This is a genomic window from Peptoniphilus equinus, from assembly GCF_027921445.1.
Classification (GTDB): domain Bacteria; phylum Bacillota; class Clostridia; order Tissierellales; family Peptoniphilaceae; genus Peptoniphilus; species Peptoniphilus equinus.
This window is the reverse complement of sequence record NZ_CP115667.1, coordinates 288358-346028: the sequence shown is the minus strand read 5'-3', so window position 1 is coordinate 346028 and position 57671 is coordinate 288358. Positions and strand designations below refer to the sequence as shown.

At 48.7% G+C, this 57671-nt stretch carries 51 protein-coding genes, 4 tRNA genes and 1 other annotated feature (2 of these 56 only partly in view); of the genes, 9 read left to right on the top strand and 46 right to left on the bottom strand.

Going from position 1 to position 57671, the window contains the following annotated elements; all coding sequences use genetic code 11:
- Window positions 1–875, bottom strand: the 5' portion of a protein-coding gene (locus O6R05_RS01770; protein WP_271191824.1) for an ABC transporter substrate-binding protein. The gene continues 124 nt to the left of window position 1, outside the view; 875 of the gene's 999 nt are visible here — the first part of the coding sequence; it begins with the start codon at window positions 873–875; its stop codon lies off the left edge, out of view.
- Between the two features lie 39 nt (window positions 876–914).
- Window positions 915–1176, bottom strand: a binding site (T-box leader).
- Window positions 1177–1263: 87 nt separating this feature from the next.
- Here O6R05_RS01770 and O6R05_RS01765 point away from each other — a divergent pair.
- Window positions 1264–2154: a hypothetical protein gene (locus O6R05_RS01765; RefSeq protein ID WP_271191823.1), complete on the top strand. Its 891-nt coding sequence runs from the start codon at window positions 1264–1266 to the stop codon at window positions 2152–2154.
- On the opposite strand, the gene O6R05_RS01760 is transcribed toward O6R05_RS01765, so the two are convergent.
- A complete protein-coding gene (locus O6R05_RS01760) occupies window positions 2120–3358 on the bottom strand; it encodes an aminopeptidase (protein ID WP_271191822.1) in 1239 nt (412 codons plus the stop codon). The genes O6R05_RS01765 and O6R05_RS01760 overlap by 35 nt on opposite strands.
- A gap of 94 nt (window positions 3359–3452) precedes the next feature.
- Between O6R05_RS01760 and deoD the strand changes: the two genes are divergently transcribed.
- From deoD to O6R05_RS01745, 3 genes are all read left to right on the top strand, one after another.
- The gene (gene deoD / locus O6R05_RS01755; protein WP_271192280.1) at window positions 3453–4166 is read left to right on the top strand and encodes a purine-nucleoside phosphorylase; all 714 of its coding nucleotides are present in this window, start codon (window positions 3453–3455) and stop codon (window positions 4164–4166) included.
- Window positions 4150–4755: a ComEA family DNA-binding protein gene (locus O6R05_RS01750; RefSeq protein ID WP_271191821.1), complete on the top strand. Its 606-nt coding sequence runs from the start codon at window positions 4150–4152 to the stop codon at window positions 4753–4755. Before deoD ends, O6R05_RS01750 begins: the two co-directional genes overlap by 17 nt.
- 72 nt (window positions 4756–4827) lie before the next feature.
- Window positions 4828–4904: transfer RNA gene (locus O6R05_RS01745), tRNA-His, on the top strand.
- Between the two features lie 127 nt (window positions 4905–5031).
- On the opposite strand, the gene O6R05_RS01740 is transcribed toward O6R05_RS01745, so the two are convergent.
- The 5 genes from O6R05_RS01740 to O6R05_RS01720 all read right to left on the bottom strand — a co-directional run bounded on the left by O6R05_RS01740 (window position 5032) and on the right by O6R05_RS01720 (window position 9826).
- Window positions 5032–5211 (bottom strand): hypothetical protein, encoded by a 180-nt coding sequence (locus O6R05_RS01740; RefSeq protein ID WP_271191820.1) that lies wholly within the window; start codon window positions 5209–5211, stop codon window positions 5032–5034.
- On the bottom strand, window positions 5201–6535 hold the full coding sequence (locus O6R05_RS01735) for a cytosine permease (protein WP_271191819.1): 1335 nt from the start codon (window positions 6533–6535) through the stop codon (window positions 5201–5203). The genes O6R05_RS01740 and O6R05_RS01735 overlap by 11 nt, the downstream gene beginning before the upstream one ends.
- 7 nt (window positions 6536–6542) lie before the next feature.
- Window positions 6543–7016 (bottom strand): nucleoside deaminase, encoded by a 474-nt coding sequence (locus O6R05_RS01730; protein WP_271191818.1) that lies wholly within the window; start codon window positions 7014–7016, stop codon window positions 6543–6545.
- Between the two features lie 194 nt (window positions 7017–7210).
- Window positions 7211–8404 carry an elongation factor Tu gene (gene tuf / locus O6R05_RS01725; RefSeq protein ID WP_271191327.1) on the bottom strand — a complete coding sequence of 398 codons (1194 nt, stop codon included), beginning with the start codon at window positions 8402–8404 and terminating at the stop codon, window positions 7211–7213.
- 78 nt (window positions 8405–8482) lie between these two features.
- A complete protein-coding gene (locus O6R05_RS01720) occupies window positions 8483–9826 on the bottom strand; it encodes an MATE family efflux transporter (protein ID WP_271191817.1) in 1344 nt (447 codons plus the stop codon).
- Window positions 9827–10063: 237 nt separating this feature from the next.
- Between O6R05_RS01720 and O6R05_RS01715 the strand changes: the two genes are divergently transcribed.
- Window positions 10064–11374 carry a YjiH family protein gene (locus O6R05_RS01715; protein ID WP_271191816.1) on the top strand — a complete coding sequence of 437 codons (1311 nt, stop codon included), beginning with the start codon at window positions 10064–10066 and terminating at the stop codon, window positions 11372–11374.
- A 66-nt stretch (window positions 11375–11440) separates the two neighbouring features.
- On the opposite strand, the gene O6R05_RS01710 is transcribed toward O6R05_RS01715, so the two are convergent.
- From O6R05_RS01710 to O6R05_RS01690, 5 genes are all read right to left on the bottom strand, one after another.
- On the bottom strand, window positions 11441–11977 hold the full coding sequence (locus tag O6R05_RS01710; RefSeq protein WP_271191815.1) for a DUF937 domain-containing protein: 537 nt from the start codon (window positions 11975–11977) through the stop codon (window positions 11441–11443).
- 25 nt (window positions 11978–12002) lie between these two features.
- A complete protein-coding gene (locus O6R05_RS01705) occupies window positions 12003–12455 on the bottom strand; it encodes a QueT transporter family protein (RefSeq protein ID WP_271191814.1) in 453 nt (150 codons plus the stop codon).
- A gap of 255 nt (window positions 12456–12710) precedes the next feature.
- Window positions 12711–13490: a hypothetical protein gene (locus tag O6R05_RS01700; RefSeq protein ID WP_271191813.1), complete on the bottom strand. Its 780-nt coding sequence runs from the start codon at window positions 13488–13490 to the stop codon at window positions 12711–12713.
- Window positions 13491–13502: 12 nt separating this feature from the next.
- Window positions 13503–14369, bottom strand: a complete 867-nt coding sequence (locus O6R05_RS01695) for a radical SAM protein (protein ID WP_271191812.1) — start codon at window positions 14367–14369, stop codon at window positions 13503–13505.
- Complete coding sequence (locus O6R05_RS01690) at window positions 14366–15826, bottom strand: nicotinate phosphoribosyltransferase (RefSeq protein ID WP_271191811.1); 1461 nt, start codon at window positions 15824–15826, stop codon at window positions 14366–14368. Before O6R05_RS01690 ends, O6R05_RS01695 begins: the two co-directional genes overlap by 4 nt.
- Before the next feature lie 122 nt (window positions 15827–15948).
- Between O6R05_RS01690 and O6R05_RS01685 the strand changes: the two genes are divergently transcribed.
- On the top strand, window positions 15949–16488 hold the full coding sequence (locus O6R05_RS01685; protein WP_271191810.1) for a hypothetical protein: 540 nt from the start codon (window positions 15949–15951) through the stop codon (window positions 16486–16488).
- Between the two features lie 709 nt (window positions 16489–17197).
- Here O6R05_RS01685 and O6R05_RS01680 read toward each other — a convergent pair.
- The 13 genes from O6R05_RS01680 to O6R05_RS01620 all read right to left on the bottom strand — a co-directional run bounded on the left by O6R05_RS01680 (window position 17198) and on the right by O6R05_RS01620 (window position 29374).
- The gene (locus tag O6R05_RS01680) at window positions 17198–19342 is read right to left on the bottom strand and encodes an S-layer homology domain-containing protein (protein ID WP_271191809.1); all 2145 of its coding nucleotides are present in this window, start codon (window positions 19340–19342) and stop codon (window positions 17198–17200) included.
- Between the two features lie 467 nt (window positions 19343–19809).
- A tRNA-Phe gene (locus tag O6R05_RS01675) sits at window positions 19810–19885 on the bottom strand.
- Window positions 19886–19906: 21 nt separating this feature from the next.
- Window positions 19907–19983: transfer RNA gene (locus tag O6R05_RS01670), tRNA-Ile, on the bottom strand.
- Window positions 19984–19990: 7 nt separating this feature from the next.
- A tRNA-Ser gene (locus O6R05_RS01665) sits at window positions 19991–20081 on the bottom strand.
- Between the two features lie 1305 nt (window positions 20082–21386).
- On the bottom strand, window positions 21387–21557 hold the full coding sequence (locus O6R05_RS01660) for a DUF362 domain-containing protein (protein ID WP_271191808.1): 171 nt from the start codon (window positions 21555–21557) through the stop codon (window positions 21387–21389).
- A gap of 440 nt (window positions 21558–21997) precedes the next feature.
- Window positions 21998–22840, bottom strand: a complete 843-nt coding sequence (locus O6R05_RS01655) for a 3-hydroxybutyryl-CoA dehydrogenase (protein WP_271191807.1) — start codon at window positions 22838–22840, stop codon at window positions 21998–22000.
- On the bottom strand, window positions 22837–23661 hold the full coding sequence (locus tag O6R05_RS01650) for an enoyl-CoA hydratase-related protein (protein ID WP_271191806.1): 825 nt from the start codon (window positions 23659–23661) through the stop codon (window positions 22837–22839). The genes O6R05_RS01655 and O6R05_RS01650 overlap by 4 nt, the downstream gene beginning before the upstream one ends.
- 12 nt (window positions 23662–23673) lie before the next feature.
- Entirely contained in the window at window positions 23674–24855 is a 1182-nt protein-coding gene (locus O6R05_RS01645; protein WP_271191805.1) for an acetyl-CoA C-acetyltransferase, read from the bottom strand.
- A 9-nt stretch (window positions 24856–24864) separates the two neighbouring features.
- On the bottom strand, window positions 24865–25296 hold the full coding sequence (locus O6R05_RS01640) for a MaoC family dehydratase (RefSeq protein ID WP_271191804.1): 432 nt from the start codon (window positions 25294–25296) through the stop codon (window positions 24865–24867).
- Between the two features lie 226 nt (window positions 25297–25522).
- Entirely contained in the window at window positions 25523–26641 is a 1119-nt protein-coding gene (gene wecB / locus O6R05_RS01635) for a non-hydrolyzing UDP-N-acetylglucosamine 2-epimerase (RefSeq protein WP_271191803.1), read from the bottom strand.
- Window positions 26638–27669 carry an MraY family glycosyltransferase gene (locus O6R05_RS01630; RefSeq protein ID WP_271192279.1) on the bottom strand — a complete coding sequence of 344 codons (1032 nt, stop codon included), beginning with the start codon at window positions 27667–27669 and terminating at the stop codon, window positions 26638–26640. The genes wecB and O6R05_RS01630 overlap by 4 nt, the downstream gene beginning before the upstream one ends.
- Window positions 27669–28298, bottom strand: a complete 630-nt coding sequence (gene upp / locus O6R05_RS01625; protein ID WP_271191802.1) for a uracil phosphoribosyltransferase — start codon at window positions 28296–28298, stop codon at window positions 27669–27671. The genes O6R05_RS01630 and upp overlap by 1 nt, the downstream gene beginning before the upstream one ends.
- A gap of 29 nt (window positions 28299–28327) precedes the next feature.
- Window positions 28328–29374, bottom strand: a complete 1047-nt coding sequence (locus O6R05_RS01620) for an L-threonylcarbamoyladenylate synthase (protein WP_271191801.1) — start codon at window positions 29372–29374, stop codon at window positions 28328–28330.
- Between the two features lie 251 nt (window positions 29375–29625).
- Between O6R05_RS01620 and O6R05_RS01615 the strand changes: the two genes are divergently transcribed.
- Window positions 29626–30216 (top strand): leucine-rich repeat domain-containing protein, encoded by a 591-nt coding sequence (locus tag O6R05_RS01615; RefSeq protein WP_271191800.1) that lies wholly within the window; start codon window positions 29626–29628, stop codon window positions 30214–30216.
- Window positions 30217–30423: 207 nt separating this feature from the next.
- On the opposite strand, the gene O6R05_RS01610 is transcribed toward O6R05_RS01615, so the two are convergent.
- The 6 genes from O6R05_RS01610 to O6R05_RS01585 all read right to left on the bottom strand — a co-directional run bounded on the left by O6R05_RS01610 (window position 30424) and on the right by O6R05_RS01585 (window position 36020).
- Window positions 30424–32349 carry a BspA family leucine-rich repeat surface protein gene (locus O6R05_RS01610; protein WP_271191799.1) on the bottom strand — a complete coding sequence of 642 codons (1926 nt, stop codon included), beginning with the start codon at window positions 32347–32349 and terminating at the stop codon, window positions 30424–30426.
- Between the two features lie 132 nt (window positions 32350–32481).
- A complete protein-coding gene (locus tag O6R05_RS01605; protein ID WP_271191798.1) occupies window positions 32482–32799 on the bottom strand; it encodes a hypothetical protein in 318 nt (105 codons plus the stop codon).
- Between the two features lie 136 nt (window positions 32800–32935).
- Entirely contained in the window at window positions 32936–33067 is a 132-nt protein-coding gene (locus O6R05_RS01600) for a hypothetical protein (protein WP_271191797.1), read from the bottom strand.
- A gap of 137 nt (window positions 33068–33204) precedes the next feature.
- On the bottom strand, window positions 33205–34416 hold the full coding sequence (locus O6R05_RS01595; RefSeq protein WP_271191796.1) for an FprA family A-type flavoprotein: 1212 nt from the start codon (window positions 34414–34416) through the stop codon (window positions 33205–33207).
- A gap of 8 nt (window positions 34417–34424) precedes the next feature.
- Entirely contained in the window at window positions 34425–35177 is a 753-nt protein-coding gene (locus O6R05_RS01590; RefSeq protein ID WP_271191795.1) for an exodeoxyribonuclease III, read from the bottom strand.
- Window positions 35178–35195: 18 nt separating this feature from the next.
- A complete protein-coding gene (locus O6R05_RS01585; protein WP_271191794.1) occupies window positions 35196–36020 on the bottom strand; it encodes a tRNA 2-thiocytidine biosynthesis TtcA family protein in 825 nt (274 codons plus the stop codon).
- Window positions 36021–36322: 302 nt separating this feature from the next.
- On the opposite strand from O6R05_RS01585, the gene O6R05_RS01580 reads away from it, so the two are divergent.
- Window positions 36323–36841 (top strand): nitroreductase family protein, encoded by a 519-nt coding sequence (locus O6R05_RS01580; protein ID WP_271191793.1) that lies wholly within the window; start codon window positions 36323–36325, stop codon window positions 36839–36841.
- A gap of 48 nt (window positions 36842–36889) precedes the next feature.
- Here O6R05_RS01580 and msrB read toward each other — a convergent pair whose 3' ends face one another.
- From msrB to O6R05_RS01505, 15 genes are all read right to left on the bottom strand, one after another.
- Window positions 36890–37843, bottom strand: a complete 954-nt coding sequence (gene msrB / locus O6R05_RS01575; protein WP_271191792.1) for a peptide-methionine (R)-S-oxide reductase MsrB — start codon at window positions 37841–37843, stop codon at window positions 36890–36892.
- Window positions 37844–37915: 72 nt separating this feature from the next.
- On the bottom strand, window positions 37916–39133 hold the full coding sequence (locus tag O6R05_RS01570) for a glucose-6-phosphate isomerase (RefSeq protein WP_271191791.1): 1218 nt from the start codon (window positions 39131–39133) through the stop codon (window positions 37916–37918).
- Window positions 39133–40224, bottom strand: coding sequence for a SpoIIE family protein phosphatase (locus O6R05_RS01565; protein WP_271191790.1), 1092 nt, complete (start codon window positions 40222–40224; stop codon window positions 39133–39135). Before O6R05_RS01565 ends, O6R05_RS01570 begins: the two co-directional genes overlap by 1 nt.
- Before the next feature lie 30 nt (window positions 40225–40254).
- Entirely contained in the window at window positions 40255–41379 is a 1125-nt protein-coding gene (locus O6R05_RS01560) for a THUMP domain-containing class I SAM-dependent RNA methyltransferase (protein ID WP_271191789.1), read from the bottom strand.
- The gene (locus O6R05_RS01555; protein WP_271191788.1) at window positions 41379–42626 is read right to left on the bottom strand and encodes an ABC transporter permease; all 1248 of its coding nucleotides are present in this window, start codon (window positions 42624–42626) and stop codon (window positions 41379–41381) included. The genes O6R05_RS01560 and O6R05_RS01555 overlap by 1 nt, the downstream gene beginning before the upstream one ends.
- The gene (locus tag O6R05_RS01550) at window positions 42623–43300 is read right to left on the bottom strand and encodes an ABC transporter ATP-binding protein (protein ID WP_271191787.1); all 678 of its coding nucleotides are present in this window, start codon (window positions 43298–43300) and stop codon (window positions 42623–42625) included. The genes O6R05_RS01555 and O6R05_RS01550 overlap by 4 nt, the downstream gene beginning before the upstream one ends.
- Entirely contained in the window at window positions 43297–45306 is a 2010-nt protein-coding gene (locus tag O6R05_RS01545; protein WP_271191786.1) for an efflux RND transporter periplasmic adaptor subunit, read from the bottom strand. Before O6R05_RS01545 ends, O6R05_RS01550 begins: the two co-directional genes overlap by 4 nt.
- 145 nt (window positions 45307–45451) lie before the next feature.
- Window positions 45452–46999: an HlyD family secretion protein gene (locus O6R05_RS01540; RefSeq protein WP_271191785.1), complete on the bottom strand. Its 1548-nt coding sequence runs from the start codon at window positions 46997–46999 to the stop codon at window positions 45452–45454.
- A 138-nt stretch (window positions 47000–47137) separates the two neighbouring features.
- Complete coding sequence (gene ilvA / locus O6R05_RS01535; RefSeq protein WP_271191784.1) at window positions 47138–48331, bottom strand: threonine ammonia-lyase; 1194 nt, start codon at window positions 48329–48331, stop codon at window positions 47138–47140.
- Window positions 48332–48485: 154 nt separating this feature from the next.
- A complete protein-coding gene (locus O6R05_RS01530; protein WP_271191783.1) occupies window positions 48486–49505 on the bottom strand; it encodes a YeiH family protein in 1020 nt (339 codons plus the stop codon).
- Between the two features lie 129 nt (window positions 49506–49634).
- A complete protein-coding gene (locus O6R05_RS01525) occupies window positions 49635–49991 on the bottom strand; it encodes a desulfoferrodoxin family protein (RefSeq protein WP_271191782.1) in 357 nt (118 codons plus the stop codon).
- 63 nt (window positions 49992–50054) lie between these two features.
- Window positions 50055–50753, bottom strand: a complete 699-nt coding sequence (locus O6R05_RS01520) for a TVP38/TMEM64 family protein (protein ID WP_271191781.1) — start codon at window positions 50751–50753, stop codon at window positions 50055–50057.
- A 71-nt stretch (window positions 50754–50824) separates the two neighbouring features.
- Window positions 50825–52354: an S-layer homology domain-containing protein gene (locus tag O6R05_RS01515; protein WP_271191780.1), complete on the bottom strand. Its 1530-nt coding sequence runs from the start codon at window positions 52352–52354 to the stop codon at window positions 50825–50827.
- Between the two features lie 164 nt (window positions 52355–52518).
- Window positions 52519–53853 carry a sodium-dependent transporter gene (locus O6R05_RS01510; RefSeq protein ID WP_271191779.1) on the bottom strand — a complete coding sequence of 445 codons (1335 nt, stop codon included), beginning with the start codon at window positions 53851–53853 and terminating at the stop codon, window positions 52519–52521.
- An 18-nt stretch (window positions 53854–53871) separates the two neighbouring features.
- Complete coding sequence (locus O6R05_RS01505; RefSeq protein ID WP_271191778.1) at window positions 53872–55503, bottom strand: tryptophanase; 1632 nt, start codon at window positions 55501–55503, stop codon at window positions 53872–53874.
- A gap of 294 nt (window positions 55504–55797) precedes the next feature.
- Between O6R05_RS01505 and O6R05_RS01500 the strand changes: the two genes are divergently transcribed.
- Window positions 55798–57671: the 5' portion of an insulinase family protein gene (locus O6R05_RS01500; RefSeq protein ID WP_271191777.1), read on the top strand. The gene runs 994 nt beyond the window's last position; only the first 1874 of its 2868 coding nucleotides appear in the window; its start codon is at window positions 55798–55800; its stop codon lies off the right edge, out of view.

Genomic DNA, 57671 nt, shown 5'->3' with positions numbered 1-57671 from the left:
TCAGTGCCGTTTAGAATTTCCACGGCCATGTCCGCCGCCTGTTTGCCCTGCTCTTTGTAGTTGATGCCTTCACTCATGAGCAGACCGTTTTTCACTTGCCCTTCTTCCGAAGCCAGAGAAGGAATCTGTTTTTCAATGAGCGTTTGGGAAATAATCGGTGCGGCATTGGCCACCATATTATCCGTTACGGCAAACATGGCGTCGATCTTCGGTGCCAGAGTGGCAATGACTTGAGGAATATCATTGATGGTATTGACACCAACTTTTTCAAGAGCAAGACCTCGTTCCTTTAAATTGGCTTCGAGCTCTTCCACCTGCACCATCGAGTTTTGCTCCGAGGTATTGTAGATGACACCGAAAGTTTTGACATCCGGGTAAATCTTAAGAAATGCGTCGATTTGGCTCGCACTGGAGACGTAATCGCTGACACCGGTGACATTGCCTCCCGGCGTCTCAATGCTCTCAACCAGCTGAGCCCCGACCGGATCCGTGACGGCACTGAAGACAATCGGCACGTCATGAATGGTATTTTTTGCCGCCTGCGCTGTCGGTGTGGCAATGGCATAGACCAAATCCACCTTTTCCGACTGCATACTGGTGGCCATCGTGTTGGTCAGTGCCATGTCGCCGTTAGCAGACTGCTCTATAATCTCTGCGTCAATTCCCTTGGCTTTGAGTTCTTCAACAAAGCCCTCCTTAGCCGCCTCCAAAGAAACGTGATCCATATACTGTAAAATGCCGATTTTCACCGTCGCATCGGCCGCCGGTGTCTCTTGAGTGCCGGCATTGTGTGTGTTGGAACTGCACCCGACAAGAATCGACAGTGCGCCTACAGCAAGCCATTGTTTGATAGAAAGACCGCTTACTTTTTTCATGTTTTTCCTCCCTTTTTGGTAATAAAATAGCTCCGCCCTACATAGGACGAAGCATCGTGGTACCACCTAATTTTATAATCTACGCTGAAATAGATTACCTCTAGCATCACCGCGCTAGAAATCTAACGTCAGTTAACGCTTTGCCCTTGATAACGGAGGCTGCCGTAACCGTCTACTATTTCGAAAAAATTCAACCGTTATGCTCCAGAGTGAATAGTACATATGTCCCTTTATATCGGCTTTCACCTGCCCGACTCTCTGTAATAAAGCTCCATATCTTTGTCTCTGTCTTAGCTTTTATGGTATTTTATTCCTTCAAAGCGACAAAGTCAACATCTTTTTTTTTACTTTTTAAAATTTTTTCGGGTATATAGTGAGCGAGGTACTTATGATTATAAAAAGCCACACACTGACCCATCCCGAGGTGACGGAGCACCTCATGGTGACCAACTTTATTAAAATCGAAACCACCGGTCTCTCCTTTAAAAACGACGCTCTCTTTCAAGTGAGTGTACTAAACTGTGCCACCGGAAAACTCTTGGTGAACACCGTCGAAAACTTAAAGGAAGAGGTATCTCTTATGACGATATTTAGCGAGCCTTTTTGCGTTATCAGCGCATTTGAAAAGCAGTTTATACTTGAAAAGCTCGCCTTTTATGCGATTCCTGCGCCCCTTTCTTATGATCTACAAACCCTCTATAAAAATTTTAAGCACATTCTTAAACTGGACAAAGTGAATACCGCTGCACTCTTTAAACACCTTGGCATGAAACCTTCTGCAGAAAGCGGCTATGCCATAGCAAAGCGGATTCGATCGGTCTTGATGACCCATGGGGATCCTCTTCCTATTATCGCGCAGGGCCTTGCCGCCATCAGTGACGGCCTTAAACTTTTAAGTTGCTATGACACCCTGTACCGTACCCTTGCTTTTAGCATTGACGAAGCCGACTTCATGCCTCACCACATCACCTTTAAAGGCGACTTTCTTCACATCACCGGACTCACGACAAGTCCGCTGACTCTTGACAGCTTTGATGCCGGATCGCAACTGCAACTCTCCGGCGGCGCCTTTACCTATCGGCGCGAGGTCACTGCCGGGTGTTATCTGCACGGCGAGACTGTCCGCTTTATACAAAAAGAGGACCTTTCCGACACCTCCGGTCTGCAAAGTCCCCCATCACTCTATTTACTTTACTGTGACACGCCCCTATACGGCAATATCATTCAATGCTTACAGTGTGATATTACAGCACATCTTCGGCAAAGTTGCCATCGATAAAAATCGGTGTCACTTCGCCGTTTTTTTCTGCAGTGATTTGCGTGGTTTCGTCGCCTATCATAAAGTCGACATGAACCACAGAGTCATTGGCGCCATGGGCAAGCAGTGTCGCCGTGTCCATGGTCTCCCCGCCTTTAAGACTGGTCGGATAAGCTTTGCCTAAAGCAAGATGACAGGCCGCATTTTCATCAAAGAGCGTCTCGAAAAATAAAATCTTGGAGTTGGAAATCGGTGAGTCGTAAGGCACGAGCGCAACCTCGCCGATGCGCTTGGATCCTTCATCGGTCTGCAAAAGTTGACGCAGCGTCGCTTCACCTTGTCCGGCCTTAAAGTTAACCACTTCTCCGTCTTTGAAGTCCAAATAGAAATCATCGATGAGCGTGCCGTTGTAATTCAGCGGCTTGGTAGCATAGACCCGACCGTTCACCTGATCCTTGTGCGGCAACGTAAAGACCTCTTCCGTAGGCATATTGGCCACAAAGGCCTCGCCGTTTTGAGCCACTTCCGTCGCCCCGGAAAAGATATAACCCTTCGGCAACCCGATGGTTAGATCCGTCCCTTTAGACGTCGTGATGTGAAGACGTTCAAAAGCGCTGTCATTTAAGAAAGCCGACCATGCCTCAAGCTTCTTTGCATGAGCCTCCCATGCACCCAACGTATCCTCGTCGTTCACACGCGTTGTCTCGAAAATGGCTTCCCAAAGTTGTGCCTTTGCCTGATCCGTCGCCATGTCGGGAAAGACCACTTTCGCCCAATCCTCAGTGGCTGCGCCCACCACCACCCACGGCGTCTCGCTGTTCATGGTCCGCTTGCTCACTTCCCGAAGTGCTGTGGAACGCGCTTTGATGGCTACGCCTAATTTTTGAGGATCTACATTCTTAAAACCATTGGGATCCGCGCCGATGACTTTGATAAACTTAGCCTGCTTATCCAATTCATCCATCTTTTCGTCAATCACATAGTCCGGCATTTCGGTTAACACCTTAAGGGGCGAACGACGATACTTCAGCTCGGAAAAAGTCTGATCCAAATACGTCAACTTCACGTTCTTTGCGCCATAGTCGTAGGACAGTGCCGCCAGTGCCCGAAGAAAGTCATAATTTTCCACTTGTCCGGAGATGACGACATAGTCCCCCTCCTTGACTTTAATGCCGAAGCCGACGATAAGCTCGGCATATTTTTTTAATTTGTCTTCAAATGTCATACTTTCACCTCCTCACCATTATACCATCTTGTTCTTGCTCCGTTGTTGTACTACAATAAAATCAACTAAAATAAAACTTTAAGGAGTGATTCGTTTGACCCCTCACATCAGCGCACAACCTCAGGACTTTGCAAAGACTGTCCTCATGCCCGGTGACCCTCGGCGTGCTAAATTCATCGCAGAAAACTATCTGACCGATGCCCGACTCGTCACAGACGTTCGCGGTATGCTGGGCTACACCGGCACATATAAAGGCAAACCCGTCTCCGTCATGGGTTCAGGAATGGGGATGCCATCCATCGGTATCTATGCCACAGAGCTTTTCAAATTTTACGACGTCGAAACCATTATGCGCGTAGGATCCTGCGGTGCGTATCAGGACGACTTAAAACTCTACGACATCATCCTGGCGCAAGGTGCATCCACCAACGGCAACTTCGGCGCGCATTTTATGCCAACCGGGACGTTCAGTGCTCTCTGCGACTTCGAACTCCTCTATACCGCCTACAACGTCGGGGCAAAAAAAGGTGTAAAACCACATGTGGGCAACGTCCTCTCCTCAGACATCTTCTATCATCCGATCCCGGACATTTGGAAAAGCTGGTCAAACCTCAACGTTCTGGCTGTAGAAATGGAAACCTACGCCCTCTATACTCTGGCACAGTCCATGGGAAAAAAAGCCCTCAGCCTCTTAACCGTCTCCGATTCCCTCGTCACCATGGAAGAAACCAGTGCCAAAGAACGAGAAGCGTCCTTCACCGCCATGATGGAAATCGCACTGGAAACGGCCTATGAGCTTCAAAAATAACAAACTCCTTGCCGCCGTCATGGTGGTGGCCATGATCTTTATCAGTAAAGTCCTCGTGGATATGAACCGCACCGGCTACCTCACGGCAGCACCTTCATCCTTGGCTGAGCCGATAGATGACACCTCTGTCGATGAGACCGCCATTCCCACGGAAAGCACCACGAAAGAAGGAGAATCAACAGCAGCTGAACCTTCTGTCATTTACGTGCACATCTCCGGCTACGTCAAGACTCCGGGCCTTTTGAAACTGCCTGAGGGCAGCCGCATTATCGACGGCATTAACGCCGCCGGCGGTGCACTGGAAGGCGCAAATTTGGACGCCGTCAACCTCGCTCAAAAGCTTCAGGATGAAGATCACATCATCGTACCCGGTCCTGCAGCAGCTGTCTCCAACACGCATAGCGGTAAAGTCACATTAAACACCGCCACCAAAGAAGAACTCATGACGCTAAACGGCATTGGCGACAAAACCGCCGAAAGCATTTTAGAGTACCGCAAACAACATCCTTTTTCACGTCCGGAAGATTTGTTGAATGTGCCCGGCATTGGTGAAAAGACCTTCGAAAGCCTCAAAGATCACATTCAGTGACAACAGCAAATAAAAGGTAAAAAATATTTGACAAAGGCCGCCCCCTTTGATATCATATTTCTATCGTCTGTGGTGGGTATGGCCTAGTTGGTTAGGGCGCAAGTTTGTGGCACTTGAGGTCGTGGGTTCGAACCCCACTATCCACCCCATAAAAATTAAAATAACGCAATGTTTTTTAGAATGGCTTTAAATAGCCATTCTTTTTTTGTGCTTTTTATAAATAGAAAATCCCCTCAGCGTGAACTGCTAAGGGGAACTCGTATAAACTTTACAACTTTACGGCCGCCATTTAATAAAGCCGACGGTAGCAATAATAATACTCACAACTAAGATGCCTGAGCCGATATTGGAGAACAAACTCGTCGTCGCCAAACTTGCCATAAAGGACCCGATGCCCATTAAAATGACACCGATGATGGCAATGGTTCGAAATTTTTTAATTTCTTCATTGTTCATAGCTCTTAGCGCCTCCTTTAATAACTTTATACAATAGGGTGTAGATGATAATGCCCACAATAATACCGTTGAGCGCCGGCAGACCGAAGATTCCGTTCAGTGCACTGCCCCCTTTGGCCACACGTTCTAAAAACTTCACGATGACCAGTGTGAGCCCCCATGAGACCCACGGTGTGATGTCCCATGTCGGTATCGCGGAACTTGACAGTTCCGGATAGACCTGTTTGTTTATGATGTAATAGTTGGCAATAATAATCCCGGAGAGTGGCGGTACAATAACGCCCAGCGCATTTAAAAAGGTGAAGAGTACATCAATATTGTACGGTCTTGTCATGGCAAGTAAACCGGCGATAAGTAGGACAATGGCGATAATCTTCTTTCGTCCCGTGCTGAAAGTATTGGCAAGGTTCAAGGACGACGAATATAAATTGGCGGCATTGGTAGTAAAAATATTGGTCGTCATAAGAATCAACGACGGTATAACCAGACCGAACCCGAGGAGAACTGCGGTCAAGTCGGAGTCGCCCATGCCGATAGATGCAATCGCCCCGCAGATAATGAGCAGGGTATTACCCCCCAGTAAACCTAAGACTGATGCTGTCATCGCTTCTTTCGGATTTTTAGCATAACGCATGGTATCCGCAATACACGTCGCCGTGGACAGAATCCACGTGCCGATGACAATGGTAATGCCGTTGAGCAAACTCATCTGGGTTTTAGGCATAAAGGAGACAATCGTGTCCATTCCCACGGTCATACCTGACTTCATGGCTGTTGCAATGGACAGAAAAATAATGGCGGGAATGGCGACATAGCCAAGGACGGCAATCGCTTCAATTCCGGCCAAGGCAAAGACGCCCATAATAATAGCTGTACAAAATAAAATAACAGTTTCTCCCGTCCCCTCAACGCCTAACACCATGGCTACAAAATGGCCGTACGTAGCCGCTTGAATGGTATACCAGCCAATGTTCACAATAGGAACGAATAAGGTGGCAAGTTTGGAGCCGGTGTTTCCAAAGGTATAGCGTGTCATTAATGCAAAGGATAAACCTGTTTTACTGGCCATATTGCCAATGGCCATCGCGATGACACTTAAAAACACATTGCCCACAATCGTGGCGACTACAATGTCTTTAAAATCCAGTCCGGCCGCTAATCCGCCCCCGGTCATCATCGATGTGATGACAAAGACAAAACCCAGCCAAATAATCGTAATGGACCAAAAACTTTTCCGCTTCGACATGGGAACGGCCGATTGTTCAAAATCAAGGTCATCAGTGACCTCAGGCGCACCCACGTGCTTTTTATCTATATTTTCCATCGTAACCTCACTTCCAATATCCCTGATGCACTTCGGCCACTTCCTCTGCCAAATCCTCAAACGGACCGACGACTTGAATCGCCTTCTGACCTTTGGCAAAGACCTCTCTGCAAGGCAAATCAAACGTCGGATTTTGTTCATTATCTCCGGTCATGGCTAAAAGCTTCTTTTCCGTGAGTGCGTAGACAACCGTGCCGATGTTGGCCCAATAAATAGCGCCTGCACACATGGCACAGGGCTCAGCCGTGGTATACAACGTGCAGTCCCAAAGAAACCCTTTGTCATACGTTTCGGAAGCTCGTTGTGCCAAAGTTGTTTCAGCATGACCGGTACATACATGATCCGTAACTTCAATGTTCTCCTGTTCCATTAAAATCTCACCGTCCGGTCCTACCAGAATAGCTCCGAAAGGTGTGTTGCCATGCGCTCTGGACTGTCGTGAGACCTCAACGGCGCGTCGTAAATAGTCGCGATGATCCATGATACTACCTCCTTTTTTTCTCAGCATTATTATTAATGCTTTATTGTATGATACGCTAACCTTCCTGCCTGTGCAAGGTTTTTTCTCCATAACTTTTACCGTCGTCTCGCTATGCGACAACTGGATAAACGATTGGGCCGGACATAAAAAAAAGAGAACTCATCATGAGTTCTCTTTGGCTTATCACTGTGAAATTAGTCGAGCAGCTTGGATACCACGCCGGATGCTACGGTACGGCCGCCTTCACGAATGGCGAAGCGTAGTCCTTCATCCATGGCAATTGGAGTGATGAGTTCTACGGTGAAGGTGGAGTTGTCTCCTGGCATGACCATTTCTACGCCTTCTTGTAGGGAGATGTCCCCGGTTACGTCGGTGGTTCTGAAGTAGAATTGTGGACGGTAGCCGTTGAAGAATGGGGTGTGTCGTCCGCCTTCTTCTTTGCTCAGTACGTAGACTTCGGCTTCAAATTTTTTGTGTGGGTGAATGGTTCCCGGTGCGGCTAAGACTTGGCCTCTTTCGATTTCGTTACGTTGTACACCGCGTAGGAGTGCCCCGATGTTGTCCCCTGCTTGGGCTTGGTCGAGTTGTTTCTTGAACATTTCGACGCCGGTGACGACGACGGTGCGCTTTTCTTCGGTGAGGCCGACGAGTTCGACGTTGTCGCCGACTTTGACGGTCCCTTGTTCGACTCTACCGGTGGCTACGGTACCACGACCGGTGATGGAGAAGACGTCTTCTACTGGCATGAGGAATGGGTGATCGATGTCACGTACTGGTTCTGGAATGTATGCGTCAACTTCTTCCATGAGTTTGATGATTTTGTCGCCCCATTCGCCGTCTGGATCGTCGAGTGCTTTTAATGCGGATCCGACTACGATTGGTGTGTTGTCGCCGTCGAAGTCGTATTCGTTTAACAGGTCTCTGATTTCCATTTCTACGAGTTCGATAAGTTCTGGATCATCGACTTGGTCTTCTTTGTTTAAGAAGACAACGATGGATGGTACACCGACTTGACGTGCTAAGAGGATGTGCTCACGGGTTTGTGGCATTGGACCGTCTGCTGCGGAGCATACGAGGATGGCGCCGTCCATTTGGGCTGCACCGGTGATCATGTTCTTGACATAGTCGGCGTGGCCTGGGCAGTCTACGTGGGCGTAGTGACGGTTGGCGGTTTCGTATTCGACGTGTGAGGTGGAGATGGTGATACCACGTTCTCTTTCTTCAGGTGCTTTGTCGATGTGTGCGTAGTCAACGAATTCACCGGATCCGAAGCGTTTGTTTAGTACAAAGGTGATTGCTGCGGTGAGGGTGGTTTTTCCGTGGTCAACGTGACCGATGGTTCCGATATTTACGTGGGGTTTGGTTCTTTCAAATTTAGCTTTAGCCATAGCTGCCTCCTAAAATTTCTATAAGTTACTAATTAGTTTTATAATACAATACTTCTGTTGTAAAATCAATATTTCCGGCTAAACCATTTGCGCTTCTATGGTCCTGTGGACGAAATGCTTCATGTAGTAATAGCAAAACACGGTATTGGCCACTTCAGCAATGACATAGGATGCCCACACAAAGTCCAGACGACCGCTCAGAGCAAGCAAATAGGCTGCCGGCAGCAGCACGATAATTTGCCGCAACAGCGCCGCCACAAGACCCAACATGCCGTTGCCGAAAGACTGATAGACGGCTTCCGCCACAACGTTGTAGGCCGCAAGAGGAAAAGACAGCGCAATCCACCGAAAGGCCACCACACCGATAGCCGCCATCTCTTCAGACGGATTGAACAGCGCAATGAGACTGCCCGGGGCAACTAAAAAGAGGACGAGACCCGCCAGAGTGATAAGATAGCCTATTTTAAAAGCCACACGCATCAAATCATAACAGCGTTGTCGGTTCTTTGCGCCGTAGTTATAGGCAAGGGCCGGTACCAGACCGTTGGTAAGGCCGAAAAGGGGCAAAAACACAAAGTTTTGAATGCGAAAATACGCACCGTAAACGGCCACTGCCGCTTCCGTGAAGTGTCCCAAAATCTTGTTGAGAAAATAAATGGTCACGGAGCTCAAAGAAATCAGTGCCACTGACGGCAAACCGACTTCATAAATTTTTTTGATGGTCTCAAGATCAGGCTTTGAGACGACAAATGCCACCTCATGATTGTAGCGATGGTTTAAGTAGAGACCTAAAAGACTGGCCACGCCCTGACCGATGACCGTCGCAACGGCAGCGCCTGCCACGCCAAGTTCCGGAAACCCAAAGTAGCCGAAGATTAAAATAGGGTCCAGAATAATATTGATAACAGCGCCGATACCTTGAGTGATAAGGGTTAATGTCGTCCGTCCCGTCGACTGTAAAAGCCGCTCCATCATAATCTGCAAATTGACAAACAAAGCAAGTCCCGTGACAATGCCAAGGTAATCTTCCCCATAGCTTCGCACTATCGGGTTATCGGTCTGAGCGCTGAGATAGGGCGCTGTGGCAAAGCGGCTGAAGATGACAAAGAGCACACTGTGAATGATCACGAGAATGAGGGCATTGAACATGACCTTTTCCGTCTGCCGGTGATCCTTAGCACCGAGACTCTTTGAGAGCAGGGCATTGGTGCCGACTCCGGTGCCGACAGCAAGGCCGATGATCAGGTTTTGGACAGGAAAAGCCAGCGTCACGGCGGTAAACGCATCCTGGTTGATGAGGGACACAAAATAGGAGTCCACAATATTGTAAAGTGCCTGTATGAGCATGGCCACCATAAGAGGTATGGACAATTTAAGCAGCAACTCGCCCACAGGCATGGTCGCCATTTTTTCTGAATTCATAAGTTGCCTCCTAACTGTTACTATAGTATCGAAATTTACACCAACTCTCAAGCATTCTTCGCTGTTTGTATAAACTTTAGTGTGAGATAACAAATAAACGTCTATAGACGCTATAGCTTCCTGCAAATAACGCTGCGCCGACCTGTATGCGATGTCCCTCTATGCAATGTGCATTTTTGTTCCTTTTTAGTTTTCTTCGTTATATACTATAGTTAAAATAATTAAGGAGGTATACCTATGAGTACATTATCACCTGATGATCGCCGACGCGCACTCTTTCGTTTTATCGTATTCAGTTTGTTTGGCGTCTTTATGTTCTTCGTGCCGATCACTATAGGTGACACAAGTTCTATCCCTCTGGATCACTTGGTCACCGGCATTCAAACCATTCCATACTTTAAAGCGGCTTACGGACTTTTGATTGTCATCGCCGGTGTCATCTTCCCCTTTGTCACGGGAACATGGAACAAAACCAAAATCAAAACCGCCTTTTCCCTTATCAATATTCTTGGCATTCCCTTTGTCATTATGGCGGTCTTTAACATCGGTCCTGCCGCACTGTTGGAGCCGGACATGATTCCCTTTGTCTTTAATAAAGTCGTCGCACCGGTTACGACGATCATTCCCATCGGCTCCGTGTTCCTCGCATTTATCATCTCTTACGGTCTGATGGAATTTGTCGGCGTCTTTATGCGACCTATTATGATGCCGATCTTTAAAACACCGGGCCGAAGCGCCATTGATGCCGTGGCATCCTTTGTCGGATCGTATTCTCTGGCACTGCTCATCACCAACGGCGTTTACAAGGAAGGTATGTACACAAAAAAAGAAGCCTGCATTATTGCTACCGGCTTTTCGACAGTTTCCGCCACATTTATGATCATCGTTGCCAAAACCCTGGGCTATATGGATACTCACTGGCTGCAATTTTTCTGGATCACGGTTATTGTCACCTTCCTGGTCACAGCCATCACGGCGCGTCTCTATCCTCTGAACAAAAAACCGGACACCTACTATGACGGTGTGAAAGGTGACGTGGAGCAGGACATCAAACACGACAAATTCAAAGTGGCTCTGGACATGGCACTTAACGTGGCTCACACTGCACCGACAGTCGCTGAAAATGTGGCAAAGAATCTGAAAGACGGCATTCGGCTGGCACTTAACATGGCGCCGTCTCTCATGGCTATCGGAACCCTCGGTCTTATTATCGCCGAGTACACACCGGTCTTTGATGTAGTCGGTTACATCTTCTACCCGTTCACTGCACTGGCTCAGCTGCCTGACGCCCTTCTCGCCGCCAAGTCGCTGTCCATGAGTATTGCAGAAATGTTCCTGCCTGCCATGCCAATGGCAGAGTCCGCCATGGTCACCCGCTTCGTCGTTGGGGTCACCTGTATCTCTGAAATCCTCTTTTTCAGCGGTTCTATCCCCTCCATACTGGGCACAGAAATCCCACTGAAAATGCGAGATTACTTTATCATCTGGTTTGAACGTGTGGTGCTTTCCATTCTACTCGCTGCACCGTTCGCCCACTTCCTTTTCTAACGACACAAAAAGGACGGCATATGCCGTCCTCTTTTATTGCATCATTACATGTTAAAACTGTCACGATTAAAACAAATCATCTAAAATATGGCCGTCGCCGTCCTTATCCAGCAAGTTTTTCACTTGACCGAACAGACCGTCGCCGCGAACCGTGCCGCGAAGTTCATCCACTTCCCGAGGCAGGTCGTCCCGACCGAAACGCTTCTCCTTTTTATTCTTCGACAGAGAAATCAGCACCAGTGGCGCAATGACCAGAAGAATCTTTTTGATGGTGCTCTCATCCAAGCCGCTCTTTTCAGCCGCCTGATGTTCCACATCTCTGCGGTTTTGTCCCAAAATAGAATCCACCATAGCGTCTTTTTCGCTGTTGTCCAGTCGCTCCACATAGTCGTTTGCGTCGTTGAAGTCGTCATCCTCATGGCGGCGGAGCACATGATCCAAAGCATCCCGTCCTTCTTCCGATGTGGCACGGCCTTGAAGTCTGTCGAGCAGCTCCGGTACCAATGCCCCAAGGCCTTTAGTAAACTCCATGCCGGAGAGACCTTGACGTTCTGCCGATTGTTTTGCAACTAACAGTTCTGTAAGTAAATTTTTATAATCCATGGTATCACCTCGTCGTCTTTATACCCTATCCCCGTGTAATAATCTCCTTAAGACCGGTATGCTCTACACAAGCCACCGCTCCAAGCTGAATGACAATCATCGAACCCGCCACGCCGCCAAAAGATAAGAGTAGCGGTGTCTGCTGGATGATATAGAGCTCCGCCGCAACCAACACACCGCTCACCACAGCATAGGTCACGCCGTTGATGTAAGGACGCTTCACAAAGTAGCTTATGGTATAGGTGATCGCTGCACACAGTCCTCCCACGACCATATCCACCGTCCCGAGCGGCGAACTCAGATTGGCGAGGATCCCCCCAAGGACAAAGGCCGGTACGAACTTTCTGTTGTAAAAAGGCATGACACACAGAGCTTCCCCGATGCGAAACTGCAGCGGTCCGAAAGAAGGAATAAAGGTAATCAGTGCTACATAAAGCGCCATAAAAATGCCGTTTAAGGCAAGATCTCGAGTTTTCAATGTAAACTCCTTTCATATCCGCAGCCCTACATTAAAAAAGCGCCACCTTGGCTGCGACCTGTGACGCTTCATTTAATCTTATAAGGTTTATGACCCTTTGTCAAGCCTCTCGACACGCTATCAATCAGGCTAAGCGTGACGACATGGACACTCGCTTCGGGGTTTTAGTTCCACGTGGAACTAAAACCCGGTCTTGCTACATTCCAACCGAGTGCTAATCATCCGTCAAGGGACGCCAGCTTCTCTTGTGTCATCTTAGTCTTGATCCTGCTCATCGTCCACACAGCTGTGCGTCGTCCCACCGCACCATGTCATCCATTGTGCAAGTAAGGCCTCCTGCATCCGCAGTGTGTGAGCCATGGTAAGGCGCTGAAGATCCATGAAATAATCCATCTGCATGGCCAGGACGTTTGTCGATTGCGGCACAGGCAGACCGGCCGGTTTCTTATGTTTTCTGACAAACTTCTTCTCCGCCTGATATAGCGCTGAAGGATGCATCTCAATAATCAAGTCGCCAAACTGCGGCTCCGCTTCGGCGGCGACGGCAGTTTCAGGACGTGCCACCGTAAAGTGGCTCACGTGAGCAAGCTCATTTTTGGGACGGACTTCCAGTGCGGCGCTTTGGACCTTAGCCGACAGCATAGCCTCAGTCGCCGTCACAGCGTCATCCCGAAGCACCCGCTGCAACGGCACGCTGTTAAAACACCGCAGCACTTCCGGCGCAGGTTCACACACCTTGCCGTCAAACCCCAGAACCGGCACGCCATGTTGGACATGAACGGCTTCCTGAACGGTGCCCAACACATAGGTGTCACCGCTTTTCACCCAAAGCTGATCCCCCGGCTTGAGTGCTTTTAACAACTTCAGATAGGTGGCCAGCTGTCGTCGCTGCTTCGGATAAGCCGCCGCCATTTTCTGTGCATAGTCCTCAAGATCCACAACTGGCTCCTGCAGCGTGGTAGGGATGACCAACGTCGCCCTCTCGTCAAGTGCAGACCGATCCAGCAATCCTTGTAAATTCAAACGAAAAAGCATACTGTCTCCTTTCTAAAGGCGTCGCATCATGCCGGGGCGAAAGTTTTTCTTCTCAAGGGTATCATCAATGGCATCAAGCAAATCCGGTACGTCTCGGTTTAATGTGCCGCCGAGGAGGACATAGTTGGATGCGTGATTGGAGCGAAACACCGTCCCCTCACTATCTACATGTTCTAAAAAGCGGCGCATTTCATAGAGGATTTCCTCCGGTGACGGCATCTCAAAGATCCCCTGCTGCCAGTCCCTGTAAAGTTCCGTATTACCATAGAGGCGTACCGTGAGGTAACTCACATAGTCCGGCTTGGTGTCGGTGATAAGCCGCGCCGTGCCCAGCGCATTTTGTTCCCACTTGGCTCGTCCTCCGAGTCCTGCAATAATAGTGACCGACGTTTGAAAGCCTGCCGTCTTACACTTGGCCATAGTTTTCACATAGTCTTCATAGGTGAGTCCCTTGTTAATGTCCTCTAAAATCTCGGGATCACCGCTTTCAAAGCCGATATAGAGCATCTCCAGGCCGTGGTCATGGAGCATTTTAAGCTCCGCATCCGTCTTTAAATTGATGTCCTTGGCCGTAGCATAGGACGCTACACGTTTAACATTGGGCATATTCTCGCGAATGTAGTCCAAAAGGCGGACGAGTTTGTCCGTGGGAATAATGAGCGCATCACCGTCAGCGATAAAAACCCGCTCATAGTAGGGAAAGTAACGCGCTTCAGTCTCCAAATCGGCGATGATCTCATCCACATCCCGAATGATAAAGGGTTCATCTTTATACATATAACAAAAGGTGCACCGATTATGAGAACAGCCGATGGTGGCTTGAATGATCAGCGATCTGGCTTCGCTGGGCGGCCGAAACACATTGCCGTAATAGTTCATGAGATACCCTTTCTGTGTGCTTTTAACAGTTGATCTTTAAGGTCCCACAGCGCCTGAGATAAATCTACAATGTACTCCTGAGGGCTCTCCAAACGCTTCACTTCATCCCATAGACGTTCCACCTGGTCTCTCGCCCGGTCTCGAATGGCGTCCAGACTCGGCATATCATAAACCAGTTGACCTTGTTCATAGACAGGCTCAAGCAGAGCGACAGCTTCAAAGTTTTTCAAAACCTTGCGCTTCCAAATATGAATGGGATGAAAGATTTCATACGTGTCGGTATCAATGGTCTCGTGAGCCAACGTCACCACATCTGCTAAGGCCTTGCCTGTCGCTTTATCATAGAAACGGTAGAGCTTTTTAAAGCCCGGGTTGGTAATCTTCGCCACATTCTCCGAAATTTTAATCTTAGGTATTTCTTTCTCGCCGTCAAACACGGACGTGAGCTTGTAGACGCCGCCAAAAACCGGCGCACTCTTGGACGTGATGAGTCGCTCGCCCACGCCGTAGCTGTCAATAGCTGCCTTTTGGAGCTTCAAATTGTCAATGGTGTACTCGTCCAGGGAATTGCTGGCCATGATGGTACAGTCGGTAAAGCCGGCTTCATCCAGCATATACCGTGCCATCTTGGACAAATAGGCCATATCCCCGGAGTCAATGCGAATCCCCTTCGGGCGATACCCGTTCGGTACCAGATACTCGGTAAAGACTTTAATAGCATTAGGCACGCCGCTGCCTAACGTATCGTAGGTGTCCACCAACAGCACACAGTTGTCCGGATAAGCCTTGGCAAACTCTAAAAAGGCTTCATATTCCGTATCAAAAAGCTGCACCCAGGAGTGAGCCATAGTCCCCATCGACGGCACCCCGTAAAGCTTATCAGCAAGCGTACACGCCGTCCCGATACAGCCGCCAATATAGGCTGCCCGTGCACCTAAGATAGCGCCGCTGTAACCCTGTGCCCGGCGTGATCCGAACTCAATGACCGGTCGTCCGTCAGCCGCCGTGACAATGCGGTTCGCTTTCGTGGCAATCATAGACTGATGATTTAACGTCACAAGTAACATCGTCTCGATAAACTGAGCTTGAAGCGCCGGCCCCTTCACGATGACCAACGGCTCGCCGGGAAAGATCACCGTACCCTCAGGCACCGCCCACATATCACATTCAAAGTGGAAACGGCGAAGGTAGTCAAAAAAAGCCTCATCAAAAATGCCTTTAGACTTTAAAAAATCGATGTCCTCTTCCGTGAAATTTAAATTTTCAATATAGTCAATCACTTGTTCCAACCCGGCCATGATGGCAAAATTGGCATGGTCCGGTACCGTTCTGAAAAACATATCAAACGTGACAATTTGTTCAGCTCGTCCCGATTTCAAAAACCCGCCTGCCATGGTCAGCTCATAGAAGTCCACAAGCAAAGTATAGTTATTGCGATTACGTTGTATTTTTTCCATGTCACACCTCTTATAAAAGATTATATATGCCATTGAGTCGGTTTTCAAATGTTTATCCCACGTGCATAAGCTGCTGCGCCTTGGGTAAAACTACTATAACTCAAATGCCTCGGGAGGTTTCAATGGATTTTAAAACAGATGCCTATTTACATGACGACGTTTATGTCCGCTATATCAGCGCCTTGTTGGCGAAAGAGGGGATTGACTTCACCGCCGATGACGTAGCGAGTCTGTTGATTGAACGACGTACCGTCGGCGGAAAATCGCTGGAGAGCTTTTTTCTGCTCTATGACACAAAGCGAGCCATGGATTATATCACTGAACTTGCAAAGACAGGTGCACCGCTCACCCCGCATCGTCTGATGGAAATCAACCGCCTCCTCCTCCAAGACGTCATCCCAGGCGGTATCTACCGCACCTTTAACACCGACCGCGGGACGACCTTTATGGAGCTGCATCAAGCCATGGACCGTCTCTTCCAAGCCATGGCGACCATGGATGTGGTGCCCGGCGGATGGTTTACGAATAACTTTATGACCATCGCTCCTTTCGGACATCGCAACGCCGCCACTGCCGCCATGGTCGAACTCTATTACCATTTGATCCGCGGCGATGCCATAGACAGCTGCGACCTCCCTCACCGCTACATTATGCCACATTGATCATTATCCTCGCCTAAACTGCGAGGATTTTCATTCAGACAAACCCTTATTTTTGCAAAATGTGCAGAACACATAAACGTCTGACAACCGCGTGCTGTGGTAATCTCTGACGTTTATAGACAAATGCAAAGCTTAACGGAACCTCACATCAAACTCCGGGCTTCATATACAAAGAACCTCACAGGTAGTATCCTATGAGGTTCTTTGTATAGTGTGAATTGTTAAGTGCTGTCCGTGTCTCGACAACTGCGACAGACTCCCCTTATCGACCCACAGCTTTGATCCTACGGCCAAATATGAATACAGACACCCATGACACGATGGCTGCCGGACATCTTTTGATGACACACGCCGATATGTCAATGGCCACAACGCGCTAGCTTTGACTGGCGGTAGGCAGAGACACCTCCCATGGCCTTGCTTCCTTTGTCACTCACCGTCACAAAGAGCTGCTTCCATCACAGCACACCACAACAAAACCTGTGGCAACGCCCATTCCTCACACGGCGAGCACAATGAAGACGGCGCTCTCCCCTCGTCTCCAAAGCGCGAGATCCTGACCCTCGCTATATCTGCCACATCTAAACCGACGTACTGGCTCCACATGCCGCCTGCTTTTTAAAGCCTTGATTTTGAGGTTTCAAAATTGCAGACACAAAAAAAGAAAGAGATTGCTCTCTTTCTTTTTTATTGCTCCATGATACAAGCTTTATTTTTCTTCAGCTGGTGTAAGTTCTGCAGCGTCTTCAACTTCTACATCTGCGATAGGAGTGTGGTTTGCGTTGTTCAGTCTGAAGTTAGTAGCAAATGCTTTGCCGTAAAGACCGGACATATTGTCTACGGAGAAGATAACTTCTACATCTACGAAGTCAACGAGAAGTTCAGCATCGTCTTTTGCTACATAGTAAGCTTCAACGTGGTGAGAATCATCAACGTCGAATGCGTTGTTGTACACATCAATGGTTACCAGCGCTGTATTCGCATCTTCATCTTTGACGCTAAGCACTTTACCTACATAAGTGTTGCCTTGGAATGCGGTCCAGTTGTTTTGGAGTGCACCGTCAAGGTGAGTATCTCTTGGAAGGATGGATACGACTTTCGGTACGTTGTTGCCTTCGTTTGCACCAAGTTGGATTACGGTGCCTGCTTCGAGTTTGTCGAATCTGATGGCTGAGAAGATGTCGGCATCGTCAAGGTTTACGATGGTTTGGAAACCGTGTTCGTCAACGACTTGAAGGGTGCGGCCGTCATCTTTAAGATCAACTACTCTTACGATTGGGTGCTTGTTAACGTCGCTGTGATCAAGAACCATACCGTATTCATCAGTGCCGTTTGCTGCGGAATAAGTGACTTCAACGATATCAAATTTATTGTTGTAGTTGTATGGGAATACGGACAGGTTGGTCATAACGTTAGCATCTACGAGTTCGCCGTTTGCTTTTTCAAGGGTTACGCCGTAGTTGTAGTTGGTTTCGTTAATAACGCGGTATAATTCGCTTCCTTTTGCTTTGGTTACTGTGTTGAACACGATAACTTTTGCAGTTTGTCCGTTGGTGTTGAAGCCTTGGATAACGCCTTCGTAGCCATTGGTGTCATATCCTGCATAGACGTTTGGAATCTTGTATTCGTCATAGTTTTGGAAACCGATCAGGGCTACTGCTGCTGCTAAGTCTTCAACTTCTCTCATTTGGTTGTTGTAAGGGTTAGCTACGAATACACGAGTGTCGTCGTTAACTTTTAATTCAACGGTACCATAGTTAGGGCTTACAAATGTAATAGCATTGGCTTTAGTGTTGTTGCCGTTGAATTTGATGGTTGCATAGCTAGTAAGTGCATCTGCGTAGTATTTGTCTAAAGTTCCTACTGGAAGCGCTTCGGTTGATACGGTTGCATCAGCTACACCTTCCCAACGATCGTTGCCGTCTTGTACGGTGTTGACAGCTGCGCCAAGAGCCATGAACTCTGGGTTACCCAGTTCAAGGATGTGTGTTACTTCGTTTTTGTCGTTAACAAGTACGCGAACTAAAGATCCAAGGTAGTAATCTGGGTTGGTGATGTCTTTAACTTTGATCATGTTGGTCTTGCTTGCGCCGTTAGCTTGTACGAATACGGTGTCGGTAGTTACGGTGTAAGTTTGTTTGTCATCTTGGTTCAGGGTGAGTTTGTTGTTTCTAAGTGCGGAAAGTACGCCGAGCTTAGCATCTACTGGAACTCTTCTGAAGTTGACGAGTTTGTACAGTGCGTTGTATACCATGGTGAATGCATCGCCACGTGTTGCTGCTGCGTTAGCATCAGTTACAGTTACGTCGTCAAGAATACCAAGTTGGGTTGCCCATGTTAACCATTGACCGGCCCAGTTTGCGTTGGCTGTTTTGGCCATGTCTGCGGTGAGGTCTTCTTTAACCAGTACGACGAGCATTTTTGCAAGTTCTGCATAGGTGACGTTGTTTTCTGGTTTGAAGGATCCATCTGGATAACCTTGGAGCATTGCCAGTCCGTTGGCTGCTGATGGTACGGTGGTACCTACAGTGATCACGCCGTTTGCCCAGTGGGTTGCATCAACGTCGGAGTAGATGTTGATAGAACCTTGAAGTTTTTTGGACAGGTCTTCATGACCGTTTGCTAATGCTAACAGTTTGGTGATTTCTGCTCTGGTGATTGTCTTATCTAATTGATAAGAACCATCTTCGTAACCTTCAACTAATTTTTTGTCGATAACGTATTGGATTTTGTTGTCTTTTCCAACTACTTTCTCAACTTTTTCTTCAGTTGTTGTTTCGGCTGCGAAGACAGATGTGAATGTGCCCAGTACCATAACTAGTGTCAGTACTAGGGAAAGAAGTTTCTTGTTCATCTTGTCTTTCGACCTCCTTAAAAATTTTGTAGACCTACAAAAGTCTTAAACTTTTGCCGACTGTGTGAACGCACAGTCTCTGAGGTGACAAGTAAACATTATTCGCATCGTCACATAAGTGTCTTATGGATAATATTTAATTGTCATTGTTCCTCGTTGTTACTATTATACACGAATCCTAATTAAAGTAAAATTACAGTTGTGTTACAGAATTGTTACCTCTTTAAAGTTGTATGCTGTGCTAAGTGCGACGCTATATCTAAATCTTAGCCAATATCCTGATTGTGTGCCCTGTGGTAACCTTTCTGGGCATACAAAAAGCATCCTAGCTCAAGTGACTGATGCTGGCACTTAAGGTTTGGATGCAGTGTGTGAGTTCGATGATGCGCTTTTCCACGCGTATAAGACGAAACGTTCAACCGGATTTTTCTATTTACAATAAAAAAGAACGCCGCAGCGTTCAGATGTGGTGCCCAGAACCGGAATCGAACCAGTGACACGAGGATTTTCAGTCCTCTGCTCTACCGACTGAGCTATCTGGGCAAAAATTATGAATATATAAATTGGTGGGCCTTCAGGGACTCGAACCCCGGACCGACCGGTTATGAGCCGGGCGCTCTAACCGACTGAGCTAAAGGCCCAAAGCAATGGCGGAGAAGGAGGGATTTGAACCCTCGCGACCCTTGCGAGCCCTACTCCCTTAGCAGGGGAGCCTCTTCAGCCACTTGAGTACTTCTCCAAATATGTCGGCTTATGTGAATAATCACTTTTAACATTATAGTCGACGTTTTTTACTTTGTCAATGATAATTTACAGTCCTTCTACAGAAGGTTAAAGCTGATAAAAATCGAATCTAAAATAAATCACCCGGACTATGGTTATCCATCCCATCAACTATGGATCGAGTCTCTCATGGTATTTTGCATACATCTCCTCTGAGATCGTATGGCAAATCCCAATGTCTAAGCGATACTGCTTGCCATGACATCGATTGGATTAGAAAACCCTTATCCAAAAGCTAAAAGTTACCCGAGAAAATAACATGCCAAATTGAAGCAGTAAACTGCTGCTCGAAATAGTCAAGGTTATAAGAAATGATAGACATTAGTTCAAAGTTCGAACGATACACTCAATCTAGTATGGCCATGTAAAGTGAAGATATCTTGTCCTCCAGAAAGCTACCAGTCCATACTGAAATAAGAAATATCCATTGAGCTCTGGGTCTCTTTTCGTCACCAAGGTATAGATCAAAATTCACAAAGAAAAGCCCCTAGCGGAATTCAAGCGCTGATATTTAAGATATGTTCTGCAGTTAAGCCATAATACACAATCGCTATCGATATCAGTGAGTATAAAATTTTAACGACAGTAACTCGTCTCATGCTTGACCTCCTCGAAATTGGCTCCAAGTTCCATTTGAGATAACGTGAATCCAACATATCGAATCAAATTTTTTGATTAAATGGTTATAATCCATGCAGAAAATATCACAGTTTTTTTCTCATAGTCAATAGGTGACGTTATAAACTTATTTACTAGCTTTATATTTTTGTTATGTGTCCTTATCAAAAAACTTTTATTCTTAATTGTTATCCAGACAGGACACTCTACTTTCTTTGCCATGTCTTTATCTTGGATAGTATAACTTATAATCATCTAACCGGTGAATGCCTAGTCTCATACCGGCTAGCTTATACTTTTTAACCGTTGAGGTGAGTGTGTGACATTGAATTATCCGAAATAAGTCCCAACAGTTTTACCACTCACACAAGGGTTTAAGGGATTACTTTAAGATAAAGTCAACATCCCCCTACTAACCAAACCTCTATCCCGTGGCCTCGCTTTTGATGCCGGACTCAGACATACTTTATCTGCTCGTAATAAATAGGTGTTCACTTGCTACGGTGTATGCCTATCAAACCATCATATTTATTTGTTTAATTAGACCTTCCTATACCTCTTTTTTTGCGCCGTAACAAACACCGACGTCAAGGTCATTGTCGAAACAAAAAAAAGAGCCCTCAGGCTCTTTTTTAATAAGTACTTAGTCTTCTGGGTTTGGTGCGCCAACTGGGCAAACAGCTGCACAAGAACCGCAGTCGATACATTGATCCGCATTGATAGTGTATACAGCACCTTCTTCGATGCAGTCTACCGGACATTCTGGTTTGCAAGCACCACAAGCGATGCAAGAATCGTTAATTACATATGCCATAATATTACCTCCATGTCATGTGAGTTCCAAAGCACGCTTTGGAATCTTTTTCTTTTGTTCTGTGAAAATAGTAACATAACCGCGCGGACTTTTCAACCTTTTAAGACCGCCGAAGCCTTATTGTAACCCGTGTTGAGCTCTTTTAATACCTAGAACTTCACTTAGATTTCCAGCACCCATAGCGACTTGATTCCAGAGCTCACTTTAACGCATTATATGCTGAATTTGATAGACACTATCATACTATGAAAATATTTTTTTAAAAAAACTTATTTGAAACACTTTAGAGGGTGGTGCAATGGCCATCATGTATCTTTCCCTAAAGGGCACATGAGCATCTCTTTTGCCTCAGTCTCTCCAAAGCACCGACCGCAAAAAAATCCGGCATCGGATACGTCCAATGCCGGAATGCTGCTTTCACTTTTTATAGGCTACACGCTTTACTTGCTGTAATCGTAGAACCCTTTACCGGTTTTGCGTCCCAATTGACCGGCGCGCACCATTTTTCTCAGCAAGGTGTGAGCACGATACTTAGGATCTTTAAATTCATCATAGAGCACGTCCATAATGGCAAGGACCACATCCAGACCGACTAAATCGCCCAGTTCCAAAGGTCCCATCGGATGATTGGCACCCAGTTTCATGGCGTTATCGATATCTTCTGCGCTGGCAACGCCTTCTGCAAAGATGCCGATGCCTTCATTAATCATTGGAATGAGTATGCGGTTTACCACAAAGCCCGGAGCTTCTGCAACTTCAACAGGTGTCTTGCCGATTTCTTTAGCCAGTTCCACGATGGTGGTCTTAGTGGCTTCATCAGTCAGTTGTCCTTCAATCACTTCCACCAATTTCATAGCAGGAACCGGATTGAAGAAGTGCATACCGATCACTTTTTCAGGGCGATTGGTAGCCGCACCGATATCTGTAATGGAGAGGGACGAGGTGTTGGATGCAAGAATGGTGGATTCTTTGCAAGTTTCCCCCAATTCTTTAAAGATGCTCTTTTTTACCTTAGGGTTTTCCGTTGCCGCTTCAATGACGAGATCGCAGTCTTTGATGTCGTCCAAGGAGTCAGATACACTGAGATTTTTCAGTGCAGTGTCCATCTCTTCTTGGGTCATACGACCTTTTGCTACGTTCTTTTCATAGCCCTTTTGAATACCTTCTTGAGCTTTCTTCAGTGCTTCAGGTGCAATATCGCGAATGACGACTTCGTGTTTTCTGGCAATGACCTGTGCAATGCCGGCTCCCATAGTCCCTGAACCGATTACTGCTACTTTCATTTATTTTCTTCCTCCTTAGCATTCAGACATGCTTTATCTTTCGGTTTGATGTTAAATTCCGGACGACGCTTGTCAAGAAAAGCACTCATGCCTTCATATTGCGCTTCATCGGCAAAGCAGAGGCCGAAATGTGCCCGCTCAATGCCCATTCCGGTGAGAATGTCCACTTCCGTGGCCGCATTAATAGCTTCTTTGGCGTTACGTACCGCCACTTGTGAATTTTTCGTAATGGCTTTGGCAATTTCTACAGCCTTGTCTAAAAGCGCTTCCGGCTCGGTGACGTAAGACACCAGACCGATTTCTTTGGCCTCGTCTGCCGAAATGGCATCTCCGGTAAAGATCATTTCTTTTGCCTTGGACAGACCGACGATACGTGCAAGACGTTGAGTGCCGCCAAACCCCGGTGTAATCCCGAGGCTCACTTCAGGCTGACCGATCTTCGCCTTTGTAGAAGCAATGCGAATATCACAAGACATCATAAGCTCACAGCCGCCGCCGAGAGCAAACCCGTTCACGGCAGCAATCACAGGTCGCGGCAATTTTTCCAGTTTGAGGAAAGTGTCCATCCCGTGTTTTGCAAAAGCTTGTGCTTCAAAAACTTGCATTTGGGCCATTTCGGAAATATCTGCACCTGCTACAAAAGCCTTACCTGCACCGGTCAAAATCACGACTTCGATCTCATAGTTCTTTTCAATGTCGTCCAGCGCGGAGTTGAGCTCTTCAATGACTTCGGAATTGAGTGCATTCATCGCCTTTTGACGATCGATGGTCAGCACCAGAATCCCGTCATTTAAATCAAATTTTAAATACTTGTAATCCATAGCCCTCTCAACTTATCTTTCTACGGTGAGTGCCGTCCCTTGACCCCCGCCAATGCACAGTGTTGCAAGACCTTTCTTTGCATCGCGTTTTTGCATTTCAAAAAGCAGTGTAGTAAGAATCCGCGCACCGCTCGCTCCGATTGGGTGGCCGATAGCAATGGCGCCGCCGTTAACGTTGGTCTTTTCCATATCCAGATTCAGTTCTTTGGCTACAGCGCCGGCTTGTGCTGCAAAAGCTTCGTTGGCTTCGATAAGATCTAAGTCCTCAACGGTCCATCCTGCTTTTTCAAGTGCTTTTCTGGAAGAAGGAATTGGACCGGTGCCCATGATCTTAGGATCGATTCCTGCAGATGCATAGGAAACAATCTTGGCAAGCGGCGTAATGCCAAGCTCTTTAGCTTTTTCTTCCGACATGACAACCATCATGGCCGCCCCGTCGTTAATCCCGGATGCGTTCCCCGCTGTCACAGTGCCGCCGTCTCTTTTAAAGGCGGGACGAAGTTTGGCAAGAGCCTCTTCTGTGACACCGTCACGAATAAATTCATCAGTATCCACAACTGTCACTCTGCCTTTGCGATCTTTAACTTCTACAGGAACAATTTCATCTTTGAAGCGACCGGAGTTCTTAGCAGCTTCAGCGCGGTTTTGAGACGCCGTAGCAAGCTTGTCCTGATCTTCGCGAGTGACGTTGAATTGCTCTGCCACATTTTCAGCCGTGATGCCCATGTGGTAATCATTAAACGCGTCCCAAAGACCGTCTTTAATCATGGAGTCCACCATCTTTGCATCACCCATACGAGCGCCCCAACGTGCGTTCGGCAGGATGTAAGGTGCCATAGACATGCTTTCGCAGCCGCCGGCTAAAATAATGTCGGCATCGCCGGCTTTGATGATTTGTGCCGCCAAAGAGATGGCTCGCAGTCCGGATCCGCAAACTTTATTAATCGTAAAAGCAGGTACATCAACAGGAAGACCGGCAGCGATAGACACCTGACGTGCAACGTTTTGTCCGAGACCCGCTTGAAGCACGTTCCCGATGACCACTTCATCAACTTGTTCCGGTTGAACACCGGCGCGTTTCAATGCTTCCGCTGCTGCAACTCGTCCCAGTTCTACAGCCGGAGTGTTTTTAAATGCGCCTCCGAATGAACCTACCGGTGTTCTGGCCGCGCTAGCAATTACTACATTTGTCATATTTTCCTCCTATTTCTTCGGCGGGAGCACAGTGGCATAGCCGTCCAGCACTATCTCGCCTTGTTGATTGGTACACTGTGTGTGCAACTTAACGATTTTGTTTTTAATTTTTTCTTCAACCGTCACCTTTGCGGTAATCGTGTCTCCGAAATATACCGGTTTGGTGAATTTCAGCTCTTGGCCCATGTAAATTGTGCCCGGACCCGGAAGTCGCATCCCCAACACCGCAGACACTAAACCCGCTGTGAGGATACCGTGGGCAATGCGGCCCTTAAATGCACCTTTTTCCGCTTCAATTTGATTGATGTGGGCAGGGTTGTTGTCCCCGGTGATGCCCGCAAAAAGATAGACGTCACTTTCAGAGATGGTCTTCATAAACGAAGCTGTATCTCCGATGTTGATTTCATCAATGGTGTAGCCTTTTAACCCTGAGCGTTCCATAGTGTCCCTCCTAATCATTGATAGCTTTACTGGACAAATACCCAACTCACAAGTCAGCTAACCAAGCCTCCATAAAGAAATGACGAGACCTTTCATAATGTGAAACCATTTCCATCCACTAGTTATTTTACCTCGAAATTCATAAATTGACTATACTTTCTCCCTGAAGATTCCCCTCAAAAATAGGAGAAATGTCTATAGAAAAATGCTCAGACAAAGCTGAGCATTAACGTGACCCGTCGGCCATTTGTTCTATGATAATATCCACAATTTTTTCCGCCGCATGACCGTCGCCATAAGGATTGACGGCGTGAGCCATGGCCTGATACGCATCGGCATTGTCAAGCAGCTCCAGGAAGTTGGCCACAACGGCGTCATAGTCGGTGCCGATGAGCCGCGCCGTGTTCGCCTCAATCCCCTCCATGCGTTCCGTCTCTTCACGAAGGACGAGGACAGGTTTGCCCAAAGCCGGCGCTTCTTCCTGCACCCCGCCGGAGTCGGTGAGGACAAGACGCACTTTATTCATCAGATTCGAAAACGGCAAATAGTCCAACGGCTCAATCAGGTGAATCCGAGGATGATCGCTGAGGTACTTTTGTGCAATGGCCCGCACTTTCGGGTTGAGATGGACAGGAAAGATCACTTCCACATTCTCTCTTGCCTCCACCACATGGCGCACGGCACGAAAGATATTGGCCATAGGCACGCCGATGTTTTCGCGGCGATGACTGGTAAGAAGCACCACATCTTTGCTGTAGTCAATGGTGTTTAACACCGGGTTGTCAAAGACATAGTCATCTTTCACCGCCAAGTGTAAGGCGTCGATGACGGTGTTGCCGGTGATGAAAATCGCCTCATCGGGATAATTTTCCCGAAGCAGATTTTGTCGATTGCCTTCTGTCGGTGCAAAGTGAAAATTGGTCAACACACCGGTCAGACGGCGGTTCGCTTCCTCGGGATACGGCGAATAGAGATTGCCTGAACGGAGTCCCGCTTCCACATGGCCCACTTTAATCTGTTTGTAAAAGGCGGCCATCCCGCCGGCAAAGACGGAGGTGGTGTCCCCCTGCACAAGAAGCAGATCCGGTTTTTCTTTATCTAAAATAGTCTCCAAACCCACCATAGTATTGACAGTGATCTCCGTCAACGTCTGACCGGATTTAAAGATGTTCATATCATAGTCCGGTACAATATGGAAGATATCCAGTACCTGATCGAGCATCTCCCGATGCTGCCCCGTGACGGCAACCACGGTCTCAATGTCCGGACGTCGTTTCAGTTCCAGGACAATGGGCGCCATTTTAATCCCCTCAGGACGCGTCCCGAAGACGACGATAACTTTCATAGTTCCTCCTTGGATTTAAACATACCGCTCACTTTGCCAATTAAGACCACATTGATCACAGTGAGCAGTGAAATGAATAGTCCAATTTGCGCATCCACCCCTGCCACCAAATTGGCAAGAAGGCCGAAGATAATAGAGATGCCGTAGAGTATGAGCACAGTCTGGCGCTGAGAGAGGCCCAGGGCCAACAGACGGTGGTGCAAGTGCCCCTTGTCCGCCTGCATAATACCTCTGCCGCTGAGTTTTCTTCGCACCATCGCAAACGTCGTATCAAAGACCGGCACACCTAAAATCAAAACAGGCACGACAATGGTCAGCGCCGCCGCAGACTTCATAATCCCTTCAATGGAAATATAGCTCAGCATAAAGCCTAAAAACAGCGCACCGGTATCCCCCATAAAGATTTTCGCCGGATTGAAATTGTAAGGTAAAAATCCCAGACAGCTTCCCGCAAGAAGCGCCGCAATCACAGACACGCTGTTGTACTCAAACTTATACGCAATGACAGCAAGCGACACGGCGGAGATCAACGACACTCCGGCCGCAAGACCGTCCAGACCGTCGATGAGATTCACCGTATTGGTGATCCCCACCACCCAAAAGATGGTCACAGGAATCGCCAGCGCCTTCAAAAAGATGACACTTTCGCCGAAAGGAAAGGGATTCGTGAAAAACTCAATGTGCGAGCCGCCAAAGACAAGGATACCGGCGGCGAGGAGCTGGCAGGCCAACTTCACCTTCGCACTCATCTCCCACTTGTCGTCGATCAGACCGCACACAGTGATGAGGGTAGCGCCAATCATGAGCGCAATCAACTCGTGCGTCAGATCTAAAAACACCACCATCCCCGCCATCACCGCCACATACATCGCAAGCCCTCCGGAGATGGGAATCGGCTTTTTATGTACACGCCGAGCGTCTTTTGGAATATCCAGAAGGCCGAAGCGCACGGCGTTTTTAATGACCACAGGCGTCAGCACAAGACTGATCAAAAATGCCAACAGCGCCGCTAACAGAACCGTCTTCATCACTTCGTACCGAACATACGATCCCCCGCATCGCCAAGACCGGGCAGAATGTAAGCGTGGTCGTTAAGCTCACGGTCGATATGACCGATAAAAATATCCACATCCGGATGGGCATCCTGAACCACTTTAATGCCTTCCGGCGCCGCAATAATATTCAAGGTGCGAATACTGGTCGCCCCGGCACGCTTCACCTCGTCAATGGCTTCAATCAGCGAGCCGCCCGTAGCCAACATCGGATCTAAGATAATAATGGTCCGTTCACTGATATCCTTGGGAAACTTGGAATAGTAGGTGACCGGCTTCAATGTCTCAGGGTCGCGATACATCCCCACGTGAGCCACACGTGCTCCCGGCACCACAGACAACACTCCGTCTACCATCCCGAGACCTGCCCGAAGAATCGGTACCAGGGCAATTTTCTTGCCGGAAATTTCCTTGCCCACCGTTTTTTCCAGCGGCGTTTCCACCTCTTTATCGCTGAGCTCCAGATCCCGTGTCACTTCATATCCCATGAGCATGGCAATCTCCGTCACCAAGCTGCGAAAATCCTTACTCGATGTGTTTTTATCTCTTAAAATGGTGAGTTTGTGTTGAATCAGCGGATGATCCATTTCAAATACTTTTCCCATAGTCCTCTCCTTTTATTGACATTCTACTGTTACAAACCAAATTTGACGCGACCGCCGCAAGCTTTTAAGAGACGGTTCATAATGCTCACGCCGAGGCCGCGCATTTCAAAACCTTCCACAAAGATGATATCCACGGCTTCATCGTCACACTCCCGCAGATACTCGAAGAGATTTTGCGCAATCGTCTCCAAATGATCTCGAGACCCCATGCTCTTTAAAAAATACGCACCCTGATAGGAATCCATCGTCTCGTCCGTCGCAAGGACGGCAATCTTCTCACTGCCGTGCTCGGCAATGGCCTTGTTGATGTGGGCGATCACATTGTTCACATTGCCGACAAAACAGTACGCCTCCGCCCGAGGTGCATAGTGCTTATACTTTTGTCCCGGCGATTTCGGCACTTTGCCGTCGTCCTTGCTGATGATCGTCTCATCAATGGTCATCCCCGGCACCACGTCGTCCAACTCTTCCACCGTAATCTTTCCGGGACGGAGCACCATCGGCGGCGTCACCGTAGTGTCCACCACCGTGGATTCAATGCCCACATCCGCCTGTCCGCCGTCGACAATAATATCCACGAGCCCGTTTAAATCCTCATAGACCCGCTTGTACGTCGTCGTGGACGGACGGCCGGAAATATTCGCCGACGGCGCCGCAATCGGACGATTCACCGCATCGAGAATCTCGTGGGCGACCTTGTGGGACGGCATACGCACCGCCACCGTGTCCAGACCGGCAGTCACCTCGTCGGGAATCGTCGCCTTGCGCTTAAAGATCAAGGTCAGCGGCCCAGGCCAAAAGGCATCCATCAGCGCTTCCGCTTCCTTGGACACCTCCGCCACAATCCCTTGGAGCTGGTCTCGCCGTGCAATATGTAAAATGAGCGGATTGTCCCCCGGACGCCCCTTAGCTTTAAAAATTTTCTTTAACGCTTTCGGATTGGTACCGTCAGCGCCCAGTCCATACACCGTCTCTGTGGGAAAGACCACGAGACCTCCCTCTTTAAAGGTGTCCACAATAGTCTTGACATCCTGCGGCTTTATTTTTTTTGTCCCCTGTAGCGTTTTTGTTTTCATCGTAACAGAACCTTTCTTTACATAATCATTATAACAAGAGCCTATCCCCTTGACAACGACGCCCCCGGATAGGGTGCAAAAAAACGTCGCACGACTCAAAAGAAGTCTCACCGCGCGTCCCATCGTCCCGTCCGCCGTCTTACGATTTGTCCGCCGAGCGGTTTTATTAATTCGCCTTCTGTGATATACTCATAGAGATAAAGATTGTGGAAAGAATTCCACATAGTACACACCATGGATAGGAGGAACTCATGGCTACGCAATTTACACTTGACGACTTTATTTTCTCCGGCGACACATTAAAAGGTATGACCCGCCAGGGAAAAGACAAAATTAAAAACGAAGGTATTACCCACATGCCAATCCCTAAGGAAGGTCCGGACGGCACCCCTGTACGTGTGATTGGCGAGAACTGCTTCTTCCGCAGAAAGCTCTCCACCTTCGAGATCCCTGATACCGTTGAAGAAATCGGCTATGACGCGTTCGGTGTCAACAACATCGAATCCATTACCCTGCCCGATTCAGTAAAGAAAATCGCAGGCTTCGCTTTCTACCGAAACAAACTCACCGAAGTCAAACTGCCAAAGGAACTGGTGAGCATTGCACCGTCCGCTTTCGCACTCAATCGCCTGTCCAACGTCGAATTCAACGACAAGTTGGAACTCATCGACACCTCTGCATTCTACGGCAACGCCTTGGACAGCGTGGAACTGCCAAGCTCTCTGAAAAAAATCAACATGTTCGCCTTCAGAAAGAACAACATTCACGACGTCAACGTGCCTGCATCCGTGGAAGAACTGCACCCTGATGCCTTTGAATCAACCACGAAACTGAATAAATAAAAATCGGCATCACGCTCATAAAGACGTCTTGCAACTCGTGAGCACACGCTCCCATCGCCCTTCTCGTCTTTAAACACAAAAAAAGCTTACCTCGTCGTCTCGGACTTGGTAAGCTTTCTTTTTATGTTGAGATTGATGTGTAGCGCAATACGGTAAGGGGTGCGCCTTAGCGATAATTCCCCGCCTCGGCGCGTCATCGCCATGCCCTCAAAGGACCTTGGCGTCCTGTACGATCCTTCTCCACGTCTCTTTCGTTCTGCCGTACTCATCCTTGGCGTCCCGGCGCACCAGGGTGTGCGTCGTTGTCGATTCAAGAAGGTCATAGTAATACCATGCCCCCTTGCTTACATCGGTGTACGGTGTGATGTGCGCCTCATAGCCGTCCATCAGAGCGTCCTCATCGGCCACACGGTTGTAGAGTCTGTTGAGCATCGCCGCCGCTTCAGCCCGTGTCAGCTTGGCTTCCGGTCTGAACGTGCCGTCGTCGTAGCCTTCGATAATGTGGTTGCCGACCTCCCGGTTGATCGCCGCTTCATAGGGGTGGCCTTTGATGTCAGCAAACGCTGCAACCGTGTCGTTGTCTTTGTCGAGAGGCGCCAGCATCCGCGCAAATTCCCCCCGCGTGATCGGTGCGTTCGGTCTGATGGCGCTGCCGTCGGCAAGTAACAGATCGTGCGCCACCGCGGCGTTAATATACGGGATGTACCATGCATCCGCTTCGGTGTCCTCAAAGTTCGGTTGGGTTCTGTCCGTGAGATCCAAGCCTGCCAGTCGTGTAACCAGGGCTGCGGCTTCGGCTCTCGTGACGTGCTCCTCCGGTCTCAGCGTGCCGTCCTCATAGCCGACCATGTACGCCGTGTGGGTCTCCGTGACCTCAGCCTCGTCGTCTGCCGGCGGCAGGAGCGGCGTCGGGCTCAGAAACGTGAGGTCAAAGCGGAACAGATCCGTGTCGTTGTCCTCAGGCGCTGTCGGTTGGGTCGGGTCAAATTCTCTGTTGGTGATGACAAACCCGTCTATCGGGTTGCCCGTGACGGTCACGTCGTACGTGGTGCCGTCGACGGTGATCTGTCCGCCGCTTTCCCCTTGTTCTTTGACGGTGTAGTGGATGACCTCGCCGTTGTCGTCGATATAGCGCACCAACTGCTTCATTTCAAAGTTGTCGTCCTGACCCACGTCAAAAGTCGTCGGTGCCGCGTCGCCGTCACGGTACACGTCGATCCCCGCCGTGAGGTTCTTTAGTGCATCGCCGGACAGTGGCTTGCCGTAGCGGTCCTCCCAGTTGACCTTGACGTTAAGGGCAATCGCCTTATAGACATGGTACTCGTCATTGTCCTCAAAGTAGTACATGCCGTCACCTTGGTAGGTTTCCCAGTCGTAGTATTCTTCCGTGCCGTCCGTGATATTTTGGATAAAATATGTTCCCTGTATAGGTGTCCCTCTAAGATTTTTAAATTTTAAAATATTATAATCTGACGGAGTTAATACTTCATTATCATCTTCATCAATAACAATATTTATAAACATCCCATCAGACACTATACCCTGTTGTGAATTTTTCAGTAAAACTATGTTGTTTACACTATGGGCACCTGTAAACATCATCTCCATATCTGTGACACTGGACAGATCCCAATTAGAGACATCGGGATTTGCCACTTCCGCCAATATAAACATATAGCCCATACTTTCAACTTTTGCCGTATTCCAGTTCGTCACATTCGGATTGGCTGATTTGGTGTGACTAAACATCTCTCTCATCGTGACGACATTTGAGGTATCCCAGTTCGACACATCAGGATTGGCAACATCCGTTTTATAGAACATCTGGCGCATATCGGTGACCTTCGAGGTGTTCCACTTTGACACATCCGGATTAGCAGATTTGGCTTCACCGAACATGGCTCCCATAGTGGTTACATTGGCAGTGTTAAAATTTGAAACGTCAGGATCTGCCAACTCCGCGCCGTAAAACATAGATAACATATTCTCAACGTTGGACGTATCCCACTGCGAGACGTCCGGATTCCCTCTTTTTAGGCCTAAAAAAAGGTATTCCATACTTTTGACGTTGGATACGTCCCAGTGACGGACGTTGGGGTTAGCATTCTCAGCACCTTGAAACATACTTCTCATATTTATGACATGGGAGGTATCTAAATTGTCAGGTAAAATAATGGCTCCGGCGTATGACTCCTCGTTATGTATTGGCTGTCCGACTAAACCTCCCTCAAAATCATGCCCGGGGCAAAACAAATACGAAGAATCCTACGGCAGTGCGATGACGCCGTCCCCTTGAATCTCAATTTTGGACTCTCTGGCATTAAGAAAGTCCTTCGTGACAAAAGCGATCATCATGGCGTCCCACTTGGCCTTGTCGATGCGGCCTTCCCCGGAGATAATCAAAGTCTTGGCGTCGGCGTCGCCGTTGGCCACTACGGAATACGCCGCGTTATAGGCCGTGTCCGTCAGGTCATAGTTGACAAGGTCTGTCGGACTTTGTGCATAGGTTTTCCGACTGAGCGCAGCGAAGGTGATCCCTACGAGTAACGCCAGCAGGAAAATTTTAATGTGTTGTCTCTTCATTGTGTCTCCTTTCGTGCCGCGAAGGGTCTCCCACTCAGGGCGGTGATATGTCAGACGCCGCCCTTAATCCCCTACCGCACCTCATAGTTTTTCTTACATTATATATATATATATATATAGGGTTTGGAAAGCTTTTTTATTGTACTTCGATTACAGAATACAACGACGTGTTTTGCACCGACTGACGTCCCGCACGATGGCATCGCACTGCGCCGAAGTACGGTCTGAGCATACGCTCCGACGCCCGGCGACATGTTATGGCGTTCACATTTGAAGCGGGATTGACTCGGATCGCTCTTTTGTCCCGTCATCACAGTGCTGAACTGACAGCCGTAACGACTGTCATCGCCGCCACCCTAATAAAAAAGGACACTTCTTCCGAAGCATCCCTTCACTCGCCGCCGCTTAAGCCTCGTCGCCCTCAAGAATACGACGCGCCATTTGTCGGCCAAGTTCTTTTAATTGTTCAATCTCTTCTTTCGTGGCGGCCCCTTGAATTTCCGGCTGCAACGAAAGGGTGTCGAGCTTCAATTCGTCGCTGAAGGCTTTAAACCGTTTCATTGCGCCGCCGCTCCAGGAGTAGGATCCGAAGAAGCCCCAGATGTTGTTCTTCATCTTTTGGTGATGGAGCTCTTCCATCAAGAAACTCATCGGCGGAAAGATGTTGTTGTTGTATGAGCAGGAGCCTAAGATGACGCCGCGATACTTCCACGTATCCGCCAGCAGATAGCTTTGGGGTGTGTTTGCTATATCGTGAATACGAATGTCGGTGATGCCCCCTTCGGCGACCCCTTTTGCCACGGCTTCCGCCATCCGCTGGGTGTTGCCGTACATGGAGCCGAAGATAATCACCACGCCCGGCACGGTCTTTTGCTCCGCCAGTGCGGTATACAGGTCGATGATAAAGCGAGGATTGGAACGCCACACCACGCCGTGCACCGGACAGATGGTCTCAATATCCAGTTCGCCGACTTTTTTCAGCGCCCGCAGTGCCTGAGTCGCATACTTGCCTACGATGTTGATGAAATAGCGAGTGGTTTCGCTGTGGTAGTAGTCGTTAAATTTCACCTGATCGTCAAAGATGGCACCGTTCAACGTGCCGAAGCCGCCGAAGATGTCTTGTGAAAACAGGGTTTTGGTGGCGGGTTCATAGCACACCATGGACTCCGGCCAGTGCACCATCGGCGTCATGTAAAAGGTGAATTCGTGATCCCCGAGCTTTAAACTCTCGCCGTCGCCGACGACAATGAGATTGTCCTCGATGTTGTAGTAATTTTTCAACATCGGAACGGTCTTTTTATTGCAGACGATGTGTAGGTCCGGATAGCGGCTCAAGACTTCATCAATGCCGCTGGAATGGTCCGGTTCCACGTGGTTGATGACCAGGTAATCCAGTGGCTTACCCTCCAACACTTCGTCCACTTTGCTCAGAAAGTCCTTGACGGTAAAGTCTTTGACGAGGTCCATGCAGATGGATTTTTCACCTGTCAGCAGGTAGCTGTTATAAGCGACGCCGTCAGGCAGGGGCCACATTCTCTCAAAGAGGGTGGTGATGCGGTCGTTGACGCCGATGTAATAGAGATTGTCGTGTATTTTTTCTGTAAATAGTTGCTCCAAGTCATACCTCACTTTAGTAGTAATTCCACAGGACAGTGGTCGGAACCTAAGACGTCCATGTGGATTTTAGAATCTTCAACGGCATCGATCAGACGATTGGAGACGACGAAGTAGTCAATGCGCCAACCGACGTTACGCTCTCTGGCTTTGGCGAAGTTGCTCCACCAGGAGTAGACGTTGACGGTATCGGGATAGAGATGGCGGAAGGTATCGGTGTAGCCGCTTGCCAGAAGCTCGGTAAATTTTGCCCGCTCTTCATCGCTGAATCCTGCGGATTTGTGGTTGGCGTCGGGATTTGCCAAGTCAATGTCGTTGTGGGCCACGTTCAGATCACCGCAGAGAATGACGGGCTTTTTGGCGTCGAGTGCGTTGACATACGCCCGAAAGGCATCTTCCCACACCATGCGATAGTCCAGTCGTTCCAAGCCGCGCTTGGAATTCGGTGTGTAGCAGGTGATGAAGTAGTAGTCATCAAATTCCATGGTGATGACTCTGCCTTCATTGTCATGCTCCGGTATGCCGATCCCGTAGGTGACGGCAAGGGGTTGTACTTTGGTAAAGATGGCCGTCCCGGAGTAACCCTTGCGTTCGGCGTAGTTGTAATAGGTGGTGTACCCTTCCAGTTCCAGCTCCAACTGCCCTTCCGAGAGTTTGATCTCTTGCAGGCCGATGACATCCGGGTTCAGGCTGTAGAGTTTGTCCACAAAGCCTTTTTTTATTCCTGCCCGAAGTCCGTTGACATTCCAGGATATAAATTTCATATGCACCTCAGTTGTTACTTAGTAGTTATCTAAAAAGGATGTGCGCTCGCCCTGTTTGTCTTTGTATTCCAAGACGGCGCCCAGTTCCACATTCTGTGCAGAGCGTAAAATGCTGATGCCCACATTGGGATTTTTCTTTTCGATCTGTTGGATCAAGCCTTTGATATAGGCTCGCATGGACCCCTCTTCTTTGTTGGCGCTGACGACACAGGCACAGTCCAAAGGTTCGATGCCGGCATGGGCGACAAAGTTTTTCACCGATGCCTCCCGCACATAATAGAGCGGTCGGATGAGCTCCAACCCTTCAAAGTTCGCTGAGCGCAGTTTGGGCATCATAGTTTTATAGTTGGCGCCGAAGAGCACGTTTAAGAGCACCGTTTCAATGACGTCGTCAAAGTGATGGCCGAGGGCCAATTTATTGCACCCGAGTTCTCTGGCTTTGGCATAGAGATTGCCCCGGCGCATCCGCGCACAAAGGTAGCACGGATTCTGTGCATCCATGGTCTGAGAGGCTTCAAAGATGTTGCTGTCGTGAATCTTCACCGGAATGCCCAGCGCGTCGCAGTCTATCTCAAGGAGCCGACGCTTCTCGGGAATATAGCCCGGATCCATCGCAATAAACTCCAAATCAAAATGCATTTTGCCATGGCGCCTCAGCTCTTGAAAACACTTGGCCAATGTGAGGGAGTCCTTGCCCCCGGATATGGCCACGGCAATCTTATCGCCGTCAGTTACCATTTCAAATTCGTTAATTGCACGTGTAAACGGCCGCCAAATATAACGTCGGTAGCCTTTTATTAAGCTCCGTTCAATATCTTGGACGGATGGTTGTGTTTGAATCATAGAGTATCCTTCATTATATTTATTTCACCTGTCGAAATCATTATACCATGTATTAATTTATTGAACACGCAAAAAGGCACCTCGCGGGTGCCTTTTTATGTATAGCTGGGAAGAAAAAAGATGATCGAAATATCCTCGGTGGATATTTACACTGTCATAATAACATGGTGTCGAACCTATTGCAAGCGTTTTATCAATCTTTTTCAAAAATATTTTTTCCGCCTTAATTTCATCATAGATGCCGCCGCCACCGTTTTCATTTTTGGGTACAAATTGTGGTAAAATAAAGTCGGAGGTGAACTATGTTCAAAGATTTAATTAAAGATCGCCACACCATTCGCACCTACAAAAACGATGCTGTGGATTTTGATACCGTTAAAGAGCTTTTGAAATTTGCCCTCATGGGTCCGTCCTACAAGAGCGCACGACCTATTGAATTTCTCGTGGTGGACGACAAGCCGTCTCTCGAGAAGCTCGCCAAGCTCGGCGCCTTCTCCACCAAGTACCTGGCCGATGTCCCTCTGTGCATCATCACCTTGGCTCACACGGACACAACGACAACCTGGCTGCAAGAGTCCGCTGTCGTCACAGCCTACTTCCAACTCCTGGCCAAAGAAGAGGGGCTGGATACGGCATGGGTCAACATCTACGGCACTGAAAAAGAGGACAAGCCGGCGTCGGAGTATCTCGCCACGTTCCTTGACATTCCTGCAGGTCTTACCCCTGTGAACATCATCCCGGTAGGCTACGGTGACGAACGGGTTCGCAAGAGAAAAGACTTCGATATCTCAGATAAAATTCATTTCAACACACCGCGCTAAACAAAAAATCAACTTGGCTCCTAACGAGTTAAGTTGATTTTTTATTGCTTATTTCACGTATTTTTTATAGTTGCCGTAACCTTTCTCATCCATTTCGTCGTAGGAAATGAATTCCAAGGCTGCGCCGTTTATACAGTAGCGAAGGTGTCCCGTCTCTGCCGGACCGTCTTCAAACACATGGCCCAAGTGAGACGCCGTGGAACGCACTTCTGTGCGGTGCCCGAAGCTGTAGTCGTCACGGTATTCGTTGGCGCCTGACACAATGGGCTTGGTAAAGCTTGGCCATCCGCAGCCGGCGTCGTACTTATCTCTGGATGAATACAGCGGCTCGCCGGTCACGATATCCACATAGATGCCCTCCTCGTCGAACTTGTCATAGCGACTGGTAAAGGGGCGTTCCGTGCCGGCGTGTTTGACCACATCATAGGCCACATCGCCAATCCGTGCTTTGAGCGCCGCATCGGATTCCGGCTCTTTCTTCGGATAGTCCAAAGGTTCATCAGCTAGCGCCAAATTGATATGGCAATAGCCGCCGGGATTTTTGTCCAAATAGTCCTGGTGGTAGTCTTCCGCCTCGATGAAGTGTAACAGCGGCGCCACTTCCACTCGAATGGTCCGCTCATAATCCTTTTGCTTCTCTTCAATAATCTCACGCGCCCGTTCAAGGACACGCCCGTCCTCACTGTAAATCCCGGTGCGATACTGACGCCCGACATCATTGCCCTGTTTGTTGATCGTGGTGGGATCGATGATGCGAAAGAAGTGATCGAGGAGCTCTTCCAGTGATATTTTATAGGCATCGTAACGAACTTTTAAGGTCTCGGCATGGTCCGTCACGGCAAGGGCGTGGTAGTCGGTCGCTTCCGTCTTGCCGTTGGCATAACCCACAGTCGTTGTCAGTACGCCATGTAATTTTTTAAAGTAGCCTTCCACGCCCCAAAAGCATCCCCCTGCCAAATAGAGTGTTTGGACGTTTTGACTTCCCATTTGATTTATTTTCATAACAACCTCCTTTGGTTCTTCTCATTAATACCCATAAAAAAATAAGACCCTGAGGTCTTATTTCATCACACGTCACTGCAATCTGTGTTTGTATTCCTGTTTGTATTCTTCCACCCCGGGCTGATTGAAAGGATGAGCATGAAAGAGCAACGACGACACAAAGCACGCTTCCATAAAAAAGTAGGCCATCTCACCCATGGTATAGGCGTCCAGTCGTTCAAGTTCAATGCCGAGGCTGGTCACATCGTTCTTTTGATGAGCTTCTTTCGTCGCGCGGCTGACAATGCGCTTCAGTGCGTTCAGCGAAAAGTGATCGTGGGCTTGATAACAGTCGTCAAAAGCTGCAAGATTCACATCAAAGTCCACCGGATAGCGGCTCACGTCAATGACGGTTTCAAAGACATTGCCCGGGCCCTCCTGGAGGTACTGACCCATAGAGTGAAGATCGGTGGTATTGACCATATAACTCGGAAAGATGACATCCTTGTGCTTGCCTTCACTCTCGCCAAAGAGCTGGACGTACCACTTTTGATAGTATTCCATGCGCGGATCGTAGCTCACCAGAAATTCCGTGGTCTTTCCTTTTAGGAAAAGCGCCCGTCGGTCACAGGCATAACGGCGGGAAGGGTTGTCCGCATTTTCCGTCAAACGGCGATAGTCAAAGAGACCTGCTAAAAAGGCATCGATGTCCACATCCGCCACTGCCATGGGCAGTAGTCCCACCGCCGTATGTAAACTGTATCGCCCGCCCACATCCTTCGGCACCGTGAGCAGCTCCATGCCGTGTGCCGCGTGCTCTCGATATAAAAAGCCTGTGTCATCGCCGGTGATGATGACAATGCGCTCATATGGGTTTTCGTATTTTTCTTTAAACCGCCGCAGCACCAATTGATAGCCGATGTTGGTTTCAATCGTGGTGCCCGACTTGGAGACTACAATCATGCACGTATTGAACGTGTCGACAAAGCTTAAGACTTCCTGCAAACCTAAGCTGGACAGATGATTGCCCATGAAGACGACTTTCGTCTTTCGGGTGAGGTTTGCACTTTGTCCGTCTGTAGCTTCAATGATGGCTCGTGCCCCCGTGTAGGATCCCCCTGCACCGCAGACAATCACAAGCTCGTAGTTGTCTTTAATGAACTGTGCCAGCTCTTTAATCCGGTCCAGTTCCCGAAGGGAGTTCTCGGGATTTTGCCAGCCGAGATAGTCCTTGTAGGTGATTTGTGCCTCTGCAACTAACGCCTCCAAATCACAAGGCGCGTCGCTGTCAATTCCTGAATATGTTAACATTACCAAACCTTTATTAACAGTGCCGTTAAGTCGTCCCGTTGTTCGCCCCACATAAAATTGTAGACGGCACGCTTCAGCACCAAGAGTTCATCGTTGTCATTGTCTTGTAAAATAGCCTTGACCCGATCCGTCCCGAACTGTTCGCCGTTGTAATCCATGGTTTCAGAAAGACCGTCGGTCATCAGACAGAGTTTATCCCCGGTCTTAAGCCTGATCGAGTCGGACTCGTAGCCGCTCCCTTTAAAAAACGGCGAGATAGGAAAGCCGCTTAGCACCAGTTCCTCGCTGCCCTTTTCCGTCGCCACAATCGGACTTGGAAAGTGCCCGGCATTGGCGTAGGTCAAAAGGGACTTCTTCTTGTTGTAGACGCAGTAGAAACAGGTGAAGTAGGTCTCACCGTCCAACCCCAAATTCACAAAGCGCTGTGACAATTCTTCCAAGAGTTTCGCCGGAGCGAGTTTTTTGTCTCGGGAAATGTTACGCATGGCAATACGTATGAACATGGTAATCATCGACGAGGCAAAGCCGTGGCCCACCGTATCAGCAATATAGATGCCGACATTGTCGTCGTTGATGGGAAAAATATCAAACATATCGCCGCTTAACATATTGGACGGATGGTAGAGGTAGTCGACCTTCAGCGTGGAAAGAAAGCCCTTTGCCGGCAGAAGCGCCGACTGGATCTTTTGCGCGTGATTCATCTCAATGGTCATCGCTTTGTTGCGCTCCATAATTTCAGAGAGGAGCATCTGTTCTTTGTCGATATTTCGAAAGACTTCCACCACGCCTATGACGTGGCCGTCTTTCTCCAACGGCGAGCTCTTCACGGAGTACAATTTCCCGCCGATAGTCTCCTCCCGTTGGATCACCTCGCCGGTCTCATAGGTGCGACGGGAGATGACGGTATCGATGCCTTCGCGGTCAATGCGGGAGAGTTTGCGCTCAGTGTCGTAGCCAAGCAAATCCTGGAGGGCTTTGTTGGCATAGATGATCTGATTTTTAAAATCAATAACTCGGATTAAATCTGCAATGCTGTCCAATATTTGACGATTTAATCCGGGATTGCTTATGAATTTATAATACTGCTCCACAGTGACCACCTCCCTCACATTATAGCATAGTTACACAGTTTTCGGCCGCGGCCCGAAATATTGGTAGTAGTAGGACAACAACCCGCCGTTGTACAGTTTGCGATTGCGGTTCGCCTTGCCCACGTTTTTCTCAAGCGCTTCATGGGCGCTGATGACATACATGGAATAGGTGGGCACGGAACGGTACAAAGCCTTCAAAGCTTTTTCAAGCTCCGCCACTTCCTCACCGCCGATACGCATCCCGTAAGGCGGATTGGTGATAATGACTCCGTAATTGTCCGGCAAGTCCAACTCCCGCACATCTTTCACAAAGAAGCGAATATCGTCCTCCAGCCCTAACATCTCCGTGTTCATCTTCGCAATATCGATGGCCTTGCGTGCGATGTCCGAACCGATCAGATCAAGCTTCGTGTCATAGTCGATGTGGGCATAGGCTCGTGCCCGCTCCTCTTTTAAATGGCTTGCATCCATAAACTTAAAATGTTCAAAGTCAAAGTGCCGCGTCAGCCCCGGTGCAATGTTTTTGCCCATCATCGCCGCTTCAATGAGAATGGTCCCTGAGCCGCAGAAGGGATCGACCAGGGGACGATCCGGATTCCAATACGAAAGCTCAATCATTGCCGCCGCCAATGTTTCGGAAATCGGTGCTTTAAACGATGCCGCCCGATAGCCTCGCTTGTGCAGGCCGTCGCCTGAGGTGTCGAGGCTCACCACCACCCGGTCGTTGCGAATGGCCACTTCAATGCGGTGGCGGTTGCCTGTTTTTTCGTAGAAGCTGCGCTTGTACGTGAGTTTCAGCTTCTCAACAATGGCCTTCTCGGAGATTCGTTGAATATCCGCAAGGGAATAGAGTCGGGACTTGTAGCTTTTTGCGTCCACGCTGAAATTGGCGTCTTCAAAGAGGAGATCTGCCCAAGGAAGCGCTTTGACCTCTTCAAAAAGTTGATCAAAGCTCAGCGCCTTAAATGCCCCCACTTCCATGAGCACCCGCTCCGCACACCGTAAATTTAAATTGAGAATGGCAATGTCCCGCGCCTCGCCCGTCAACGTGATGCGACCGTCGCTTACACTCAATTCGTCATATCCCAAGTTTTTAAGTTCCCGTTTCACACTGGCTTCCAAACCGAAGTTTGCCGTTACAATTATCTGTGTCATTATTCATACCTCAATGCATCAATAGGATTAAGTTTCGCCGCTTTGTTGGCCGGATAGTATCCGAAAAAGATCCCAATACTCATTGAGAAACCCACGGCCAGAACTATAGAGAAGAGATCCGGCAAGGTGCCCTTGCCCATCAGATTCGATGCGAAATAACCTAATGCACCTCCCAGTAGTACTCCTATAATACCACCTATAATGCAGATGATGATACTCTCTGTGATAAATTGTCCCCGAATATCTCGAGCCGTAGCACCCAAGGCTTTACGTACCCCGATTTCTCGAGTCCGCTCCGTCACGGAAACCAAAAGAATATTCATGACCCCGATGCCTCCGACGAGCAGAGAAATGGCGGCAATCCCGCCAATGGCGAGCTGCACGTTATTCATGACGTCATTGATTTGCTGCAGCTGTGAATCTAAGGTTTCAGCTGATACGGTGGTGATCTCGTTATCGGCGTATTTGCCTTCATTGAAGTATTTTTCAATGTTCGTCGCCGTAGTGCCCACTTGCTCATTGTTTCGGGTCACGACGACAAAACTCGTAAAGGTTTCGTTGCCGCCGCCATGGTCTCGCGCGCCCACATTGTAAGGAATATACAGTGTAGTCACGTCATCCTGACCGCCGAAAGCTCCAAAGGAGATCGGTTCGTTTTTATAGACGCCCACACAGCGATAGACATAAATCCCGTTGCCGGTGGTCACTTCCACATCTTGTCCCAGAGCCTCGGCGTAGCCGCCAAAAACCTTTTGAGCTACAGTGTCACTGATGACACAGACATCTCTGTAGGCTTCCACATCTTCTTGCGTGTAGAAACGGCCGGTGAGCATCGTTAAATTGTTTATCTTTTCCGCACCGTTACTCATGCTGTTCACGTTGACCTGAAGCTCCGATCCGCTCTCCGGTTTTATGCGTCCCGACAGACTGACCGTTTGGATCACGGCACTCTCGATGGAACTTTGCATCACCCGTTTGACATTTTCTACATCTTGAGTCGTAAAGAAATCCCGCTGGGAAATATCCACCCAGTCGTAACCGTCTTTCGGATATAACATTACATCCACCAAGTTTTTGCTGAAGCTGTCAAACCCCTCGGAGACGGTTCGTGTCATGGCCTGACCGATGGTCAAAATAGCAATGACCGAGGCGATGCCGATGATGATACCGAGCATGGTGAGAAAGGAACGCATCTTATTGAGTTTTAAGCCTTCCAAGGCCATTTTTATATTGTCGAAAATACTCATTCTTCAATCCTTCCATCCACCATGGTCAAGATTCTCCCTGTTTCAGCAGCCAGCTCAGGATTGTGGGTGATGAGAATAATGGTCATCTTCTGTTCTCTGTTCAGACGATGAAAGAGATCCATAACACTTCGGCCCGTCTTGCTGTCCAACGCTCCGGTCGGCTCATCGGCCAGGAGGATGGACGGTCTGTTGGCCATGGCTCTTGCGATAGCAACCCGCTGCTTCTGCCCTCCGGAGAGCTCGTTGGGATTGTGCCGTGCCCGGTCACTCATCTCCACCAACTCTAACAGTTCTTTGGCCCGCTTATCTTTATCAACGTCTTTGTCCCTCGCATACACCATAGGCAGCTCCACATTTTTCTGAGCCGAGAGCCGAGGAATCAAATTGAAATTTTGAAAGACAAAACCGATTTTTCTATTCCGAATGCCTGAGAGTTCCGAGTCCTTAGCTGCGCTCATATCCAGACCGTCCAGATGATACGTCCCCTCCGTCTGGCGATCCAACAGGCCGATGATATTCATCAGCGTACTCTTGCCGGAACCTGATGCGCCGACAATCGCGACAAACTCCCCGTCGTAGACCTTTAGATTGATGCCGTGGAGAATCTCAAGCTCGTTGGGTTCGCCAATGTAGTAGCGTTTGACGATACCCTCCATAGTAATGAGCTCTCTCATGGCGTCGCCACCGTGTCAACCAGTTGAACTTCCGTCCCTGACGGATATTGATCCGGCATATTCAACACGCGAACCTTGCCTTTGAAATGGTCCGATTCCACCACCGATTCCACATCGTTACCGGTAATAATCCGTACATTCACTTCACGAATGGTAGCGGTGTCACTGTCGTCAACGAGAAGGACAAAATCCTTATCATTTTTCTTATAGATGGCGGTAGCCGGAATGACGATGACATCATCCTTGGCTTCCAAAACGTACCTGATCCGCACGGTCATGCCCGGTTGAAGCTTATTGTCAGGATCTTCAAAGGTGATTTTCGTCCCGTAGGACACTTCCTGCTTTTGAGCCGACGGATCCGCCGCCTTAGGCACAGGATCGATGGACGCTACTTTCCCCTTAAAGACGGTATCACGGCCCAATGCATCCGAGGTGATTTCCACCTCCATACCCACGTGAACTTTCGGGAAGTCGAACTCTTTAATTTGAGATTCCACCACAGTCCGTTTTACCGTTTGGATGTGTGCCACGGCTTGCGTCGGCACTTGACCTTTGACCATATCCACTTGGGTGATTGTGCCTGAAATCGGCGCCTTAATGGTCGTCTCTTCCAACTCTTCATAGAGGTTTTTCAAATCCACCGAGTTCACGCTGTTGTCTCCGCCTGCCTGAGCCTGTTCGACACCGGACTGAAGGGCTCGAATTTCCGAGTCCTGTTGAGCCAGGGCCACGGTGACATTCTCCTTTGCCCGTTCATAGGCGTTTCGTGCATCGGCGGCGTTCTTTTGGTAGGTGCGCAACGTATCTTCACGAGACTGTTTGGCCAACTGATCCTGTTTTGCTTGAGCGGCCATGGTTTTTTGGGCATTTTCCACACCCAGAGCCTGTTGTTCAATCTCCTTTTCCAACGCAAGGCGTGTGTCATGATTCGTATCGAGAAGCGCTTTAAACTTACTCTTTTCCGCTTCCGCTTCAGCGATGTCTGTTTTGAGCTCGGCAGAACGCATGGTCAGTTCATTCAGTTCCCGCTTACGATTTTCAATGTCGGCACGAATGGCGTCCATGTCTACTTCATCAGCACGGAGGGATGCGTCGGCCGCCATGGCGTTTGCCCCGTTGACATCAGATGCCGCGTCGTTTACGGCGGTGTTATCAGTCGTCACATTCCCCGTCACATTACTCGTCATAGCGCCGCCCACGCCGCTTCGCATTTGCAACTGCGCCGAGAGATTTTCAATTTCAAGGGTGAGATCATTCATTCGCCGCGTCACGGCATTGTCTTCCGACTTCAGGGCTTCGACCTGAGCGCTTGCCGCTTGGTAGCTGTACTCGGCATTTCGTGTCTGGATCTCAAGTTCAGCAAGCTTTTCCCTAGACTGCTCATACGCCAGACTCTGAGTATTTAAACTGTTTTGAAGATTGGTATCGGCACTGATCTGTGCGGCGACGGCGTCGTTATAACCCATGTCTAAGCTGCGCAGATAGTCGTCATAAGTCTTCTCCGCCAGCTGCCACTGGTCGTAGGCCTGAAGGACCCCGGCGTTGGCACTGACCACCTGGGCATTAGTGCCTTCCGCTTTACCTTTGACCGCCTCGTTCAACTTGTCCTGAGCGCCTTTGACCTGAACGCCGGCAGCTCGATTGGTTGAGCCGATGAGCGCTTCCTTTGCGGCGATCTGTTGGCGGATGGACGAATCGTCAAGTTTGGCAATGATTTGACCCTGAACTACCGTATCGCCGACTTCCACCTCAATGCTGGACACCGGCAAACTTTTCTGTGCAAACACATCCGAGGAATCCTCACTGATCACCGTGCCGCTCTCTGTGACGGTATTGGCAAAGTTTTTACGCGCCACCAACGTCGTATCCGCTTTTTGAAGTTCTGCAAGGTTCCCTCCGCCGCCGCCTAAAAAGGAAAATCCGGCGAGACCTACCGCAAGTACACCGACAGGAATAAGAATCTTTTTATGTGAGCTGAAAAATTGCTTTATATTGTCTACGTTCATTCATATACCTCCATGCTTTATTATATCTTGAAACCTTAAAGATAATCTAAATAGATTCTAAAGAAATAATTAAATTTCAGTCATACTATCGCTGTGTCAGCTGCCCAATAAAAAATCTCCCATGTTACAGAGAGATTCTCAAACCTTACTGTGGGTCTTGGATATAGAACGCCGTACCGTCGTCAACCTGCTGCGGATTTTTAAAAATATCGGCGCCTTTAAGGGTCATATCTGCGCTGAACACTCGGTGATCATCGTAAGGCAACGTCTTGACCGGGTGCATCACAGCCTTCTGCGTCTTGCCGTCCTCACCGGACTCACACAGAAGCACATAGTCTTTCAGTTTGCCGCTGGTGCCGATGGCAGACTTTGGAATAAGCACCCCTTGCACCACCCCTCGGGTGATCTTTAATGTGACGTCGCCCTCAATTGGCGTATCCGTGCTGAGATAGAGCTCCTCGGAATTGTCACTCCCTCCTACAGCCTCCACCTTACCGCTGACGGTATCGTTAAGGGTGACGATATCGCCAACCTCCACCTTACCATTGAACACTTCCGTCTCATGAATGACGGTGTGTCCCTTAGTGATCAGTGTGAGCACCCGGCCTTTTACCACGTCTCCGACGCCGGCACGCAGGTCACTCACCCGACCGTCCACAGGGCTTTTCACCACCGTCGTCTCAAGAGAGCGATAGAGCTCGGCGAGTCGTTCTACTGCGGCTTCGTCGGCCTCTTTTTGTGCCTGCTGTGTCCGGGCTTTTAACTTCAGATAATGCGTCTGTGCTTCCGCCACGGCGTCGCGATAAGAGTCCAGCGCCGACGTGTCCGTTGCCTCGCCACTTTCTAAACGCTCGGCCAACCGGTCCACTTCCTTAGCATCGGTCTCCTGTTCTTCGGCGAGACGCTTCAAGGTCTCCTCGAGTTCAATTTTGCGGCGAGCGAGCACTTCGTTTTGGTGTTCATAGCCTGCCAGCTGATTTTCCAAGGTGCGAATATGCCGTTCTTCATCGGTATACTCCAAGGACGAGGTATCTTGTGTGCCGTTGTCGTCCTCCGATGCGTCCTGCTGTTTCACATTTAAATTCGTTTGGTTTTTCTTCAGCGCTGTTTTAGTCCCTTCAATGTTCGCCGCCAGTGCCTTGACTTCCTCCTCAAGAGCTTGCTTCTCGGCCTCGAGGTTCGGAATCTCCACGTCCTTAGCCGCAATCTGCGCCGTCAGTTGATCCACGTCCTTCTGCATGGCTTGTCGCTCTTCAGAAGAGAGCAGGTTTTTATTCTTTTTCTTTGCTTTGGCGAGCTCCGTCTCGTAGGTCTCCCGAGCGCTCTTCCACGCATCGTAGGCATTAAATACAGGCGTGCTGTCCACCGTACCTGCTCGGTTCACCCTTTCAATCTCCTGACGAATCCCGCTGTCATCCAGCACAAAGAGCACCTGACCTCGCCGCACCGTCTCGCCTTCTGTCACGGCGAAGGATTGAATAGGAAGGGGTGAGGCCGTGACCTCGACCTTGCCTACAGATTCTGCCACGCCCTTACCTTCAGTGACTTGACTTTTTACGGCACTTTGAAGCGTGATCACATCAGCGGCACTCACAGGAATCGGACGATGTAAGCGTGATATAACGATGAAAGCTGTCGCCATCAAAAGAATGACGGCGCCGATAATATATATGTTGGACTGTCGTTTTTTCATGGCGATCTCCTCATCTATATTATAGCATCTACGTTGACACTCATTTTAAGAAAGAGCTCTGACTTATATTAAATTCGTGTTACAAAACTCCGCAAAAAAACACCGGATACATCCGGCGTTTTTAATATCGCATTCCGATTAGCGTTCCAAAATAATGAGACCTTCATCTTCAATGGCCTTCAAGATGCGATCGATGTGATCCTGATCTGTCGTTTCCACTTCAAATTTGACAATCTTGGAGTTGATTTCCATGCTTGGACGGCTGTCATTGTGCTCAATACGCAGAATGTTGCCGCCGAGCTTGCCTATAATATCAGCAACCAAACCAATTTGTCCCGGTTTGTCGGTGAGTTTTACTTTAAACCGTGCGTGACGTCCTTTGACGACAAGACCCCGTGTGATAACCCGATCCAAAATATTGAGGTCAATGTTGCCTCCGGAGAGCACCAAAGCCACTTTCTTGCCTTCTATTGCCACTTTGCCGCTCTTAATTGCCGCATAGGAAACAGCGCCGGAGCCTTCGGTGACCAGCTTATGCTTTTCGATGAGTTCCAAAAGTGCCACGGCAATTTCGTCATCGGACACTTCGACCATCTCGTCCACATATTCCTCAGCGTATTTGTAGGTCAGTTCGCCCGGTTGCTTCACAGCAATACCGTCTGCAAAGGTGGAGACATGATCCACGCAGGAAAGCTTGCCATTGACAATGGAACACTGCATAGATGCCGCTGTTTCAGCTTCGACCCCGATGATTTTACATTCAGGGCGCAGCTGTTTGATGACATAGGCTACACCCGAAATAAGTCCGCCGCCGCCAACAGGAACAACCACGACATCCACATCGCTTAAGTCTTCATAAATTTCAAGTCCGACAGTTCCTTGTCCGCACATTAAGGTTTCATCATTAAATGGATGGATAAAGGTTGCGCCTTGTTTTTCATTAAATTCCATGGCCGCATTGTAAGCATCGTCGTACACTTCACCGACGAGTTTCACTTCAGCGCCGTAGGATTTAGTGGCCTCGACTTTAGAGATCGGTGCGGATTCCGGCATAAAAATGGTCGCTTGAATGCCCAATTTTTGGCATGCCAGAGCCACCCCTTGAGCGTGATTGCCGGCAGAGCAAGCCACAACCCCTTTAGCCCGTTCTTCTTCAGTCAGCTTAGAAATTTTATAGTAAGCACCCCGGAGCTTAAACGAACCGGTCTTTTGCAGATTTTCAGTTTTCAGGTAAACATTTTCGTAGACATTGGACTGCACGAGATTGGTGCGGCGTGCCACGCCTGTAAGCATTTCTTTTGCTTCATAAACTTTGTCCATTGATAAGGTCATAAATTTCTCCTTCTATGTAATCGATTTACTACTTCTTCATATTGATTGTACCATAGCTCCGAACCTTTGTGATATCTGCGGTGAGATTTTACGGGAATTTCACAAATTCTTTCATTGCACAAAAAAACTACTCTGCTAAAGAGTAGTTTATCCTTTACCACAGACCCATCATATGCTGCATAATCAAACTGACGCCGGTGATGCCAATCCAGCAGATCAGTCCGAGGAGAAGCGCCTTGCCTCCAGTGCGAATGAGATGGATGGGATTGGTTTTCAGTCCGATCGCCGCCATGGCCATAATAATGAAGAATTTGGAGAGGTCTTTTAGCGGTGCAAAGATTCCCGCGTCGCCGCCCATGGCCACAACGACTGTGGTGAGCACCGAGGCCAGGACGAAATAGATGATAAAGCTCGGCACCATGGATCGAAAGTTCGGCTTGTCGTCGCCATGGCGACCTTGCCGTGCACCATGAATGGAAAGGGCCAAAGTAATAGGAATGATGGCCAGGGTTCGGGTGAGTTTCACAGTGACGGCTTTATCCAACGTCCCTGTCCCCAAACCGAATAAGCTGTCCCAAGTGGATGCCGCAGCCGTGACCGATGACGTGTCGTTGACCGCCGTGCCGGCAAAGATTCCGAATGCAGTGGGATCCGTGGTGCTGAATCCGATAACTTGTCCCAATATGGGAAAGATCACTGCAGCGATGACATTGTAGAGAAAGATGACGGAAATGGCCTGTGCCACTTCTTTTTCTTCAGCGTCAATCACAGGCGCTGTAGCTGCAATGGCAGAGCCGCCGCAGATGGAGGAACCCACGCCGACAAGAATGCCGATCTTTGAGGGAATGCGCAACACTTTGGACACTATGTAGGCGAGAATCAACGAGGTGGAAATGGTTGCAAGAATGATGGGCAGAGATTCTTTTCCCGTTTCCAACACCACTTTGAGATTGAGCCCGAAGCCAAGGAGAATAACTGCATATTGAAGCATCTTCTTGGAGGTAAAACCGATGCCGGCATCCAGATTGTGCTTGTCAGCAACCAGCCCGGAGAGTGCCATGCCGATGACAATGGCAAAGACAGGACCGCCGACCACAGGAACCAGTTTTCCAAGAAAATATGCAGGTATGGCAATGGCAAGAGCTAAGAGTAAACCCGGAAGCTTTTGTTTCATGTTATACCTCTTTTCTATAATAACTTCGTTAGTAACGCATTTATTATAGGTAATATCACCTCTTATCTCAAGGCTATTTTAGAGTAAGTCACACAAAAAAACACCGAGTCGCCTCGGTGTGTGTGGTGCCTATCTAACTTCTTCAGTGCTTTCCCAAAGACCGTGAATGTTGCAGTAGCTAAGAGCATAAACGGTACCTTTTTTAGCCGTTTTAACGGTTGCAAATACTTCCGGTTTGGAGAACACTTCGTCTTCGCCGTGTGCTGAGAAGGTGTAGCTGCCGACTTCGATAGGGAACTTGCTTTCTTCTGGTTGGAAGAACACTTTGATCCATGCAATGTGGTGTTCTAAAGTATTAGGGTGCTCAATTTCTTCCCCAACAAGAGCGTGAATTCTCAGACCGTCTTCACTGACTTCAGTGTGAATAACAGGTACGTGCTTTTCATTTTTCCAGTCGCCGGTTTGTACTGTTTCTGTTAATTTCATTGTCAATTCCTCCTATGTGTTAAAACTAAGTTACCTTATGTCTATACCCGTTCTTTGACAATCTTACCATCCCAAAAGAAATCTTCGCACAATCCATTCTCCGCCTAACGTGTACGCTAAAATGGACCACGGTTTCAAGAGGAGAATACACATGGTGAACCACGACAACCGCATTCGTAACAGTCCCGCGAACAAACACAGAATATCATCAGGCGATATGGGCACCACCATGGCCACAGCAAAAGCTTTGTCAAAGTGAACTTCCTTTTTCACCCATTTCTCGTAGCGATTGAGTTTTTTTATGCCGATGAGTTTGCCGACAAAAGCCCGCCCGTAATGGCGGGCCAAAAAGTAATTGATGAAACTGCCGATACCACATCCGATAATATTATATATCGTGCCTTTGACAGCTCCGAAGATCACCACGCCGGCAATGGACGTGACACCGCCGGGAATGATGGGCACGACCACCTGAATAATCTGCACGCCGACAAAAAACAGGGGGCCCCAGAGGCCTAAAGTTTGAATAAACACATCCAACTTCTGCTGCGACGTAAATATCCCAAGTTTATAACCCTTATACGTGGCATAGATAAAAAATCCCATGGTCACTACTGTGAGGACGTGATAGACCATATTGAGATTGAACCCGGACGCCTGCACGGCTTCGTCGGTGATATCGCCGCTTAAATCCGGCAAGGGATCTACATCGTGAGTCGGCTTAAGAGGTTGTTGATCGTGTCGCTGCTTTTCAGTACTCATGGTTTTATTATACCTAAAACACCGCCATAAAAAGTTACATTATGATAAAGATTCCCCTACAAAGTTCTAAATTAATTGCCTGTAATTTCCAATACGTGATAGTAGGCCCAGTTGGCAGCGTCGACATCGCTGAACGGATTCTTGCTGTACTTGTCCATAAAGCTTTGATTCGGTACACGTCCTAAAATCGTATTTAACACTTTGGCACACTCGGCCCGAGTGATAGGATAGGACTCGGCAAAGACAGTGTCCGATCGCCCGGTCATATACCCTTCACCTGCGACAAAATCGATGGCGTCCTTCGCCCAGTGGCTCTCTTTGACATCGTCATAATGGGTGCTCATGTGCCCATAAGGCTCCCCATAAAACTTGTAGAGCACGGCGGCAAATTCCGCCCGCGTGATCGCGGCATCGGGTTTAAACGTCCCGTCGTAATAGCCGCCCATAAACCCTTTCTCTTCCATAAAACCTACCGCATCGGCATACCAATCCGTTTGCTTCACATCTTTAAACGTCGAATAGTGACCGGACGGCGCCTTCTTTAAGTAGATGGTAGAGAGGACTTGGGCGACTTCCCCGCGAGTCATAGGCGACTCCGGCTTAAAAGTCTTGTCCCAATAGCCTTGCATATACGGCACTCGCAGATATCCGGCAGCGTCTTTGATCTTCTCCAACGCATCTTGAATATCTTTATTGGTACGATCGGACTGCACCAACACAAAACGCCCCAAGGACGTTGCAGCATTCATTCGAGCCAAATCTTCACGGCTGGCATTTTTAATCTTCATCCCTTCGCCCCACAAGGTGTAATCTTCCAAGACCCCAATGTCGATAGGCCGATCCGCCGCTTCGCCTTCGCCGTCTTGGACCACGACGGTTTTCGTGTCAACTTTTTTCTTCCCGGACTCCACATATGTAGATGTGACTGTAAGCTTCGTCCCAAGCGGCTGCTTTACAAGAGGAATTTCAAAGACGCCGTTCTCATACGAGCGCTGACTGCCAAGAAGATTGTCCCCAAGATACACGGCCACTTCCGCATTCGCCACAGTCGTTCCCGTGAGAAGCTCATCTTCGGTTTGAATCGGATTGACGGTGATCTCCTGCTTTGTCTCCGTCACTGACGCACTGGTGGTTAAATTCTTTTGCGACGAGTTTTCCGTCCCATCCAGTTTTTGAGACGTGAGCACCACAGAGTTGTTAAAGCGACCGTCTTCAGACGCCTGCGCCGCCTTGACTGTCAGTGCCACTGAAAAAGACGAGACCCCGTTAAGCGCCATAATATCATTCACAGACAACGACACAATATTTTGATTGTTCACTTTGGAATTCTTTAAAATAATTCCTTCCCCCGCCTGAACACCAACCAGCTCGGAGCTGTCCAGACTCAGCTTTTCATCCAAAAGCAACGTCACGGCAAAGGAGTGATACTCATCTTGGGGCACGGTAATGACCAGATTATATGTCAACGTATCCCCTACCACAGCTTCACTGACAGCCGGTTGCTCCAACACCGCCCCGATATCTGCTGCAAAAATCGGCTTTCCCATACATGATGCGACAAGACACGCTGCTAATGATGCAATTATCAGTTTCTTTTTCATAGTACACCTCAAATTTAAATTACCTCTATTATATCGCACTCTGTAAGAATTGTAACTATTGTCATACTTTTATATGCTTCTCTTGCGACTTTTTTGTCCTGTCTCAAGAGACAAATCTCCGAACACAAAAAAACGAGACCTCGAAAGGTCCCGTTAATATCGAATCAGCCAATTCCGCCCAGAATGGCGCCGGCAATCAACGCTATCAGCGCCATAGCACAGTAGAGATACTTGCCCAGCGGATAGAACCAGTCGCCGATAGTAGTCTTGGCACCCATGTTTACCGCACTGAGAGCTTCTTCTTTCGGCAGCACATGGAAGAACATCACGCCGGCAAGGAGTGCACCGAGAGGGCACATATAGATGGAAATGAAATCCATCCAGTCGCTGACGATAGCTTGAATCATAATGGCGACGATACATCCGATCACATGGATGACGCCCGTTGCCATCACACGATTCAATTTAAATTTCTCCTGCATAAAGGCTACCGGTGTTTCATAGAGATTGACAATGGAGCTGATCCCTGCGAAGAGCACACAGACGTAGAAAATGATGCCGACAATGTGTCCGCCGGTCATGCCGTTAATGACGTTGACCAAATAGATAAACATCAGACCGGGACCCCCTTCAGAGAGTTCCGCTCCGCCCACTGCCATGGCCGGAATGATAACAAAGGCGGCGAGAAGTGCTGCCATGGTATCAAAGAAAGCCACGTTTTTCGCAGAAGCAGGGATATCTTCATTCTTCGGCAGATACGAGCCGTAAATAACCGAACCCGACCCTGCTACAGAAAGGGAGAAGAAAGCTTGTCCGAAAGCAAAGATCCACAGTTTCGGATCGGCAAGTCCTTCAGGGTTCACAGTAAAGATATACTTGTAACCGCCTGCAGAACCCGGCTGCATTGCAATGTAGATCCCAAGGCCTAAAAATAGAACGAAGAGCACCGGCATCATAAACTTGTTTGCTTTTTCAATGCCGCCGGCGATGCCCATACACATAATCCCGAAGCTGATCAGCATGGTGAGAATGATCCAGAAGTTGGCACCGAAGGCGCTCGCCGTGCTTTCGAACGTGCCCCCGATGACGCCCATATCCTGTCCCATGGCGTAAAGTGAGCCATCAAGACTCATCCATGTGTATTTGACAATCCAACCCATGACGCAGGTATATCCAATAGCAAGCAGGAGAGATCCCAGAATCGGAATCAATCCCAAGACCGCTCCGGTAGAGGCTTTACCTCGTCGTCCCGTCGCCATGGCAAAAGCACCCATCGGACCTGCTGCAGCCATACGCCCCAGTGCAAATTCTTCAATCACACCAGTACTTCCAATTAAAATAACAAAAATGAAGTATGGGATTAAAAAGGTCATGCCGCCCCACGCGGAAACCAAGACCGGAAACCTCCAAATATTTCCCATCCCAACAGCTGAGCCGATACACGCCAGGATAAATCCCCATTTACCGGTAAAACTATCCCGATTTAAATTGTCACTCATAGGTGCCTCCTTTTACGTTTATTTGTTTTCGTAAGGTTCTAGGAAGGCGTGGAAGTGTCGCATTGGCAAATTATGACCCATGGTGATGCGCATATTTGGAATGGATTCTCTGTCTTCATAGAGCGCTTTGACAGCAGCGATAACATAGTCCATGTGTGCTTTTGAGTACATGGAGCGGTTGACGGCGAACCGTACGACATTCACTACTTCTTTTTGTTGTTCCGGTGTCTTCAGGTCGTATTCCATAGAATAGTCGCCCAGCTCGGCTACCCGGATGCCGTAGCGGCGGATGAGTTCCAAACTGAAGCCTTCTCCGGCAAAGCTTTCATGAGAGCGCTTGTGGTCAAAGAATTCATCCATATTGATATAGACCCCGTGGCCGCCTGCAGGTAGGACAACCCCTTTGATACCTGCGTCGTAGAAGCCTTTGGCAAGGTAGTTACATTGATCGACACGTTCTTTCAGATAATCCACGTTACAGCACTCATAAAGACCTTGGGTCAGAGCCATAATGTCGTGACCGGACATGGAGCCGTACGAGTCGTTGCCGTAGGAGGAAATCTGTTTCACTTTAAGCAAAATGCCGACATCGGTTTTAACGGTGCCGTCCTCGTTGAAGTCGGAGAACTTCTTCCAAAAGTAACCCTTGTCGCGGAAAGCCAAGATGCCGCCCATGTTGGCGTGGCCGTCTTTTTTCAGCGATGCTGTGAAACCGTCGCAATAGCTGAACATTTCCTTGGCAATTTCAGGAATGGACTTATCTGCATAGCCTTCTTCATTCATCTTGATGAAGTAGCAGTTTTCCGCCCAGCGTGCCGCATCCAGCATAAATGGAATCTCATATTTATGCGCGATTTCAGCCGTTTCACGAATGCTCTTCATGGATACCGCTTGACCGCAGACGGTGTTGTTGGTGACGGTGGTGTAGATCATTGGAATGTTTTCAATGCCCAGTTTGTCGATGAGCTCTTGAAGCTTGGCAATGTCCATGTCCCCTTTGAACGGATTCTTCTCATACTCGCCGCCTTCAGGAACTTCCAACAGGAGCTCCTTGTTGTAAAGGTTGCGAGGGATAGAACCCATTTGTTTGATGTTGCCTTCCGTGGTATCAAAGTGGCCGTTGGACGGGATGGTAAAGGTCTTGCCCGGTTCTCTGTCGTTTAAAATCTTTCGTACGATTTCAAAGAGGATGGATTCCGCGGCACGGCCTTGTGGCATTAAAAAGGCATTCGGACGTTCCAGCTGTGCGGCACCGCCGTTAAATAATCCGCCTTCTTCTTCCACAAGATAGAGTTCATCCAGAAGCTTTTCCACATCCTGCTCACCGTTTCTGATCAGGTTGAGGCTCTTCTTCGGATGGTCCCCTCGTTCAAAACAGTCTCTCATTGCATCCAACAATACATAATAACCTTTGTTTCTACCGTAAGATTCGTCTCCAAGAAACATTGCTGACCATTGCATATCGGTCATGGCTGTAGTGCCGGAGTCAGAGAGCATATCGACGATGAGAAGTCCTGCAGGAAATGCAAATTCGTTGTAGTGGGTGGCCTGAAGGGCACGTTCCCTCTGTTCAACGGTAGTCTTAGTGATGTTTTTGGTCACATAAGTAAATGAGTTCGGTACTTCTACGTTCAGTGGATATTCTTTCATAACTGACCTCCTAAAAATTTTGATTTTCTTGGATTACCCCGGTCGTCGAAAATCGCCTAGCGGACAGTAATACTGAAATAGACGGCACGTGAAAACGTTGCCTATTTCGAGTCTACCAAAGCGACTCCGAGAAGTAAATAGCTTCATCACGCTATAGAAAAAATTTTTAGCGTTTGATCCAATACAGCGTGCCCCTATCCCCACTTTGCCCCGGTGCCCTTTAAGGGTATAATAGGGACAACACTGACAAACATCATACTTTGAGTATGCATACATTTTATTTGAGGAGGTTGTATGTACAAACTGATTGACACGAAGCAACTGGATGAAGTGGCTTCACAAGTCTCCTATTTTATACACGACAAGACCGGCGCCGAAGTGCTGGTTTTGAAAAATGACGACGACAACAAAGCGTTCGGTATCGGCTTTAAAACCGTGCCGACGGATTCCACCGGCGTGGCTCACATCGTGGAGCACTGTGTTCTCTCAGGATCCCGAAAATATCGCACCAAAGAACCTTTTATGGATCTTATCAAGTCATCTCAGCAAACTTTTTTAAACGCCATGACCTTCCCGGACAAAACCATCTATCCGGTGAGCTCCAGAAACCTGAAAGACTTTTATAATCTTATGGATGTCTACCTGGATGCAGTCTTTTACCCTCGCATCTATGACGAGCCGTCCATTTTCAAACAAGAAGGCTGGCACTACGAGTACACCGACGGTCTTACCATCAACGGCGTGGTCTACAATGAGATGAAAGGCGTCTACTCCGATCCCCAGTCCCTCATCGCCGATGCTCTGACCTTCAGTCTGCATCCGAACTCGTCCTACGGCATCGACTCCGGCGGCGATCCGAAGGTGATTGCCGATTTGAGCTATGAGGCCTTTTTGGACTTTCACCGTCGCCATTACCATCCGTCCAACGCCATGATCTATCTCTACGGCGACTTGGATGTGGATGCGGCAATGACATTTATTGAAGAGAATTATCTGAACCATTTTGACACCTCTGCCGATCCCGTCGAAATTCTCCAAAACGAAGCCCTGAAAGCGACCGCCACAATGGACGGCGTCTATCCCGCCACCGACGAGGAGGCCCTACAGCACAATGATCTGATGGGCATGGGTTTTTGTGTGGGCAAAAGCTTAAGTGCCAAGGATCTCTTCATGCGCAACTTCCTTGCGGAACTGCTTATCAATGCCGATGCCGCACCGATAAAGACGGCCATTTTAGAACAAGGCTTCGCCGAAGACGTGTGGGCGGAGACGTCCTCCTCCCTGCCGTTGGATTTGTCCATCGTAGTGAAAAACACAAAAGGCAAAACGAAAGATGACCTGGAAGCTTTTGTCACCGCTGAGCTCAAGAAACTGGTCACAGATGGTATCGACAGAGATTTGCTCCACGCCACCTTCAACAAGTTTGAGTTTGCCTACCGGGAAGGCGGCGGTCCGCAAAAAGCTATTATCTATTATATCCGTGCTTTAAACACCTGGAACTACGGCGAGAGTCCTCTGGAAGGTCTCCAGACCTTCGCCGTCATCGACGAACTCCGAGACCGGATGGACAAGGGCTACTTTGAAACCTATATCAACGACAAGCTGTTGAACAATCCTTACCGCGCTCTGGTCCATCTGACAGCCAACGCCGAAGAAGCAGCCCGGCAAAAAGCCGCCTTCCAAGCCAAAATGCGCGCCCTGGAAGATGCCATGTCCCCTGAGGCCATCGCCAAGATAAAAGCCGATCAACAGGCCTTGGAGCACTACCAAACCGAACCGGACAGTCCGGAGGATGTCGCCACGATCCCAACCCTTGAGCTGGAAGATATTCAACAGGAGATTACCTCTATCCCTTATACCGTAACGGATACCGACTATGGAACCTTCCAGTTTACCGAGCAGCCTACCTCAGGCATCACTTACCTCAATCTGTCCTTTGCCGCCAAGCATATCCCCGAAGCATCCATTCAAACCATGAACCTGCTCGGATATCTTTTGGGCAAAGTCTCCACCACAGCCACCAACTACCTGGCCTTGGATTCTAAAATCTACAAATCCATGGGCGGCTTCGGCGCCGGCATCGCCACTTACTACGATTATGCCCGAAAGGACGGCACCTTTGATCGCCGCTTTGAAGTCTCGTTAAAAGCACTGTCCCATCAGGTGCC

Excerpts from the sequence above, each read along its gene's own strand:
- O6R05_RS01765 (WP_271191823.1), top strand. The coding sequence starts at position 1,264 with ATGATTATAAAAAGCCACACACTGACCCATCCCGAGGTGACGGAGCAC.
- O6R05_RS01760 (WP_271191822.1), bottom strand. The coding sequence starts at position 3,358 with ATGACATTTGAAGACAAATTAAAAAAATATGCCGAGCTTATCGTCGGC.
- O6R05_RS01750 (WP_271191821.1), top strand. The coding sequence starts at position 4,150 with ATGAGCTTCAAAAATAACAAACTCCTTGCCGCCGTCATGGTGGTGGCC.
- O6R05_RS01740 (WP_271191820.1), bottom strand. The coding sequence starts at position 5,211 with ATGAACAATGAAGAAATTAAAAAATTTCGAACCATTGCCATCATCGGT.
- O6R05_RS01735 (WP_271191819.1), bottom strand. The coding sequence starts at position 6,535 with ATGGAAAATATAGATAAAAAGCACGTGGGTGCGCCTGAGGTCACTGAT.
- O6R05_RS01730 (WP_271191818.1), bottom strand. The coding sequence starts at position 7,016 with ATGGATCATCGCGACTATTTACGACGCGCCGTTGAGGTCTCACGACAG.
- tuf (WP_271191327.1), bottom strand. The coding sequence starts at position 8,404 with ATGGCTAAAGCTAAATTTGAAAGAACCAAACCCCACGTAAATATCGGA.
- O6R05_RS01720 (WP_271191817.1), bottom strand. The coding sequence starts at position 9,826 with ATGAATTCAGAAAAAATGGCGACCATGCCTGTGGGCGAGTTGCTGCTT.
- O6R05_RS01715 (WP_271191816.1), top strand. The coding sequence starts at position 10,064 with ATGAGTACATTATCACCTGATGATCGCCGACGCGCACTCTTTCGTTTT.
- O6R05_RS01710 (WP_271191815.1), bottom strand. The coding sequence starts at position 11,977 with ATGGATTATAAAAATTTACTTACAGAACTGTTAGTTGCAAAACAATCG.
- O6R05_RS01700 (WP_271191813.1), bottom strand. The coding sequence starts at position 13,490 with ATGCTTTTTCGTTTGAATTTACAAGGATTGCTGGATCGGTCTGCACTT.
- O6R05_RS01695 (WP_271191812.1), bottom strand. The coding sequence starts at position 14,369 with ATGAACTATTACGGCAATGTGTTTCGGCCGCCCAGCGAAGCCAGATCG.
- O6R05_RS01690 (WP_271191811.1), bottom strand. The coding sequence starts at position 15,826 with ATGGAAAAAATACAACGTAATCGCAATAACTATACTTTGCTTGTGGAC.
- O6R05_RS01685 (WP_271191810.1), top strand. The coding sequence starts at position 15,949 with ATGGATTTTAAAACAGATGCCTATTTACATGACGACGTTTATGTCCGC.
- O6R05_RS01680 (WP_271191809.1), bottom strand. The coding sequence starts at position 19,342 with ATGAACAAGAAACTTCTTTCCCTAGTACTGACACTAGTTATGGTACTG.
- O6R05_RS01660 (WP_271191808.1), bottom strand. The coding sequence starts at position 21,557 with ATGGCATATGTAATTAACGATTCTTGCATCGCTTGTGGTGCTTGCAAA.
- O6R05_RS01655 (WP_271191807.1), bottom strand. The coding sequence starts at position 22,840 with ATGAAAGTAGCAGTAATCGGTTCAGGGACTATGGGAGCCGGCATTGCA.
- O6R05_RS01650 (WP_271191806.1), bottom strand. The coding sequence starts at position 23,661 with ATGGATTACAAGTATTTAAAATTTGATTTAAATGACGGGATTCTGGTG.
- O6R05_RS01645 (WP_271191805.1), bottom strand. The coding sequence starts at position 24,855 with ATGACAAATGTAGTAATTGCTAGCGCGGCCAGAACACCGGTAGGTTCA.
- O6R05_RS01640 (WP_271191804.1), bottom strand. The coding sequence starts at position 25,296 with ATGGAACGCTCAGGGTTAAAAGGCTACACCATTGATGAAATCAACATC.
- wecB (WP_271191803.1), bottom strand. The coding sequence starts at position 26,641 with ATGAAAGTTATCGTCGTCTTCGGGACGCGTCCTGAGGGGATTAAAATG.
- O6R05_RS01630 (WP_271192279.1), bottom strand. The coding sequence starts at position 27,669 with ATGAAGACGGTTCTGTTAGCGGCGCTGTTGGCATTTTTGATCAGTCTT.
- upp (WP_271191802.1), bottom strand. The coding sequence starts at position 28,298 with ATGGGAAAAGTATTTGAAATGGATCATCCGCTGATTCAACACAAACTC.
- O6R05_RS01620 (WP_271191801.1), bottom strand. The coding sequence starts at position 29,374 with ATGAAAACAAAAACGCTACAGGGGACAAAAAAAATAAAGCCGCAGGAT.
- O6R05_RS01615 (WP_271191800.1), top strand. The coding sequence starts at position 29,626 with ATGGCTACGCAATTTACACTTGACGACTTTATTTTCTCCGGCGACACA.
- O6R05_RS01610 (WP_271191799.1), bottom strand. The coding sequence starts at position 32,349 with ATGAGAAGTATGTTTCAAGGTGCTGAGAATGCTAACCCCAACGTCCGT.
- O6R05_RS01605 (WP_271191798.1), bottom strand. The coding sequence starts at position 32,799 with ATGAAGAGACAACACATTAAAATTTTCCTGCTGGCGTTACTCGTAGGG.
- O6R05_RS01590 (WP_271191795.1), bottom strand. The coding sequence starts at position 35,177 with ATGAAATTTATATCCTGGAATGTCAACGGACTTCGGGCAGGAATAAAA.
- O6R05_RS01585 (WP_271191794.1), bottom strand. The coding sequence starts at position 36,020 with ATGATTCAAACACAACCATCCGTCCAAGATATTGAACGGAGCTTAATA.
- O6R05_RS01580 (WP_271191793.1), top strand. The coding sequence starts at position 36,323 with ATGTTCAAAGATTTAATTAAAGATCGCCACACCATTCGCACCTACAAA.
- msrB (WP_271191792.1), bottom strand. The coding sequence starts at position 37,843 with ATGAAAATAAATCAAATGGGAAGTCAAAACGTCCAAACACTCTATTTG.
- O6R05_RS01570 (WP_271191791.1), bottom strand. The coding sequence starts at position 39,133 with ATGTTAACATATTCAGGAATTGACAGCGACGCGCCTTGTGATTTGGAG.
- O6R05_RS01560 (WP_271191789.1), bottom strand. The coding sequence starts at position 41,379 with ATGACACAGATAATTGTAACGGCAAACTTCGGTTTGGAAGCCAGTGTG.
- O6R05_RS01555 (WP_271191788.1), bottom strand. The coding sequence starts at position 42,626 with ATGAGTATTTTCGACAATATAAAAATGGCCTTGGAAGGCTTAAAACTC.
- O6R05_RS01550 (WP_271191787.1), bottom strand. The coding sequence starts at position 43,300 with ATGAGAGAGCTCATTACTATGGAGGGTATCGTCAAACGCTACTACATT.
- O6R05_RS01545 (WP_271191786.1), bottom strand. The coding sequence starts at position 45,306 with ATGAACGTAGACAATATAAAGCAATTTTTCAGCTCACATAAAAAGATT.
- O6R05_RS01540 (WP_271191785.1), bottom strand. The coding sequence starts at position 46,999 with ATGAAAAAACGACAGTCCAACATATATATTATCGGCGCCGTCATTCTT.
- ilvA (WP_271191784.1), bottom strand. The coding sequence starts at position 48,331 with ATGACCTTATCAATGGACAAAGTTTATGAAGCAAAAGAAATGCTTACA.
- O6R05_RS01530 (WP_271191783.1), bottom strand. The coding sequence starts at position 49,505 with ATGAAACAAAAGCTTCCGGGTTTACTCTTAGCTCTTGCCATTGCCATA.
- O6R05_RS01525 (WP_271191782.1), bottom strand. The coding sequence starts at position 49,991 with ATGAAATTAACAGAAACAGTACAAACCGGCGACTGGAAAAATGAAAAG.
- O6R05_RS01520 (WP_271191781.1), bottom strand. The coding sequence starts at position 50,753 with ATGAGTACTGAAAAGCAGCGACACGATCAACAACCTCTTAAGCCGACT.
- O6R05_RS01515 (WP_271191780.1), bottom strand. The coding sequence starts at position 52,354 with ATGAAAAAGAAACTGATAATTGCATCATTAGCAGCGTGTCTTGTCGCA.
- O6R05_RS01510 (WP_271191779.1), bottom strand. The coding sequence starts at position 53,853 with ATGAGTGACAATTTAAATCGGGATAGTTTTACCGGTAAATGGGGATTT.
- O6R05_RS01505 (WP_271191778.1), bottom strand. The coding sequence starts at position 55,503 with ATGAAAGAATATCCACTGAACGTAGAAGTACCGAACTCATTTACTTAT.